The sequence below is a fragment of the Roseateles agri genome (assembly GCF_034043675.1).
Lineage (GTDB): Bacteria > Pseudomonadota > Gammaproteobacteria > Burkholderiales > Burkholderiaceae_C > KK5.
Map to the genome: position 1 here is coordinate 1 of NZ_JAXCLA010000005.1, position 57,671 is coordinate 57,671.

Annotated in this window: 43 protein-coding genes (1 of these 43 running past the window's edge); 30 read left to right on the forward strand and 13 right to left on the reverse strand. The window is 66.8% G+C overall.

Annotated elements, in window-relative coordinates; translation table 11 throughout:
- Positions 1–177 precede the first annotated feature (177 nt).
- Positions 178–1,158, reverse strand: coding sequence for an integron integrase (locus SNE35_RS15575; protein ID WP_431312752.1), 981 nt, complete (start codon positions 1,156–1,158; stop codon positions 178–180).
- A gap of 350 nt (positions 1,159–1,508) precedes the next feature.
- Between SNE35_RS15575 and SNE35_RS15580 the strand changes: the two genes are divergently transcribed.
- The 3 genes from SNE35_RS15580 to SNE35_RS15590 all read left to right on the forward strand — a co-directional run bounded on the left by SNE35_RS15580 (position 1,509) and on the right by SNE35_RS15590 (position 3,642).
- On the forward strand, positions 1,509–1,847 hold the full coding sequence (locus SNE35_RS15580) for a hypothetical protein (protein ID WP_320423848.1): 339 nt from the start codon (positions 1,509–1,511) through the stop codon (positions 1,845–1,847).
- Positions 1,848–1,935: 88 nt separating this feature from the next.
- Entirely contained in the window at positions 1,936–2,385 is a 450-nt protein-coding gene (locus SNE35_RS15585; RefSeq protein ID WP_320423849.1) for a DUF695 domain-containing protein, read from the forward strand.
- A gap of 528 nt (positions 2,386–2,913) precedes the next feature.
- Entirely contained in the window at positions 2,914–3,642 is a 729-nt protein-coding gene (locus SNE35_RS15590; protein WP_320423850.1) for an AbiV family abortive infection protein, read from the forward strand.
- Positions 3,643–3,942: 300 nt separating this feature from the next.
- Here the strand turns inward: SNE35_RS15590 and SNE35_RS15595 are convergent, their stop codons facing one another.
- The gene (locus tag SNE35_RS15595; protein ID WP_320423851.1) at positions 3,943–5,172 is read right to left on the reverse strand and encodes an MFS transporter; all 1,230 of its coding nucleotides are present in this window, start codon (positions 5,170–5,172) and stop codon (positions 3,943–3,945) included.
- 102 nt (positions 5,173–5,274) lie between these two features.
- On the opposite strand from SNE35_RS15595, the gene SNE35_RS15600 reads away from it, so the two are divergent.
- Entirely contained in the window at positions 5,275–6,192 is a 918-nt protein-coding gene (locus SNE35_RS15600; protein WP_320423852.1) for a LysR family transcriptional regulator, read from the forward strand.
- 7 nt (positions 6,193–6,199) lie between these two features.
- Here SNE35_RS15600 and SNE35_RS15605 read toward each other — a convergent pair whose 3' ends face one another.
- Entirely contained in the window at positions 6,200–8,437 is a 2,238-nt protein-coding gene (locus SNE35_RS15605) for a putative bifunctional diguanylate cyclase/phosphodiesterase (protein WP_320423853.1), read from the reverse strand.
- On the opposite strand from SNE35_RS15605, the gene SNE35_RS32095 reads away from it, so the two are divergent.
- On the forward strand, positions 8,428–8,562 hold the full coding sequence (locus tag SNE35_RS32095) for a kelch repeat-containing protein (RefSeq protein ID WP_431312753.1): 135 nt from the start codon (positions 8,428–8,430) through the stop codon (positions 8,560–8,562). The genes SNE35_RS15605 and SNE35_RS32095 overlap by 10 nt on opposite strands.
- A gap of 99 nt (positions 8,563–8,661) precedes the next feature.
- Here SNE35_RS32095 and aceA read toward each other — a convergent pair whose 3' ends face one another.
- The 4 genes from aceA to xerD all read right to left on the reverse strand — a co-directional run bounded on the left by aceA (position 8,662) and on the right by xerD (position 14,244).
- The gene (gene aceA / locus SNE35_RS15610) at positions 8,662–9,960 is read right to left on the reverse strand and encodes an isocitrate lyase (protein WP_431312754.1); all 1,299 of its coding nucleotides are present in this window, start codon (positions 9,958–9,960) and stop codon (positions 8,662–8,664) included.
- Positions 9,961–10,206: 246 nt separating this feature from the next.
- Complete coding sequence (locus SNE35_RS15615) at positions 10,207–10,809, reverse strand: MarC family protein (protein ID WP_320423854.1); 603 nt, start codon at positions 10,807–10,809, stop codon at positions 10,207–10,209.
- 39 nt (positions 10,810–10,848) lie between these two features.
- Complete coding sequence (locus SNE35_RS15620; RefSeq protein WP_320423855.1) at positions 10,849–13,203, reverse strand: TonB-dependent receptor; 2,355 nt, start codon at positions 13,201–13,203, stop codon at positions 10,849–10,851.
- 135 nt (positions 13,204–13,338) lie between these two features.
- Positions 13,339–14,244: a site-specific tyrosine recombinase XerD gene (xerD, locus tag SNE35_RS15625; RefSeq protein ID WP_320423856.1), complete on the reverse strand. Its 906-nt coding sequence runs from the start codon at positions 14,242–14,244 to the stop codon at positions 13,339–13,341.
- A 24-nt stretch (positions 14,245–14,268) separates the two neighbouring features.
- On the opposite strand from xerD, the gene SNE35_RS15630 reads away from it, so the two are divergent.
- Complete coding sequence (locus SNE35_RS15630) at positions 14,269–15,165, forward strand: AEC family transporter (RefSeq protein ID WP_320423857.1); 897 nt, start codon at positions 14,269–14,271, stop codon at positions 15,163–15,165.
- Here SNE35_RS15630 and queG read toward each other — a convergent pair.
- Positions 15,128–16,186: a tRNA epoxyqueuosine(34) reductase QueG gene (gene queG / locus SNE35_RS15635; protein ID WP_320424356.1), complete on the reverse strand. Its 1,059-nt coding sequence runs from the start codon at positions 16,184–16,186 to the stop codon at positions 15,128–15,130. The two genes, SNE35_RS15630 and queG, sit on opposite strands and share 38 nt — an antisense overlap.
- A gap of 48 nt (positions 16,187–16,234) precedes the next feature.
- On the opposite strand from queG, the gene tsaE reads away from it, so the two are divergent.
- Positions 16,235–16,744: a tRNA (adenosine(37)-N6)-threonylcarbamoyltransferase complex ATPase subunit type 1 TsaE gene (tsaE, locus tag SNE35_RS15640; protein WP_320423858.1), complete on the forward strand. Its 510-nt coding sequence runs from the start codon at positions 16,235–16,237 to the stop codon at positions 16,742–16,744.
- On the forward strand, positions 16,741–18,138 hold the full coding sequence (locus SNE35_RS15645; protein ID WP_320423859.1) for an N-acetylmuramoyl-L-alanine amidase: 1,398 nt from the start codon (positions 16,741–16,743) through the stop codon (positions 18,136–18,138). The genes tsaE and SNE35_RS15645 overlap by 4 nt, the downstream gene beginning before the upstream one ends.
- Before the next feature lie 8 nt (positions 18,139–18,146).
- Here the strand turns inward: SNE35_RS15645 and SNE35_RS15650 are convergent, their stop codons facing one another.
- From SNE35_RS15650 to SNE35_RS15670, 5 genes are read right to left on the reverse strand one after another with little or no spacing between them, the layout of a single operon-like run.
- The gene (locus tag SNE35_RS15650) at positions 18,147–19,205 is read right to left on the reverse strand and encodes a hypothetical protein (RefSeq protein ID WP_320423860.1); all 1,059 of its coding nucleotides are present in this window, start codon (positions 19,203–19,205) and stop codon (positions 18,147–18,149) included.
- Between the two features lie 19 nt (positions 19,206–19,224).
- The gene (locus SNE35_RS15655; RefSeq protein ID WP_320423861.1) at positions 19,225–19,821 is read right to left on the reverse strand and encodes an OmpA family protein; all 597 of its coding nucleotides are present in this window, start codon (positions 19,819–19,821) and stop codon (positions 19,225–19,227) included.
- 56 nt (positions 19,822–19,877) lie between these two features.
- The gene (locus tag SNE35_RS15660; protein ID WP_320423862.1) at positions 19,878–26,459 is read right to left on the reverse strand and encodes a YDG domain-containing protein; all 6,582 of its coding nucleotides are present in this window, start codon (positions 26,457–26,459) and stop codon (positions 19,878–19,880) included.
- A complete protein-coding gene (locus tag SNE35_RS15665) occupies positions 26,456–32,002 on the reverse strand; it encodes a YDG domain-containing protein (RefSeq protein ID WP_320423863.1) in 5,547 nt (1,848 codons plus the stop codon). Before SNE35_RS15665 ends, SNE35_RS15660 begins: the two co-directional genes overlap by 4 nt.
- Positions 32,003–32,050: 48 nt before the next feature.
- Positions 32,051–33,640, reverse strand: a complete 1,590-nt coding sequence (locus SNE35_RS15670) for a ShlB/FhaC/HecB family hemolysin secretion/activation protein (protein WP_320423864.1) — start codon at positions 33,638–33,640, stop codon at positions 32,051–32,053.
- 268 nt (positions 33,641–33,908) lie between these two features.
- On the opposite strand from SNE35_RS15670, the gene SNE35_RS15675 reads away from it, so the two are divergent.
- From SNE35_RS15675 to SNE35_RS15780, 22 genes are all read left to right on the forward strand, one after another.
- Positions 33,909–34,946 (forward strand): type VI secretion system protein TssA, encoded by a 1,038-nt coding sequence (locus SNE35_RS15675; protein WP_320423865.1) that lies wholly within the window; start codon positions 33,909–33,911, stop codon positions 34,944–34,946.
- A gap of 276 nt (positions 34,947–35,222) precedes the next feature.
- Positions 35,223–35,720 (forward strand): type VI secretion system contractile sheath small subunit, encoded by a 498-nt coding sequence (gene tssB, locus SNE35_RS15680; protein ID WP_320423866.1) that lies wholly within the window; start codon positions 35,223–35,225, stop codon positions 35,718–35,720.
- 37 nt (positions 35,721–35,757) lie between these two features.
- Complete coding sequence (gene tssC, locus SNE35_RS15685; protein WP_320423867.1) at positions 35,758–37,248, forward strand: type VI secretion system contractile sheath large subunit; 1,491 nt, start codon at positions 35,758–35,760, stop codon at positions 37,246–37,248.
- Positions 37,249–37,366: 118 nt separating this feature from the next.
- Positions 37,367–37,915, forward strand: coding sequence for a type VI secretion system tube protein Hcp (locus tag SNE35_RS15690; RefSeq protein ID WP_320424357.1), 549 nt, complete (start codon positions 37,367–37,369; stop codon positions 37,913–37,915).
- 56 nt (positions 37,916–37,971) lie between these two features.
- Positions 37,972–38,505: a type VI secretion system tube protein Hcp gene (locus tag SNE35_RS15695; RefSeq protein ID WP_320423868.1), complete on the forward strand. Its 534-nt coding sequence runs from the start codon at positions 37,972–37,974 to the stop codon at positions 38,503–38,505.
- 128 nt (positions 38,506–38,633) lie between these two features.
- On the forward strand, positions 38,634–39,161 hold the full coding sequence (locus SNE35_RS15700) for a type VI secretion system tube protein Hcp (RefSeq protein WP_320423869.1): 528 nt from the start codon (positions 38,634–38,636) through the stop codon (positions 39,159–39,161).
- Positions 39,162–39,227: 66 nt separating this feature from the next.
- A complete protein-coding gene (locus tag SNE35_RS15705) occupies positions 39,228–39,848 on the forward strand; it encodes a type VI secretion system tube protein Hcp (protein ID WP_320423870.1) in 621 nt (206 codons plus the stop codon).
- 62 nt (positions 39,849–39,910) lie between these two features.
- Positions 39,911–40,486, forward strand: a complete 576-nt coding sequence (locus SNE35_RS15710) for a zinc ribbon domain-containing protein (RefSeq protein ID WP_320423871.1) — start codon at positions 39,911–39,913, stop codon at positions 40,484–40,486.
- Between the two features lie 37 nt (positions 40,487–40,523).
- Positions 40,524–41,360: a type VI secretion system accessory protein TagJ gene (locus tag SNE35_RS15715; RefSeq protein WP_320423872.1), complete on the forward strand. Its 837-nt coding sequence runs from the start codon at positions 40,524–40,526 to the stop codon at positions 41,358–41,360.
- A complete protein-coding gene (gene tssE / locus SNE35_RS15720) occupies positions 41,353–41,880 on the forward strand; it encodes a type VI secretion system baseplate subunit TssE (protein ID WP_320423873.1) in 528 nt (175 codons plus the stop codon). Before SNE35_RS15715 ends, tssE begins: the two co-directional genes overlap by 8 nt.
- A gap of 7 nt (positions 41,881–41,887) precedes the next feature.
- Positions 41,888–43,774 carry a type VI secretion system baseplate subunit TssF gene (gene tssF / locus SNE35_RS15725; RefSeq protein ID WP_320423874.1) on the forward strand — a complete coding sequence of 629 codons (1,887 nt, stop codon included), beginning with the start codon at positions 41,888–41,890 and terminating at the stop codon, positions 43,772–43,774.
- The gene (gene tssG / locus SNE35_RS15730) at positions 43,771–44,838 is read left to right on the forward strand and encodes a type VI secretion system baseplate subunit TssG (RefSeq protein ID WP_320423875.1); all 1,068 of its coding nucleotides are present in this window, start codon (positions 43,771–43,773) and stop codon (positions 44,836–44,838) included. Before tssF ends, tssG begins: the two co-directional genes overlap by 4 nt.
- Complete coding sequence (gene tssH, locus SNE35_RS15735) at positions 44,835–47,510, forward strand: type VI secretion system ATPase TssH (RefSeq protein WP_320423876.1); 2,676 nt, start codon at positions 44,835–44,837, stop codon at positions 47,508–47,510. Before tssG ends, tssH begins: the two co-directional genes overlap by 4 nt.
- Before the next feature lie 48 nt (positions 47,511–47,558).
- Positions 47,559–49,685 carry a type VI secretion system Vgr family protein gene (locus SNE35_RS15740; protein WP_320423877.1) on the forward strand — a complete coding sequence of 709 codons (2,127 nt, stop codon included), beginning with the start codon at positions 47,559–47,561 and terminating at the stop codon, positions 49,683–49,685.
- 153 nt (positions 49,686–49,838) lie between these two features.
- Positions 49,839–50,387, forward strand: a complete 549-nt coding sequence (locus tag SNE35_RS15745; protein WP_320423878.1) for a DUF4123 domain-containing protein — start codon at positions 49,839–49,841, stop codon at positions 50,385–50,387.
- The gene (locus SNE35_RS15750) at positions 50,384–52,123 is read left to right on the forward strand and encodes a hypothetical protein (RefSeq protein ID WP_320423879.1); all 1,740 of its coding nucleotides are present in this window, start codon (positions 50,384–50,386) and stop codon (positions 52,121–52,123) included. Before SNE35_RS15745 ends, SNE35_RS15750 begins: the two co-directional genes overlap by 4 nt.
- On the forward strand, positions 52,123–52,938 hold the full coding sequence (locus SNE35_RS15755; protein WP_320423880.1) for a hypothetical protein: 816 nt from the start codon (positions 52,123–52,125) through the stop codon (positions 52,936–52,938). Before SNE35_RS15750 ends, SNE35_RS15755 begins: the two co-directional genes overlap by 1 nt.
- A 52-nt stretch (positions 52,939–52,990) precedes the next feature.
- Positions 52,991–54,781: a type VI secretion system-associated FHA domain protein TagH gene (gene tagH, locus SNE35_RS15760; protein ID WP_320423881.1), complete on the forward strand. Its 1,791-nt coding sequence runs from the start codon at positions 52,991–52,993 to the stop codon at positions 54,779–54,781.
- Positions 54,778–55,578, forward strand: coding sequence for a PP2C family protein-serine/threonine phosphatase (locus SNE35_RS15765; protein ID WP_320423882.1), 801 nt, complete (start codon positions 54,778–54,780; stop codon positions 55,576–55,578). The genes tagH and SNE35_RS15765 overlap by 4 nt, the downstream gene beginning before the upstream one ends.
- Positions 55,579–55,580: 2 nt before the next feature.
- Positions 55,581–55,967 carry a DUF4280 domain-containing protein gene (locus SNE35_RS15770; protein ID WP_320423883.1) on the forward strand — a complete coding sequence of 129 codons (387 nt, stop codon included), beginning with the start codon at positions 55,581–55,583 and terminating at the stop codon, positions 55,965–55,967.
- A gap of 13 nt (positions 55,968–55,980) precedes the next feature.
- Positions 55,981–57,318 carry a type VI secretion system baseplate subunit TssK gene (tssK, locus tag SNE35_RS15775; RefSeq protein ID WP_320423884.1) on the forward strand — a complete coding sequence of 446 codons (1,338 nt, stop codon included), beginning with the start codon at positions 55,981–55,983 and terminating at the stop codon, positions 57,316–57,318.
- A gap of 108 nt (positions 57,319–57,426) precedes the next feature.
- Positions 57,427–57,671, forward strand: the 5' portion of a protein-coding gene (locus SNE35_RS15780; protein WP_320423885.1) for a DotU family type VI secretion system protein. The gene runs 1,135 nt beyond the window's last position; the window shows 245 of its 1,380 coding nt (coding positions 1–245); its start codon is at positions 57,427–57,429; the stop codon falls past the right edge of the window.

A 57,671-nucleotide genomic window follows, 5' to 3' on the forward strand; every position in this document is an offset into this window, starting at 1 on the left:
CTTCGACAAGCACCACCACGTGCGCCGCGGTTTCCTCCCTTGAGGTTTACCCAACACCTGCCCTCAGGTCGGTGTACCGCGGCGAGCTGTCTGCCGCGACGGGCAGGTGTCGGACAAACCTAAACATCTCCAGACACTCGCCAGCGGCTGCTGTCAGGTAGCTCGTTCGGTTCTGATTCAAGGCCTGGGTCGTGCCGCCAACGAATCCATCGGACTGCGTACCCCACCGCCGCCCACCTTCAGCACATGGGTGTAGATCATGGTCGTCGCGACATCGGCATGGCCGAGCAAGTCCTGCACCGTGCGGATGTCGTAGCCGGCCTGCAGCAGGTGCGTCGCGAAGGCATGTCGAAGCGTGTGTGGCGTTGCCGGCTTGGTCAATCCGGCCGCCGTTACGGCACGCTTGAAGGCGCGCTGGAAGGTTTGGTCGTACAGGTGGTGCCGCCGAACCACGCCGCTGCGAGGGTCCGTGGAATGCTCCGCCTGAGGAAACACCCAGAACCATGCCCAGGACGCGCCCGCCCGTGGATACTTTCGCTCAAGGGCGTCTGGCATGAACACGCCGCCGCGAGCCTCCGCCTGATCGTGCGTCCACAGCGATCGAGCCGCATTGAGCTGGTCGTGCAGCCCTGGCACCAGGCTCTGCGGCAGCATGACCACGCGATCCTTCGCGCCCTTGCCCTCGCGGACGATGACCGCGCCGTGCGCAAAATCCAGGTCCTTGACTCGAAGCTGCAACGCCTCGCTGATCCGCGGACCTGTGCCATAGAGAAGCTGCGCAAGCAGACGGTGGGTGCCCTCCATGTGATCCAGGATTGCCACCACTTCAGCCTGGCTCAGCACCACGGGCACGCGGCGCATGACCTGCGGCCGTCCGATCTCGGCCATCCACGGCAAGTCGACGCCCAGGACCTTGCCGTACAGGAAGAGCAACGCTGACAAGGCCTGCCGATGCGTCGAGGAGGCGACGCCGCGTTCATTCGAGAGCCAGGTGAGGTAGGTTTCGACCTCAGCGCCACCCATCTCGGCGGGATGGCGAACGCCGTGGAACCGGACGAAGGCCCGGCACCAATGCACATAGGCATCCTCGGTGCGGCGGCTGTAGTGCAGATAGCGGATCCGCTCCCGAAGCTGGTCAAGGAGCTTGGCCGACTGCAAGGGTGGCAATGGCGGCTGCTGGGGACGTAGAAGGCCGCGAGCAGCGAGAGGACGATCCCCTGCCAGGGTGATTGACGGAGTCGACATGCTTGCCTCCAATCGTCGGCGTGCACCCACCCGCCAGGTCAACCACGAGGCCGTGATCCCGGTCAGGCTGTCAAACTGAAGGTGCCGCTTTTGGCGGATCTGATACTACTGTATAAATATACATGATGCAGCGCAAACTCAAGCCTGACGCGGCCTGCGGCCAAGGGGGTGGTGCCGTGATAAGCGGACGCCGCGCCGTGATAAACGGACACGCCTGTCCCCCTACAACACGTTAGCCCGCACTGCAGCCATCGGCTTCCGCCATGTCAGACGCACCAGGTCCGCGAGAGTTGCTGCCGCGAGTCGTTGCATTCGAAGTCATTGCAGGGCTGGCCATGCTTGCCGTCAGCGGCGTTCTAGCAGACCATGCTTTCCAACTGTGGTCTCGCGGCAAGTCCTTCCAGTCCGTCGAGCTGTTTGGCATTTCAATCTGTTGCCTCGGAGGCTGTTTTGATCCGGTGAACTGGATGTGGATTTGCCTCCCCTTCACCAGGAATCACATCACTGAGCCCGGGCGATTTGCCAAAGCCGGCTGGATCATCATTGGCCTGGGCTGGCTTGTCTTTGTTGTTGGCATGATCGGCAAGTACGTCCATCCATGATCCGTCTAGAGTCCCCTTGCAGGGCCAACCATTCATTCCAGCGGACGCCTAGCTGCGCCGCTGAATTCAAACGTTGGACGTCACAATAATGAACCATAGTCCGGCACCAAACATCTTTGAAACCGACGACTGGGAGGTCGGTCAAGGTCAGATTGACGGAGCGCATCACATTGTTCGAATGCGGTCTACGCTACCCTCGCTGGCTGACCAAGAGCTATTCAGCAAGTTGATCATCGTCACTTGGCGCTATGAGTCCGAGGAGTCGGGGATGCCGGACTCCGACACACATAGGCGAATGCAAAGATTCGAGGATGCGCTTGAATCGGGTACAGAGGCGCGCGGAACTGCATTTCAGGCTGTTTCCATTACCGGAGCCGGCAGGAAAGAGTGGCGCTACTACGCCGCGGACACCGACGCGTTTATGGGTTCACTGAATCAAGATCTCCGGGGGCATGAAGAGCATCCGCTAGAGATTGCCAGTTTTCTTGACCCCGAGTGGAATGCCTTGCGAGAGTTCCACTCAAGGTCTGCACAATGACGTCCGACCCTGCATTCCCGCGGACGCCTAACGGCGCCGCTGAATTTGAACGTTGAACGGCGGCTTTGGGCCGTCCGATTCGAACAGTTCTAGGACCGCAACGGGTCGACAGCAGATCTCGGAGGTCCAAGCCCGCCCCGCGTCTTGGGCTCAGATCTGCGAAAGTCAACTTGGGCTTAGCGATGGCGGATCGGGCCGACCCGCCGGCCCGCGAGACGTCGGCTACAACAAAATTGCCACGCTCGACAATGGTTTTGTCGGAATCAAACGGCGCTCGCGGCGCGCAGACCGGGTAACTTTCAGGGTAACTCTCAGTCTGGAATTTTTCAGAACCAAGATTCCATGCGGGTTACGGGCCTTTGTTCAATTGCCCCCGGCTCCACCACTTACCCGTTTCACGCTGTGTCTAAGCGTCCAAAAAGCCCAAGTTAATCAACAGCTTGGGCTTTTTCTTTGTCTCTAGCAATGCCAGCGTACCTCGACGAACGTCAGGATCGGATCGCCACAAAAGCGCCCCCCCTTGCAGCCGTGAAGACAACTACACCCGTCCACCCGCTCAGTGACGCCCTGCTGAAGGACTACACGGCGGCAGCCCTGTCGAATGCTGAGCAGCTAACGCAGGAGGCCGGTCTGCTCCTGGCGCACGGTCATCACGCTCGGGCGTACTTCCTGGCAGTCGCCGCCATTGAGGAATGTGGCAAGGCATATACGACGCATGAAGGGCGAGGCCGTGATCTGTCGAATCCCGCAATTGTCCATCGGCTGCAGAAAAGCATCGCGGACCATCACCAGAAACTGAATTCTGCGCTCCTACCCTGGATCCGCCGTATGTCCAACCCCAGGGAAGAAATCGTGAAACTGGTTGAAGTGATCGTCGCCCTTCAGCGCGGACGCGAGCCATCGATGTATTCGGACATTCGGTTCGACGGTTCCGGGATCCACCAGCCCTCCGAAGTGGTTAAGCCAGAAGTCGCTGGAAACTGCGTACGCCTCAGTGTCGAAATCTGGAAGCAAACGGCGGCATTCCTTGCTGAGACACCCCCATCGACGTACAGCCGCACACATAACGCATTGTTTGAAATTCGCCCGGACAAGCTGACGGCAATGACGAACACTGCCGACTTCGCTGCATTCCTCTTGTTCCACTTGGAGGCAGGACAGACCGATACGGCGAAAATATGGGTGACCCATTACCGCGACTACTTTCAGAAGGGCGTCCAGTTCCAGCAGACAGAGGCCACAAGAGCGGAGCCGTGACGCCCAAACCCCTAGAGCCGTGCTAAGCGGCAAATGTCCGACTAGAAGATGCAAATTCCACTTCTCGCTTGAATCCACTGTCTGAGCTTGAGTGCTCAGGATCACCTGCGTTTTCCGAGACTCGATTCGGTTCGCCAAAGTACCCCCCGACGTCAGTCAAGTGCCCCCGGCTCAGTGATTCACGACGGATCACAAACCATCAAGCGCCTGAGTAGATCAACTACTGAGGCGCTTTTTTCTTCTCACGAGCGGTCAGTGCTTCGCACGCTCGCACGGGTAACGGATCAGCCGACTCGGCCCTCAAGCCCAGGACGAGGCCACGCCCCGCCGTGTTCCAGGCCGATCAAGTCGCACGCTCAGCCAAGCCACCGTGCCGCCCGAAACAGTCAGCAAAGCTGCCGCCCAGGGCAGCGCTTCCATGCCGGGCCCGTGCACGATGACCAAGCCGCCTACCCAGGCACCCAGGGCGTTGCCCAGGTTGAAAGCGGCGATGTTGAGGCTGGAGGCCAGGCTCTGACCGACGCCCTCGGCCTTCTGCAGTACACGCAGTTGCAAGGGCGAGACGATGGCGAAAGCGGCCATGCCAAGCAGGCCGACGAAGATGATCGCGGCAAGCTGCGTGTGCAGCACGAATCCCATCGCAGCGAGCACCAGCGCCAGTACTGCGATCGAGCCGAGCAGCGTGGGCACCAAGCGCTTGTCCGCAAGCCGGCCGCCCAGCAGATTGCCGGCGATCATGCCGACGCCGAAGACCAGCAGCACCAGGGAGACCGTGGCATCGGCAAAGCCCGTCACCTGCGTCAGTAGCGGCTGGATATAGGTGAAGACAGTGAACACGCCGGAGAAGCCCAGCACCGTGGCCAGCAGGCCCAGCAGTACCTGCGGGCGGGCCAGCACCTTGAAGTCCTCACGGACCGAGGTGGCGGGCCTTTCGCCTTCATCTGCAGGCACCCACCAGGCGATAACAGCCGTCGCGAGCACGCCGACGGCCGTCACCGCCCAGAAGCTGGCGCGCCAGCCGAAATGCAGGCCCAGCGAGGCTCCGGCGGGCACGCCCAGCAGCGTGGCCACGGTCAGGCCTGTGAACATGATCGAGATGGCCGAGGCGCGCCGGTCGGCGGCGACCAGACTGGTGGCTACCACCGCACCGACACCGAAGAAGGTGCCGTGCGCCAGCGATGTGATCACACGGGCCAGCATCAGTAGCTCGTAGTTGGGCGCCAGCGCGCAGGCGAGATTGCCCAGCGTGAAGATCACCATCAACGCCACCAGGGCGAACTTGCGCGGCAGCCGGGCAGTGGCGGCGGTCAGCAGCGGCGCACCGAAGAACACGCCCAGCGCATAACCCGAGATCAGCAGCCCGGCGGTGGCGATGCTGACTTGCAGATCCGCCGCCACCTGCAGCAGCAGGCCCATGATGACAAATTCGGTCGTGCCGATGCCGAAGGAACCGACGGTCAAGGCGTAGAGCGCCGGTGGGAAGCGGCCAGCCGACGAGGAAGCCGCGGTGATTGAAGGGGGCGAAGACATGGAGCACAGGCCGGAGTGGACGATGGCGCCAGTCTGAATTCGTCTGCTTGATTGATAAACCGGCAAAATAGCCAATCACCTTCAATGAAATATTGAGAATAGATGGACAGAGCCGCCGACATCAGCCTGTTCCTGCGCGTCTTCGATGCCGGATCGATCAGCGCCGCGGCGCGCAGCCTGGATCTGTCGGTGGCAGTGGCCAGCCAGCGGCTCAAACGCCTGGAAACGGACCTGGGCGTGCGCCTGTTCCAGCGCACCACGCGTCGGCTCCACCCGACGCCCGAGGGCCTCGTGCTGGCGGAACAGGGGCGCGCCCTGATCAACGATCTGGACGCGCTCACCGCGGGTCTGCGCGAGGCGGGCTCCGGCATCGCCGGGACCTTGCGGCTGACCACCTCGTCGACCTTCGGTCGCCTCTACATCTCTCCCCTACTGCCCGAGTTCCTGACCCGCCACCCCAAGCTCAAGATCAGTGTGGACCTGGACGACCAGCAGCATGACCTGGTGGCCGAAGGCTTCGACCTGTCCATCCGCATCGGCGCGCTCCACGACTCCAGTCTCATTGCTCGGCGCGTGGCCAGCAACAGGCGAGTGCTGTGCGCCTCACCCGACTACCTGCGCCGTCATGGCGCACCGGCAAGCCCGCAGGATCTGAGCGCCCATCAATGCCTGATCCTGATGGGCCGCAAGGGCCGGAGCGACCAATGGCAGCTGACCGGCCCGGATGGGCAGACGAGCACCGTACAGGTCGATGGCCGCATCGACTCGAATCAAGGCGAACTGTTGCGCGACGCAGCCGTCGCGGGCCTGGGCATCGCCCTGCATTCGATCTGGCACATCTGCGATGACCTGCGTGCCGGCCGCCTGCAGGTGGTGCTGCCCGACTATGCGCTGCCGGATACGGGTATCCATGCGCTGATGCCGCAGCGTCGCCTGGTGCCGCCACGCGTGCGGGCCTTCGTCGACTTCATGGCCGAGAAGCTCGGTGAGACACCGTCCTGGGAGCGTGCGTTGACGTGATGGGCATTCACTCGACAAGTGCTGCTGCCTGAGCGGCACGAAGCAGTGGGACCAGCGCGTCCGCGGGCATCGGGCGGCTGAAGAGAAATCCCTGAATTTCATCGCATGCACGATCGCGCAGAAAGTCCCACTGCGCGGAGGTCTCGACACCCTCGGCCACGGTGCGCAGGCCGAGAGATCGGGCCATCGAGAGGATGGCCTGCACGATGGCTTGATCCTCGTCGTTGCCCTCCAGGTCGTTCACGAAGGCTCGGTCGATCTTCAAGGTGTCGATCGGGAATCGCTTCAGGTTCGCCAGCGATGAGTACCCGGTGCCAAAGTCATCGACCGCCAGCCGGAGCCCGATGCGCTTGAGTTCGTGCAGCAGTGGCATGCCCGACGCGACGTTGTGCATCAGCAGGCTTTCCGTGATCTCCAGTTCGAGCTGATCGGGTGCGATGCCCGTCTCATCGATGATCCGGCGCACGTCATCGAGCAGGCCTGGATCGTTGAACTGCCGCATCGACAGGTTCACCGCCATCACCACGTCCGCGATCCCACTGGTCTTCCATGCGACCTGCTGGCGGCACGCCTGCTCGAGAACCCAGCGGCCCAGCTCGACGATCAGGCCGGTCTCTTCCGCGATCGGGATGAAACGCGAAGGCGGCACATTGCCCATCGTCGGATGAATCCAGCGCACCAGCGCTTCGACGCCACTGACATGCCCGCTACCCGGCTCCGCCTTGGGCTGATAGTGCACGGAGAGCTGTCCTTGTCCGATCGCGCGGCGCAGCTCGGATTCGAAGGCCAGTCTTTCGATGGAATGCGGATTCAGGTCCGGCGAATAGAAGGCGTAGCCGTTGCGCCCTTCTTCCTTGGCTCGGTAGAGCGCGATGTCCGCGTTCTTCTTGAGCGTCTGCTGCTCGCTGCCGTCCCTCGGGAACACACTGATGCCGATGCTGGAGGTGACGCGAAGCTCCTGGCTGCCGATATAGACCGGATGGGCCACGGCCGTCAGGATGCGCCGCGCGACACAGGCCAGGGCCTTCGGCGTCTCGACCGTGCCCACCACGACGACGAACTCGTCACCGCCGAGCCGAGCGACGTACTCGTTCGGTCCGAGGCACATGCGAAGGCGCTCAGCCACGGCGCGGAGCACCATGTCGCCGGCCTCATGCCCCAGGGTGTCGTTGATGTTCTTGAACCGGTCGAGGTCCATGAACAGCACCCCGGCGCTGTGCTTGTCCCGCTTGGCCTCGGTCAAGGTCTGGGCCATCAGCTTCGCCAGCTGGGTGCGATTGGCCAATCCCGTCAGCACGTCGGTGTGCGCCAGGATCTCGGCCTGGTGGGCGGCCTGGCGCGCCATCTTGGCCTCCAGCATCAGCTCCCGGCGTCGCTGGTCCAGTTCGTCGGCCATCCTGTTGAACGCTCGGCTGAGATCGCCGACCTCATCGGCGGCCGAGGCCTCGATGCGAACCGAGGTGTCGCCGCTCGCGAATGCCAGCACGCCCGATCGCACGCCCTGGATGCCACGCGACAAGCGGTTGGCCGCCCGATAGCCGAACGCACCGACCGCAATCACGGTGGCCAGGCCGAGCAGGCCGACCACATAAAGGCCCCAGACGTCCGCCTTGAAAAGCTGCCGCTCGATGCTCGTGAACTCGAGCACGACGACGCCGGCAATCGGCGACTCGGGGTCCACCGTCCGGCGCATGGGCACGGCCATCAGCGCAGCCCCATCGGGATGCTGGCTGCTCAGCTCGACAAATTCACGAGGCTCGCCGTCCACCATCGTGGCCTCGATCTCGCCGTGATCGTGCGCATAGGAACTGCCCAGTTCCTCCGGGATGATGTCGGCGAGTGTCTGATGCCGGCGATCGAGGATGAACAGGTCGCGTCGGTACAGGGCATCGATCCCCTGCACGAGCGACTGAAGCGACCTCCGGTTCGTCGCCGCTTCCAGCGCCACGGACTTCGCCAGGTTTTTTGCCTCCAGCTTTGCAGCGTCCTCAATGGAGCGGTAGAGGACAGCCACGGCGGCCGCAGTCAGGAGCATCACCGCCGCGCAAGATGCCGCTACAGCCAGCAGCAGCCGAGATCGAATGCTCATCCCGCTGCCTGGGCCGTCGGTCCTCCTGAAGCAGAGCAGTCGAACGCGCTGCCACAGGCGCTGCAGACCGCGAATCTCGACATCTGCCGGCACCATTCCGCGCAATGCGAGCACATTCGCTGGGACCGGCTCGATGAAAGTCGCTCGTGTGTTCATGCATCCCTGCTGGCTTGGGTCAAAACTCGATCACCTTTTCGAATGTGATCTTCGTCTTTGACCCGCGCGCTGGACAGTGGACGTCTCTGGTTCAAGCGGTGCAGGGATTCCGGGCAATCGCGTAGGCAATCCACCTACGCGCCGCGCGGCTGCGCAGCTCGCCGAAACGCAAAGGCCCAAGCCATTGCTGGCTTGGGCCTTCGAACTTCCTGGCGCGCGGACGATCAGCCGTGCTTCGCCTCGAAGAACTGTTCGTCTTCGGTCGAGCCCTTCAGCGCGGCAGTGGAGGCATCGCGCTCGATCGTCGTCGTGACCGCGTCGAAGTAGCCGGTGCCGACCTCGCGCTGGTGCTTGACGGCGGTGAAGCCCTTCTCTGCCGCGGCGAACTCGGCTTCCTGCAGCTCGACGAAGGCGCTCATGTTGTTGCGCGCGTAGCCGTAGGCCAGGTTGAACATCGAGTAGTTCAGACTGTGGAAGCCGGCCAGCGTGATGAACTGGAACTTGTAGCCCATCGCGCCCAGCTCGCGCTGGAACTTGGCGATCGTCGCGTCATCCAGGTTCTTCTTCCAGTTGAACGAGGGCGAGCAGTTGTAGGCCAGCAGCTTGCCGGGGAACTTGGCGTGGATCGCGTCGGCGAACTGCTTGGCGAAGGCCAGGTCGGGCTTGCCGGTTTCGCACCAGATCATGTCGACAAACGGTGCGTAGGCCAGGCCGCGGCTGACGGCCTGCTCCAGACCATTGCGGGTGCGGAAGAAGCCTTCGACGGTGCGCTCGCCGGTGCAGAAGGGCTTGTCGTTGTCGTCCACGTCGGTGGTGATCAGGTCGCCGGCTTCAGCGTCGGTGCGGGCCAGCAGCACGGTGGGCACGCCCATCACGTCGGCAGCCAGGCGGGCCGCCACGAGCTTGGACACCGCTTCACGCGTCGGCACCAGCACCTTGCCACCCATGTGGCCGCACTTCTTGGCGGCGGCGAGCTGGTCTTCGAAGTGCACGCCCGCGGCGCCGGCTTCGATCATGGCCTTCATCAGCTCGAAGGCGTTCAGCACGCCGCCGAAGCCGGCCTCGGCATCGGCCACGATCGGTGCGAAGTAATCGATATCGTCCTTGCCTTCGCTCCACTGGATCTGGTCGGCGCGGGCGAAGGTGGCGTTGATCTTCTTGACAACCTTGGGCACCGAGTCCACCGAGTACAGCGACTGGTCGGGGTACATCTCGCCATTGCTGTTGGCGTCGCCGGCCACCTGCCAGCCGGAGAGGTAGATCGCCTTCAGGCCGGCCTTGACCTGCTGCATCGCCTGGTTGCCGGTCAGCGCGCCGAGCGAGTTGACGAAGGGTTCGGTGTTGACCAGGTTCCAGAGCTTGTCGGCGCCGCGCTTGGCCAGCGTGTGGTCGATCTGCAGCGAGCCGCGAAGGCGCACCACGTCGGCGGCGCTGTAGCCGCGCTTCACGCCCTTCCAGCGCGGGTTCTCGGCCCAGTCCTTCTCAAGGGCGGCGATCTGCTGTTCACGGGTCAAGCTCGTCATGGTCATCTCCTGCTGCTAGGTCAAAAAGAGGGTGAATCGATGAATCAAATTTAGTCGCCGATCCTGTGCAGCGGGAGACTTATGTCTTATATAAGACTGAAAATTTAATCCTTAAAAATCAATAAGTTAATTTAAAAATTCTGGATTACGAAATCAATTTCACCATCATGAGAAATTTTGTGGCGGCGCACAACGGCCGCACTCCACGATATGAAACGTTCATTTCGCATCGTGGAGGCGTGCGGATCAGAGCCCCCCGATGAAGTAGCGCTTCAGGCCCGCCAGCACCATTTCCACCGCCACCGCCGTCAGCACCAGGCCCATCAGCTTCTCGAAGGCGGAGATCACCGAGTCGCCCAGCAGCTTGCGGATGCGGCTCGCCAGCAGCAGCACGATGACGCAAACGGCCATCGCCGCGCTGAGCGCGCCGATCCACGACCACATGCGCTCCGGCTGCCGCGAGGCCAGCAGCAGCACCGTGGCCATCGCCGACGGGCCGGCGAACAGCGGCACGGCCAGCGGGAAGATGTAGGGTTCGCGGCCCGGCTCCAGCCCGTAGGCCGATTCGCCGGCACCGCCGAAGATCATCCGCGTCGCGATGATCGCGAGGATCACGCCGCCGGCCACCTCCAGCGAGCGCTCGGACAGGTGCATCACCTCCAGGAAGGTGCCGCCACCGAACATGAAGGCCATCAGCACGGCGAAGGCGATGCCGACCTCGCGGATCGCGATGATGGTGCGGCGCTCGGGCCGCACCTGGCTCATGATCGAGATGAACAGTGGCAAGCTGCCCAGTGGGTCGAGCACCAGCAGCAGAAGAATGAAGGCTGAGAGAAAGGTGTGGTCCATGGGACTCGATTGTCCCTGGCGTTTTCGATCGATCCGCGATCAGAAGCTCGCGCTGAGCGTCGCGCCGATCGTGCGCGGGCGCAGATAGAACGCCTCGGTCACGTACTGCACATTGGGCTGCTGCAGCACCGTGTGGTTGTTGCCGAGGTTCTTGACGAACAGGTTCAAGTCGAACTTCTCGAAGTTCATGCCCCAGCTCGCATCGGCCGTGAAGTAGCCCGGCCGTTTGTAGTCGGTGTCGCCGCGGAACAGTGAGCCGTGGCTGTCGCCGGTCCATTGGCCGTTCAGGCGCACAACCGAGTCGATGCCGGCCAGTGCGAAACGGTACTCGCCGCCCAGGTGCAAGCTGTAGCGAGGCACGCCCTGGATGCGGTCGCCCTTGCGCACGTTCAGGTTGCCGTCGTCGTCGGTGCCCAGCGCGGGAACGTTCTCGGCGAAGACTGCACGGTTGTAGCCGCCACCTGCGCTGACCGTCAGAGACGGGGTCACGCGGGCCTTCAGGTCGATCTCGAGACCATCGCTGGTCGCGCGGCCGACATTGGTCTCGAAGTCGAAGCCCGTCGTCGGCAGGCCCACGTCCTGCTGGATGTTCTTCCAATCGATGTGATACGCCGACAAGTCCAGCAATACCTTGCCGCCCAACAGGCGCGACTTGCTGCCGATCTCGTAGCTGCGCAGCGTATCGGGCTTGAAGGTGGCCGGCGCCTCGGTGAGGCCCAGCGTGGCCAGGTCGGCCAGCGTGCCGGCGTAGATCGGAATCGGCCGGTTCGCGCCACCCAGGCGGAAGCCCTCGGCCACGTTGGCGTACAGGGAGGTGTCTTCGCTCACGTCCCAGCTCAGCGCGAAACGCGGCGTGGCTTTGTTGGCCTTGCTGTCGATCTGCGTTGTCGACGGGCCACCGGCGAAGAAGAAATCGCCCTCGCGGCGGAAGTTCTCGCTCGACCGCAGATAGCGCAGACCCGCGGTGAAGCGCAGCGCCGGGCTGAAGTGCCAGGTCAGCTCGCCGAACACCGAGTTCTGCTTCGTCTTGTAGTGGCGGGCCGAGTAGTAGCTGTTGTCGTTCGGGAAGGCGCCGGCGTACATGCCGGAGTCGTCGCTCCAGTTGGACAGGTCGTTGATGTCGGCGCCCTTGTCTGTGAAGGCCTTGGTGATGCCGAAGACGGGCTCGCTGTCGACCACATCGGTCTTCGTCGTCGCGCTGAAGAAGCCCGCGACCCAGGTCAGCGGCAGGCCGTTGCCGGGCGTCCAGTCCTTCGAAGCCAGACGCAGTTCCACCGAGACCTGGTCGATCTTGTTGTTCAGGTACACATCCGACGGTAGATAGCTCACGACATCGGCCACCGCCGTATTCGTGATCAGCGAACCGATGTAGCTGCTGTTGACGCTGGTGCCGTCCTGGATGCGGTTGAACTTGCGCTTGTAGCCGTTGACCACGCCGGTGAAGTCGGCAAAGCCCAGGTCGCCGTTAAGCGTCAGCGAGGGCACGGTCAGCTTGTCGTCGCCCGGCTCCTGCACGATCTTCGAGGTCTGGAAGCGCGCCAGCGGTACGCCGGCGTTGTACTGCTGGTAGTCGCCCACGGTCAGGTAGGCGGCGTCGATGTCATGGCTCTTGTTGTGCTGGTAGAACAGCGCGGGCGTCAAGGACCAGTCGTTGTTGAACTTCACCTTGGCCGAGAGTCTCAGCACCGACCAGTCGTTGCTATTGATGCCCTTGTCGATCACCTTCAGCGACTGCGGATCCACCTGGTCGATATAGCCGCTGTCGTGACCCGTCTGCACGCCGATGCGCAGCGCCGCCGTGCCGGTGGCAAGCGGCACGTTCAGCACGCCCTGCGCCGTCCAGTTGGTGCCGCCATGGCTGGTGCTCGACATCTCCGCGCTGACATCGCCGCTGAACAGCTTCAGGTCGGGCTGCTTGCTGATGAAGCGCAGCGTGCCGCCCATCGATCCCGCCCCGTACAGCGTGCCCTGCGGACCGCGCAGCACCTCCACCCGCTCCAGGTCGAAGAAGCGCGGCTCGGCCGTGCCCTGGCTGTAGAGGTTGCGCGTCGTCAAGGACACGTCGTCCAGGTAGACGCCCACCGTCGCCGAGCCGGCCTGGGAACTGACGCCACGGATCTCGATGTTCGACAGGCCCGGCCCCGACCCGCTCTGGCCGCTGAACGAGATGTTCGGCACGTTGCGCGTCAGGTCGCCGACGTCCAGGATCTGGTTCTCCTTCAGCGACTCACCGCTGATGGCCGAGACGCTCAACGGCACCTTGCGTGCCTCCTCGGTGCGCTTCTGCGAGGTGACGACCACCGTGTCCAGCACGCTGCTATCCGTCTGCTGGGCGAGCGATTGGCCAGAGAGGACGATCAGGCAGGCGGCGGCAATCAGGCTCTTGTCGAACATCGGAAGCTCTCCCGGATTTGTTAATCCGCGGATGCTGCTCAGAACCGTGCAAAGCCACAAGTGCGCGCACCGCACAAAGGCAGAAGCGTTGCCTTTGTGCGACTTTCGCACCAGACCGAGCCGCACACGGCCCAATCAGGCGCGCGGATGGTGCGCCTGCATGATCGTCCGGAGGCGCTCCCGCGCCACGTGCGTGTAGATCTGCGTCGTCGAAAGGTCGGCGTGGCCCAGCAGCAGTTGCACCGAGCGCAGGTCCGCGCCGTGGTTCAACAGGTGCGTGGCGAACGAGTGCCGCAGGCTGTGCGGCGACGGCAGCCGCGCGATGCCGGCGGCCAGCGCGTTCTTCTTGACGATAACCCAGAACATCTGCCGCGTCATGCCCTCGCCGCGCTGGGTGACGAACAGCGCATCGCTCACCTGCCCGCCCAGCAGTGCGCCGCGGGCCTCGCGCAGATAGCGCATCAGCCAGGCGTGCGCCTCCTCGCCGAAGGGCACGATGCGCTCCTTGTCGCCCTTGCCGGTGATGCGCAGCATCGCCTCCTTGAAGCCCACGTGCACGCTCTTCAGCGTCACCAGCTCGGTCACGCGCAGGCCGCTGGCGTACATCAGCTCCAGCATCGCGCGGTCGCGCAGGCCCAGTGGGGTTTCGACATCGGGCGCGGCCAGCAGCGCCTCGACCTGCGCCTGGGACATCGTCTTGATATCGCGCGCCAGCGTCTTGGCGTTGGACAGCCGCAGGGTCGGGTCTTGCGTGATGCGCTGCTCGCGCAGGGCCCAGCGGTAGTAGCGCTTGAACACGCTGAGCCGACGGTTGGCGCTGGTGGCCTTGTCCTGCTGGCGCGTCATCGCATAGGCCTGCAGGTCGATCTCGCCGCACTGGTCCAGCGCCCTGCCCTGCCCGGCCGCCCAGGCCGCCAGCAGGTTCAGGTCGCGCCGGTAGGCTTCCAGCGTGTTGCGGGAGAGGCCGTCTTCCAGCCACAGCGTCTCGATGAAGGCGTCGATCGCCGGGGTGCTGGGGTTCTGTTCAAGGGTCGTGGTCACGGCGCAACGATACTCTGTGCCCTGATGTCCAACTCCCTGCTCCTGCTCCCCGACTTCCTGCTGATCCTCTGCGGCTTCGCGATCTGCCGTTGGACGGCGCTGGACCGGCCGGTGTGGGAGGCCGCCGAGCGGCTCGTCTACTACCTGCTGTTCCCGGTGCTGCTGTTCAACTCGGTCGTGCACACGCCGCTCGATCCGGGCAGCACGACGAGCCTCGCCATCGGCGGCGTGCTGGTCTGCATCACCGGCATCGCGCTGGCCTATGCGCTGCAGCTGCTGCCCAAGGTCGACGCGCTGGCCCATGCCTCCGGCGCGCAGACGGCCTTCCGCTTCAACTCCTTCATCGCGCTGGCCGTGGCCGAACGCCTGCTCGGCGCGCAGGGCGTGGCCTGGGTCGCGCTGCTGATCGCGCTGGGCGTGCCGATCTGCAATGTGGCTGCCGTCTGGCCGCTGGCGCGGCATGGCGGCCAGGGCTACCTGAAGGAACTGGCGCGCAATCCGCTGATCATCGCGACTGTCGGCGGCCTCATCTGCAACGTCGCCGGCCTGCACTTGCCCCAGCCGGTGACGCTGACACTGCACCGCATCGGCCAGGCCTCGCTGCCGCTGGGGCTGATGGCCGTCGGCGCGGGCCTGCGCCTGGGCGCGCTGCGCGAGTGGCCGCGGCTGGCGGCCGGCTTCATGGCCATCCGCCACCTCGCCCTGCCGCTGATAGCGCTGGCGCTCGGTGCGCTGCTGCACTTGCCGGCACCGCAGCGCCTGCTGCTGCTGATGTTCTCGGCCGTGCCGACGGCTTCAAGTTGCTACGTGCTGGCCGCACGCATGGGCGGCCGGGCCGATTTCGTCGCCGGGCTGGTCACCCTGTCGACCCTGATAGGCATGCTCAGCCTGCCGTTGTGGCTGCTGATAGCGCCCAACTGATGTGCTCGGCCAGCAGCGGCGAGGCCGTCGGCAAGGCCGCTTCCAGCACCTGGCGCAGTTCGGGCCGCTCGCCCGCCCGCAGCGCGTTGCCCATCACCACCGCCAGATTGCGCCGCCAGCGTGCGTGGCCGATGCGGCGGATTGCCGAGCCTTCCATGCGGCGCAAGAACTCGGCCTCGCTCCAGCCCCAGAGTTCCAGCAGGTCGCCGCGCGCCAGTTCAGGCCGCACATCGAAATCGGCCACCACCGCCTTCTGCGCGAACTTGTTCCACGGGCAGGCGAGCTGGCAGTCGTCGCAGCCGTAGACGCGGTTGCCGATCGCCTCGCGCAGCTCCAGCGGGATAGCCTCGTCGGATTCGATCGTCAGGTAGGAGATGCAGCGCCGCGCGTCCACGCGGTAGGGCGCGACGATCGCCTGCGTCGGGCAGGCGTCGATGCAGGCGCTGCATTGGCCGCAGTGGGCCGTCACCGGTTCGCTGGGCGGCAGCGGCAGGTCCACGTAGATCTCGCCGAGGAAGAACATCGAGCCCGCCTCGCGGTGCAGGGTCAGCGTGTGCTTGCCGCGCCAGCCGATGCCGCTGCGCGAGGCCAGTTCCACCTCCAGCACGGGGGCCGAATCGGTGAACACGCGGTGGCCGAAGGGGCCCAGCTCATCGGCCAGCCTATCCGCCAGTTGCTGCAGCCGCGAGCGCAGCACCTTGTGATAGTCCCGCCCGCGGGCATAACTCGACACTTGAGCGTGCTGCGGGTCGCCCACGCGGCGCCATTCGACGGCCTGCCAGTCGTCCGCCGCGTCACGCGGCAGGTAGTCCATCCGCGCGGTGATCACGCGCAAGGTGCCCGGCACCAGCTCCGCCGGCCGCGCGCGCTTGAGCCCGTGTGCCGCCATGTAGTGCATGCTGCCGTGGAAGCCCGCCTCCAGCCAGGCCTGCAGACCGCCCTCGGCCGACGCGAGATCGATGCCGGCCACGCCGATCTGTGAGAATCCCAGCTCATGCGCCCACTTGCGCAGGTCGTCCATCAGCACCTGCGTGTCGATATTGCTGACTACTTCTCGATTTTCTCGCGGATGCCCCATTTGCCGATTGTAGAAACCCGCCTGTGGCCCGATGAAGCCGCCTGCGAAACCTTCGCCCGCGAGCTGGCACGTGTTCTTTCCAATGGACCGGGCTTGATGACCGCCAGCATCGAGCTGCACGGCTCGCTCGGTGCCGGCAAGACCAGCCTGGTGCGGCACCTGCTGCGCGCCCTGGGCGTCACCGGCCGGATCAAGAGCCCGAGCTACGCCGTGCTGGAAAGCTACTCGCTGCGCGACTGGGGTGGCGAGGGCGATGTCAGCCATTTCGACTTCTACCGCTTCGCCGACCCGCGCGAATGGGAGGACGCGGGCTTTCGCGACATCTTCACTGCGCCGGGCTTGAAGCTCAGCGAATGGCCCGAAAAGGCGGCGGGCATGCTGCCTGCCGCGGACCTGCAGATCTGGCTCTCTGTCAACGAGGACGAGAGCCGCAGCGTGAAGCTGGTGGCCGGCACCGAACGGGGCCAGGTCTTGCTGCAGGGCTTGGGAGGTCAGGAATGAAGACGATGGGGGAGCGCCGCAAGGCACTGAAGTCGATGGGCGCGCTGGCACTGGTGCTGAAGGCGCCGCAGCTGCTGGCTGCCACCGGTGCAGGCCCGAGCATCATCGCCGTGCGGGTCTGGCCCGCCGACGAATACACGCGGGTCACGCTGGAGTCCGACCGGCCGCTGGTCGCCAAGCACCTGCTGGTCGAATCGCCGGAGCGCCTGGTCATCGACATCGAGGACCTGGAACTCAGCGCCGGCCTGCGCGAACTGCTGGGCAAGGTAAAGGCGGACGACCCCTTCATCGCCGGCGTGCGCGTGGGCCAGAACACGCCGAGAGTCGTACGCATCGTGCTCGACCTGAAGCAGCCGGTGGCGCCGCAGATCTTCACGCTCGGACCGGTCGCGGCCTACAAGGATCGGCTCGTGTTCGACCTGTACCCGAAGGTCGAGGTGGACCCGCTGCTGGCGCTGATCCGCGAGAAGGACGCGGCCGAGCGCGAGGCCGCTCAATCGGTGCAGGACGCGCTGGGCGAGCTGATCGGCAAGATCGACCGACCGCTGCCGAGCGTGACGCCGGCCTCGGCGCCGCCGCTGCCGCCTACACCGCCTGTCGTCGCCGCCGCATCGGCCCCACCTGCGTCTCCGCCGGCACCGCCCCTGGTGATCGGCACCACCCAGGCCAAGCTCGACCGCCTGATCGTCATCGCGCTGGACCCCGGCCACGGCGGAGAGGACCCCGGCGCCAGCGGCCCCTCGGGCCTGCACGAGAAGGACGTCGTGCTGCAGGTAGCGCTGAAGCTGCGCGAGCGGCTCAACAGCAACCCGAACATCCGCGTGATGATGACCCGCGACGCGGACTTCTTCGTGCCGCTCGGCGAGCGCGTGCGCAAGGCGCGCCGCGTGCAGGCCGACCTGTTCGTCTCCATCCATGCCGACGCCTTCATCACGCCCAAGGCGCGGGGCGCCTCGGTATTCGCGCTCAGCGACGGCGCCGCCACCAGCTCCGCCGCGCGCTGGATGGCTGACAAGGAGAACGCGGCCGACATGGTGGGCGGCGTCAACAAGAGCGTGGCGGTCAAGGACGCAGGCGTGCTGCGCGCGATGCTGGACATGAGCACCAGCGCGCAGATCAAGGACAGCCTGAAGCTCGGCGGCGAAGTGCTCAAGCAGATCGGCGGCGTGGGCAAGCTGCACAAGGGCGCTGTCGAACAGGCGGGCTTCGCGGTGCTGAAGGCGCCGGACGTACCCTCGATCCTGGTCGAGACCGGCTTCATCTCGAACCCCGAGGAAGAATCCAAGCTGCGCGACCCGGCCTACCAGGACAAGCTCGTCGAGGCGCTGGCCACCGGCATCGCCCGCTACTTCGCCAAGAACCCGCCGCTGGCGCGGCACCGGGTCATTTCGTAACCGGCCGGCTACTTGGTGTTGCGGAAGCGCTCGCGCAGGCGCTCCAGTTCCGCGTCCGACACGCCAAGGTCCTGCGCATTGAAGGCCCGCGTGTCCGGCGTGTGCATCAGCACCGCCTGGGTCTCGTTGACCATCAGCTCCTCGTTGCCGGGGTCGTAGTCGAGGCTGCCGAGGTACTTGCGGAACATCTGCCGCTCGTTCTCGGTCAGGCCCTTGCGCCAGAACTCCCAGCACTGCTGGCGGTAGTTGCTGTTGGTGAAGTACTCGCCGTGGCTCAGCTCGTGGCGCAGCACCGATTCGCGGCGCTTCGCATCGATCAGCTCGTCCTGCGTCGTCTGCGGGTCGTCCGGCTGCTCGGCGGTGAAGCTCACCAGCGCACGCTCCGAGGTGGAGTGGTAGCTGCCGTCCAGCTCCTTCTTCAGCACGCCCCAGCGCAGCAGGTTCTCGCGCAGGCGCTGCTCCTGGCCGTTCAAGGTCGGCTGGTCGGCCTGGTCGGCCAAGGTGTAGAACTGGGCCAGCCGGTCCATCGTGTAGTCGTGGCCGGAATAGAAGGTGGCGGCGTTGTCGCCGCTGCGCTTGATCAGGTCGGCCAGCTCGCCGTTGTCCAGCAGGCGGTCGCGCGGGCCGGCGCGCTTCTCGATGAAGGCGGCCATGCGGTTCATCGTCTCGCCCTGCTCGATCAGCGAGGGGAACTCCAGCACCAGCACCGCGGTGTTCTCGCGCAGCCGCCACCACAGCCAGTCCGGCACCGTCTTCGCCGCCAGGATCTCATCGAGGCTGGCCACCGGCATCGCCGGCGGCGGTATCGGCTTGCGCCAGTTCCACAGCACCAGCCCCGCCGCCAGCACGATCAGCGCCGTGCCGCCGGTGGCGGCAAGCGCGATGATCCAGCGCTTGCGCTTGGACTTGCTGGAACGGCGGCGCGGGGAGCGTGAAGACCGGGAGGATGAAGACGACGAGGACGAGGACGACGAACGATGGCGCCGCCGGCGCGGTGCCAGCAGGTTCGCGGTCGCGTCGGCGGGCTCACCGCCAGGGCCTGGCGGCGGCTCCTTCGGCTCGCTCAAGGCGGGCTCGCGGGGACGATCAGTTGCGGACGGTGACGATCGTGACGCGGCGGTTTTCCGGCGCGTCGACGCGGGCCTTGTTCATCGGCTCGCTGGAACCCTTGCCGACCGGCGTCAGGCGCTCGGGCAGCAGGCCGGCGTGGCTCACCAGGTAGTTGGCCACCGACTCGGCGCGCAGCTGCGAGAGCTTCTGGTTCGCGTCGGCATCGCCGCGGGCGTCGGCATGGCCTTCGACCTTGAACGAGAAGCCGGCCAGCGCGTCGGACTGCAGCGCGCGTGCCAGCACGTCCAGCGAGCCCTGCGACTCGGTCGTCAGCGCGGCCGAGTTGGAGTCGAAGGTGATCAGCAGACTGGCCTTGCCGGCGCCGGGCTTGGGGGCCGGCGTGCTGCTGCTGCCGGCACGGTTGGCGGCCTTGAAGCCGCGCGTGGCGCCGGCGACGGCCTCGGGGCCTTCGATCTGCAGTGCATCGATCAGCGCCGATTCGGTCACCTGCGAGCCCTTCAGCACCGGATTGCCGGCCGGCGCGGAGGCTGCCTGCGCCATCGCACCCACGCTGAACACGGCCGAAGCCACGAAAACGGCGCCCGTCAGGGTCTTGATCAGGATCTTGCTCACGATGTGCCCCTCACTCCACGTATCTTGAAAGTTATGCATGCTAACGCTGCCGGTGCTTACTGTGGCCCGACATCGAGCTGGCGCTGCTCGAACAGGTAGTCGCCGCCGCGCTGGTGGCCCGCCGCGGCGGAGGCGCCGTACTGCGGCCGCTGCGGCAGCTCGCGCGCCACGGCGAAACGCACGCGCTCGAACACATTGCCGCCGGCCTGCCACTGCTTCAGCTGGCCCAGCTGGTTCAGCAGGTTGAAGGTGAACGGCGAGTGGCCCTGCTTGCCGGCGTCCGACACCGGCTCATTGCCGCCCGAAGACATCACGACGACCGATTTCTGCTGCAGCACCTGCGCCGGGTCCGGCGGCGTGCCGCTCGGGCGGATGCGCTCGTCCGACACCAGCGAGCCGGAGTAGCAGCTGTCCGAGATCAGCGCCACCTGCGAGGCGCCGATCTGGTTGATCAGGCGGCCGATGTCGGCGTTGCTGAGCCAGGTCTCGGGCTTCTTCGCATCGGCGTCGGACAGCAGCCAGTAGCCCTGCCCCGTCTGCTGGACCAGCTCGCCGTGGCCGGCGTAGTAGATCGACACCGAGTCCTTCGGGCCCATCGCCAGCGCCAGGCGATTCAGCGTACCGATCACCGAGGCCTTGGTGGCGTTCGGGATCACCACGGTCTCGTAACCCAGCTTGCCTTCGAACATCGAGCCCATCGCCTCGGCGTCGTTGATCGCGTTGCCCAGGGACGGGATCGTCCGGTCCTCGTAGGCATCGACGCCGATCACCACGGCCACCTTGCGCTCGATCTGCGGCAGTGCCGCGAGCTTCACATGGCGCCGCGTCGGCAGGGCCTGCACCGGGGCGGGCGGCGGTGCGACAGGCGCCGCGGCCACGACGGGAGCGGCCGGCGCTGCTGCAACCGGCGCGGGCACGGGTGCAGCAGCCGGCGCAGCGACCGGCGCGCTGGCCAGCGCCTGCGCCGTGCCCTCCGCCTGGGCCTTGCGCTTCAGTTCGTCGGTCACGGCACAAGTGCCGGCCGCGGCCTCCGACAGCGACTGGCAGGCATGCACATCGGCCAGCCCGGGGTTCTTCTCAAGCTTGGCCGCGGCCTCGGCCAGCAGTGCCTGCTTGTAGGCGTCGCGCTCTGCCAGCAGAGACGCCAGCGCGTCCATCGACAGGGCCGACAGCCGCACCGGCGCGAAGCTCGCGGCGACCGGCGAGGCCGTGCTGCCGCTCGACGCGGGCGGGCTCGTCAGGTCCACCATGCCCGAGGAGGTGTTCATGCTCGTCGGCGCCGTCGGCATCGTCAGGCCCACCGGCGCCACCGACTGGATCGCCACCGCCGTCGACTGGATGACCACCTGCGGCGGGGACGCCGTCGTCGGCGCGCTCACCGTCAACGCGCTTGCGTTACCGGGCGCCTGCACGAACTGGTAGTTCTGCGCCTCCAGGCCCTGGCCGTTGATCGCATAGCTGCCCTGCGGCGAGGTGGCCGTGGCCGAGGTCGTGAAGCTCAGGCTGCCGCTGGTCGAATTGGCCTGCGTGTCGTCGCCCAGGAAGCCGCTGACGCTGCCGCTCAGCGCCGGCAGCGCCGCGTTCAGTGCCTTGGTGACCGGGTCGGCCACGTAGCTGAGCATGGCGGGAGTGATGTCCGCCGCCAAGTTCGGCTGCGACACCAGCGTGTAGTTGCCGGCGTCCGCACCGGTGAGGCTCAGGCCCGACACCGTCACCTGCTTGCCGGCGCCGACGTTCTTGTCGGCGAAGGCGCCGCTGGCCGTGCCGGCCAGGCCCACCGTGTCGCCGGCGAAGGCGCTGACGCTGGCGGTGCCGCCGAGCGTTGCCGCGGTCGTCGCGTCGTAGACCTTGCTGCCGGCCGTGAGGCCGCCGATCTGCAGCGTGGCCGGCGTGATGTTCGCCTTCAGCCCCGTCGGCTGGACCAGCGTGTAGTTGCCCGCGTCGGCGCCGGTGAGGCTCAGGCCCGAGACCGTGACCGTCTTGCCGGTGCCGACGTTCTTGTCCGTGAACTGCGCGCTGCCGGTGCCGGACACGCTCACCAGGTCGCCCGCGAAGCTGCCGAGGCTCGCCGTGCCGCCCAGCGTGGCGCCCAGCGTCGCGTCGTACACCTTGTTCTGCGCGACCAGGCCGCTCACCAGCAGCGAGGCCGGCGTGATGTCGGCCGTCAGGCCGCCCGACGATCCGCTCGGGCCGCTGACCGTGTAGTTGCCCGCATCGGCGCCGGTCAGCACGAGGCCACTTACGGTCACGGTCTTGCCGGTGCCGACGTTCTTGTCGCTGAAGTTGCCCACGTAACCGGCCTGCACCGACACGCTGTCGCCAGGCAGCGCAAACACGCTGGCCGTACCGCCCAGCGTCGCGACGGTCGTCGCGTCGTAGGTCTTGCCGACCGCCGTGAGGCCGCTGACGGTCAGGTTCAGCGGCGTGATGTTCGCCGTCAACGGGTTGGCGAAGGCGAGCACGTAGTTGCCGCCGTCGTCCCCGCCCAGCGACAGGCCCGTCACGCTCACCGTCTTGCCGTTGGCCACGTTCTTGTCGGCGAAGCTGCCGCTGGCCGTTCCCTGCAGCGACACGTCGTCGCCGCTGATCGGCGTCACCTGTGCGGTGCCAGTGAGCGTCGCGCCTGTGCCACCGTTGTAGATCCTGTTCTGCGCGGTGAGGCCGCCGATGTACAGCGTGGCCGGCGTGATGCTGGCCTTCAGGCCGCTGGCGTTGACGACGTTCCAGTTGTAATTGCTCGTCAGGCCGGCGTTCGCGCCGGTGCCGTCGTTCACCGAGACATTGGCTTCCACGCCCTTGTCGGTGCCGACGTTCTTGTCGCTGAACGTGCCGCTGGTAGTGATCGTCAGCTGCTCGCCGGCCACCAGGCCGGTCGTGCTGGCGGTCACGTTCGCGGTGGTCGTACGGTCGTAGACCTTGTCGAGGGCGGCCAGCGTGATCGTCAGATCCGCCGGATTGATCGTCGCCTGGATGTGCGACTGCAGGGTCAGGCCGTAGATCGGCTTGTTGTTGCCGTCCAGGTAGGTGACCAGGCTGTCGTCGTTCAGGTTCACCGAGCCGTAGCCGGCGTCCTTGCTGTCAAACAGCAGGGTGGCGCCGGACGCCACCGTGGCGGTGCCGACGGAAGTGGAGACGTTGAAGCTGGTGCCCGTCGACGTCACGGCACGCGTGCCGTCGTAGGTCTTGTCCGGCGTGAAGCCGTTCAGGTTGGCATTCGGCTGCGTGCTGGAGACGAAGCCGTTGCCGACATCGTTGGCCCAACTCGCCGGGCCGGTGGCGCCGTAGCGGGTGAAGTCGTAATCCGAGATCTGCGAGTCGAAGTTGTTTTCGTCGTTGATGTCGGCCGACCAGACGATCCAGCGCCCGCCGTTGACCTGCAGCCCCTGCGAGCCCGCCATGTTGACGAAGTGACCGATGCCGGTGCCGTTGTTGCCTTCGATCAGGATCGCGTCGCCGCTGGGCCGGTTCGAGATCAGCGCCGAGCCGCCGCTCAGCGTCAGGCTGTCGGCCTGGATCGTGAGCAGGCCATCGGCCGTGATCTGGCTGCCGCTCAGCGTCATCGCGGATGCGCCGCTGAGGTTGATCACGCCCCCGGTCGTGGTGATGGTCGAGCTGGACAGCGACATGGTCGCCGACGAGCCACCCACGGACATGCTGATGTCGCCGCCGGCACCAAGCGTCGCGCCGCTCAGTTCGATGCCGGTGCCGCCCACGCCGGTGATCGTCATCGGGCCGCTGCCCGCGGTCAGCGTCCCGGTGTCCACCTCCACGCCCGGACCGAAGGACGAAGATCCGTGCACCGTGATCTGCCGGCCCGTCACCTGGCTCGACGCACTGACGCCGACGCCCGACTGGCTGCTCGCGCTGGCGCCGTAGAGGGAAACGCTGCCGGAGCCGGCCTCGACGACGCTGGAGTTGGCGATGCTGACGCCACCGGGCGCCGCGCCGGAGAGGCTGCCACCGTTGGGCAGGGTCACGCTGCCGCCGCCACCGAGCACGATGGCACCGCCGCCGCTCGAGATCGAGCTGCTGTTGAGCGAGACCACGCCGCTGCCGGCGCTCAAGGTCACGTTGAGTGGAATGCCGTTGTTGCCGAGGAGTGCCGAGCTCAGCAGGACGTTGTTGTCGGCCAGCAGGTTCGCGGAGAGCGCACCGCTGCCGGTGAAGACGACGCTGGCGTTGTTGATCGTGATCGTGCCGGCCTGCGCGCTGAGACCGTCAATGGCGGTTGCCGTCAGGTTGCCGCCGATGCTGCTGCCAGCAAAGGACAGCGCTTCCGCCGTGACGCTCACGTCGCCGCCGGCAGCGGTCGTGAAGCCCACCTTGAAGTTGCCGAACTTGTTGCCCGTGTCGGTCAGGTTGATCGACTGGCCGGCGGCCGCGGTGGTGAAGCTGCTGCCATCGGCACCCAGTACCAGGGCGCCGGACTGCGAGATGCCGCCCGTGGACGCCGCGGCCGTCAGCTTGCCGCCGATGGTGCTGGCTGCGAAGTTGATCGTGTCGCCCGTGAGGCTGGCGTCAGCCGCCGTCCCGGTGGTATTCAGCGACACAGTGTGGCCGCTCAGCACGTTGGCCTGCGTCAGCGCGATCGTCTGACCTGTCGCGCTGGTGGTGAAGCTGCTGCCGTCGGCGCCGACCGAGAAAGGCGCGGTCTGCGTGATGCTGCCGGTGTCGGAGATCAGCACCAGCTTGCCGCCGAGGTTGCTGATGCTCGTCGGGATCGAGATGCTGCCCTGGTCCCGGATGATCACGTCCTGCGGCGCCGAGAACGTCAGGAAACCGCTGGACAGGCCCGCGATGCTGTTGGCCTGGCTGCCCAGATCGATGCTGCTGCCGATGCCGCTGGCGGTGAAGCTGCTGCCAATCTGGGTTGTGGTGATGGCGCCCGTCTGGCTGATGCCGCCGGCAGTGGAGGTCACGTTGATGTTGCCGTTGGTGCCCGAGGCATTGACCGTCGGCAAGATGATGCTACCGGCCGCGTTCAGCGTGATGTTGCCCGCACCGAGTTGCACGCCGGTGCCGAAGTGCAGTGCGCCGACGCCCGAAGGCGCCGGTGGATTGGTGCCCGAGGTGAAGGTGTAGTTCGCGGTCAGACTCAAAGCCAGCATGCCGCCGATCGAGGCATTGACGTCGATGTCGTTGCCGGCATGCATCGTCAATGCATGGGCCGCGCCCCCTGCGTTGATCGCGCTGTTGACCGTGATGTTGTTGGTCGCCTCCAGCACCACGTCGCCGGTGCTGAGCATGGACTGCACGGCCCCACTCGTGATCACGCTGTTCGCGCCCGGGGCGTAGTCCCAGGCCACCGTGCCAAAAGTGAGGTCGGCGTTGCTGCCGTCGCCATTGACATCGGCTCCCGTTGCCTGGATCGTCAGGTTCAAGGGATCCAGCAGCAGCGTGCCCCGCGCACCCGCTACAGAGCCCAGGTCGGCGAAACCCCGGAAATCCAGAAACTGCTTGCCGGACACTTCGGCGAAGCCGCCGTTCCCGCCGTCCGCGCCACCGCGGGCCGACAGGCTGCCCAGGAAGCGCGTGTTGTCGTCGGACCAGACGACAACGCTGCCGCCGTCGCCGCGCCCGGTGGCATCCGCATGCAACTGCACGCCGGAACCGACGTAGGTGCGCGCGGCCGTCGGCAAGGTGCCGGCGCCGTGGAAATCGCCGCCAATGCGGATCGCGCCGCCGCCGCTGGCGCCCGAGGCGTCGACCAGCGCACTGCCCAGCAGCACGGCCTCGTTGCCGAGCACGTCGATGGAACCACCCTGCCCGTTCGCCGCCGTGGCGCTGGTGATGCTGCCGTCGGCCAGGGTCACGCGTTCGCTGGCCTGCAGCACGATCTCGCCGCCGGGGCCCACGCCCAGCGAATCGGCGCGCACGACGCCCTGCTGGTTGACCGTCGCGGCCTGCACGTCGATGCGGCCGGCGTTGAGCGAGCCGAGGTTCAGCACCTCGCCGGCCGGTGCCGTCACCTTGACGGTGAAGCGCGGCGTGGCGGTGTCCAGCAGTTCGATGCTGGCGCCCGCGGCCAGCACGATCTGGCCGCCCTGGGTGTCGATCAGGCCTTCATTGCTGACGCCGCCGGCACCGGCCAGCAGCAAGACCTGGCCCCCGGCCGCGCTGCGGATCTCGCCCTGGTTGACGATGCTGCCCTGCGCCGAACCGGCGGGCGTCGTGAACAGGTAGCGCCCGGCGGTCCAGTCGCTGTCGTTGAGGTTCAGCGTGGACGTGACGAGGCCCGCGACGTCGACGCGGGCGCCCTGGCCGAACAGCACGCCGTTGGGGTTCAGCAGCCACACCCGGCCATTGCTGGACAGGCTGCCGAGGATGCTGGACGGGTCGTTGCCGGTGACGCGGTTGAGCACCTGGCTGGTCGCGCTCGGCTGGTCGAAGCGGACGCTGTTGCCGGCGCCGATCGAGAAGCTCTGCCAGTTCAGGATCGCGCCGTTGCTGTTCGTGATCGTCAGCTTGCTGCCGTTGGTGACGGCGGTGGCCTGGCCCTGCACGACCTGCAAGCCGGTCGGCAAGGTCGGCGGTGAGGCCTGGCCCATGCCGAGCCAGGCGCAACCGGCCAGGGCGAGAACGAGGCGGCGCGGGGTGAAGTGCCGGATGGGACGATGGCTTGCGGGTTGCTTGGTCACTGCTGCGGGGTGTTGTTGTTGGTGCCGCTGGCGTTGGCGCCGGCGGCGTCGAGCTGGCGCTGCTCGAACAGATAGTCACCGCCGGCCTGGTGGCCGACCGCGGCGCCGTATTGCGGACGTTGCGGCAGTTCCTTGGCAACGGCGAAGCGGACTCGCTCGAAGACGTTACCACCGGGCTGCCACTTGTCCACCTGGTTCAGCTGGTTCATCAGGTTGTAGGAGAACGGCGAGTGGCCCTGCTTGCCGCTGTCGAACACCGGCTCGTTGCCGCCCGAGGACATCACGACGACCGACTTGCGCTCCAGCAGTTCCGTGGGGTCGATGCTGCCGGTGCTGCTGCCGCGGATGCGCTGGTCGGCCGAGACCAGCGAGCCGGAATAGCAGCTGTCCGAGATCAGCGCCACCTGCGAAGCGCCGATCTGCGTGACCAGGCGGCCGATGTCGGCATTGCTAAGCCAGGTCTCGGGCTTCTTCGCATCGGCGTCGGACAGTAGCCAATAGCCTTGGGATGTGGCCTCGACGACGTCGCCGTGGCCGGCGTAGTAGATGACCACGGAGTCCTTCGGGCTCATCGTCAGTGCGAGGCGGTTCAGCGTGCCGATCACGGTGGCCTTGGTCGCGTTCGGGATCACCACGGTCTCGTAGCCGAGCTTGGATTCGAACAGCTTGCCCACCGCTTCGGCATCGCTGACGGCGTTGTCGAGCTGCGGGATCTCCTTGTCCTCGTACTTGTCGACGCCGATGATCACCGCGACCTTGCGCTCGATCTGCGGCAGCGAGGCCTGCTTGACGTGGCGGCGCGTGGCCAGGAAGGCCTGCTCCTGCAGGCTGGGCTTCTGCGGTTCCTGCACGGAGGCTTCCGCCTTCGCGGTCAGGGCCGCCTGCTGGCGCTTCAGGTCCACGGTCACCAGGCAGGCGCCGGACGCGGCATCGCCCAGGCTCGTGCAGGCGCGCACGTCGGCCAGCGCGGGGTTCTGCTCCAGCTTGAAGATCGCATCGGCGAACAGCTTCTTCTTGTAGCGGTCGCGCGCCTCCAGCATCGCGGCGAGTTCGTCCATCGACATGCCGCTGATGCGCACCGGCGCGAAGCTGGCGGCGCCGGCCGGAGCAGCAGCCAGCGCGCTGGCCGAGGCGATGACGGCACCGGTCGTGTTGGCCGGGCCGGTCAGGTCCAGCACGCTGCCGGTGCTGGCGTTGGTCGGGGCGCTCGGTATCGCAGCGATGGTCAGCAACGTGGTCTTCACCGACTGATCCACCGGCGGGACGACGACCGGCTGCGAGCCGCCGGTGATCGTCAGTGCCGTGGCGTTCCCCTCGGCCTGCACGAAGCGGTAGTTCTGGGCGGAGAGGCCCTGGCCGTTGATCGCGTACTGACCATCCGGCGAGTTGGTGTTGGCCGGGGTGACGAAGCTCAGCGTGCCGGTCGTCGAGTCGGCTTGCGTCTCGCTGCCGACGAAGCCGGTGACCGTGCCCTGCAAGGTCGGGATCAGGCCGGCCTGCGTCGTGGCGGCGGTGGCCACGTAGGTCAGCGTGGCCTGCGAGATCGTGGCGGTGAGCACCGGCTGCACCAGCGTGTAGTTGCCCGCGTCCGCGCCGCTCAGGCTGAAGCCGCTCACATTGAGCGGCTTGAAGGCGCCGACATTCTTGTCCTGGAAGCTCGCGACGCCAGTGCCCGAAACGCTGACCGCGTCGCCGCCCAGTCCATAGACAAGGGCCGTGCCGCCCAGCGTGGCCGCTGTGGTCGCGTCGTAGACCTTGTTGTTGGCGAAGACGCCGTAGACGTTCAGCGACAGCGGCGTGATGTCGGCCGTGAGGTTGTTCTGCGCGGACGTGGCGCTGTAGTTGCCGGCGTCAGGCCCCGACAGCGTCACGCCGGTGACGATCACCGTCTTGCCGGTGCCGACGTTCTTGTCGGCGAACTGGCCGGTGCCGCCAGACACAGTCACCTGGTCGTTGCCCAACGCCTGCACGACGCCGGTGTTCTGCAAGGTGGCGGCCGTCGTGCCGTCGTAGATTTTGTTCTGCGCCACCAGGCCGCTCACCGGCAGCGAAGCGGGTGTGATGTTGGCAGTGAGGCCGGTCGGCTGGCTGACGAGCTCGTAGTCGCTCGCACCGGTGCCAGTCAGCGTGAGACCGGTGACCGTCACCTGCTTGCCGGTGCCGACGTTCTTGTCGGCGAAGCTGCCGCTCGCCGTGCCGCCGACGCTGACGCTGTCGCCCGCGAAGGGCGTGACGGTGGCCGTGCCGCCGATCGTCGCCGCCGTCGTGGTGTCGTAGACCTTGTTCTGCGCCGTAAGGCCGCTGATGCTGAGCTGCGCCTTCAGGATGTCGCCGGTGACCGAGGTCGGCCCGGTGATCGTGTAGTTGGACAGCAGACCGGTGCCGTCGGCGCCGTCGCTGTAGCTCATGTTGACCGAGACCGACTTGCCGGTCCCCGCATGCGCGTCGACGAAGTTGGCCGCGCCGGCACTGCCTTGCAGGCTTTCGCCGTCCACGAGGCCGTTGAACGTGACATGCGCGGTGGCCGCGGTGGTGGTGTCGTAGGTCTTGGTGTCCACCGCCACGCTGACGGTGATGGCCTTCGGGTTGATCTGGCCGGTCAGGATGCTGTCGATGGTGTTGATGCCGTAGACCGGCTTGCCCGCGCTGTCCACGAAGGAGACGCCGCCGGCATCGACGCTGATGCCGGTGGAGCCCACGTTCTTGTCGTCGAAATGCACGGCGCTGCTATCGGTCAGCTGGCCGCTGGCGCTGCCGCCGACGGCCGGCGCGCTGATGACGATGTAGCTGGGCGAGGCGCTGGTCGTGCCGTCGTAGTCCTTGACGACGGAGCCGCCGTAGGCGTTGCCGTTCTTGTTCTGGAAAGAGATGTAGCCGTTGCCGAGGTAGCCCTGCCAGGCGCCGTTGTACTGCGCGCCGTGCAAGGTGAAGTCGTAGTTCAGCCCGCCGGGCGAGAAGGTCTGGCCGTCGGTAACGTCATTGGCCCAGACGATCCAGCGGCCGCCGTTGCTGGTGTCGCTGATGTGCAGCGCGTCGGCGCCGGCATTGTTGAAGAAGCTGCTGAGCGGCTGGCCGTTGTTGCCGGTGATGACGATCACATCGGTGTCGTAGCTGTCGGTGGAGGCGAGCTGCGAGCCGATGCCGAGGGAGACGTTGTCGGCCTGGACGTTGATCTGGCCGCCGGCATTGACCTTCGAGTTGTTCAGCGCCAATGAGCCCGGGCCGCTGATGTTGACGGTGCCCGACGCATTCAGCACCGCGTTGGTCATGCTGACCGCGGCCGTCGAACTAGACGTGCTGGAGGCGTTGATCGTGATGCCGTAGCCCTGCATCGAATCGAGCGTGCCCTTCAGCGCGAGCGTGGCGCTGCCCTGGCTGTCGTAGGAGTTGCGGGCGTTCAGGTAGAGGTCGGTGGCATAGCCGGCCTGGATCAGCGTGTTGGCCGAGAGCACCTCGATGCCGCTGAGCAACCCGCCGCTGGTGCCATTGATGGTCAGCGTGCGGTACTCGTTGTAGTCAGCGGGCGCCACGCGGATCGTGCCGGCGCTGATCGACACGCCGGCCCCGCCGGCAGCGCTGAAGCCATCGACCAGCATCGTGCCTGTGCCAGTCAGGCCCGTGCTGTCGACCTCCACGCCGGCCCCGGCATTGCCGGTGCCGTGGATCGTGATCTCCTTGCCGCGCACCGTCGCCAGGTTCAGCAGCACGCCGGTGTCGCCCACGCCGCTGAGGCTGACATTGCCGGTGGTGCCGCCATCCAGAATGCTGTCGTTGCGCAGCCAGATCCCGGGGCCCCCACTGCTCGCTGCGAAGGCCGTGTTGCCGAAGCTGCTGTAGTCCGACGCGGTGCCGCCGGAGCCGAAGCCGCCCAGCGTGATGTCGCCACCGCCGCTGACGATGCGGCTGTCGTTCATCTGGATGCGGCCGGTGCCCAGGCCACGGCCCGCCTGCACGCTGACCGGCATCGGGTTCTGGCTGACGATGCTCGAGTCGGTCATCGTGATGTCGGCATCGGCGATCAGCGTCAGGCTGCCGGGTGTCAGGCTGGTGACGTTGATCGTCGCGTTGGTGATCGCGATGTTGCCGACGTTGTTGCCGGCGCTGCCGCCACTGCCGGTCTGCACGACGACGGCCGAGCCGTTGCCCAGGGCCGTCTGCAGCGTGCCGCTGTAGATCGTCGAGCCTTCGGTCGTCGCCGTGAAGTTGGGGTCGGTGCCGCTGTCGCTAACGTTGTCCGAGATCGTGATGTCGTACGGGTCCAGCAACCAGATGCCGGCCTTGCCGTTCGGTGCCGACAGGTTCACCGCGGCCGGGCGTGCATCGAGCCAGCCGCCCGAGGTCTCGATAAAGCCGCCGTCCCCGCCCTGCGCGCCGCCGGTGGCGCTGAGCGAGCCGTAGGCGCGGGTCGCGCTATTGCTCCACAGCACGATGTGGCCGCCATCGCCGCTGCCGGTGGCATCGGCACGGATGCCGGCACCGGGTGCGAAATAGACCGCATCGGAGTTCGGCACACTGGCGTCCTTGCCCTGCGCGCCGCCGCCCACCAGCACCGTGCCGCCGCCGGTCGTGCCCGAGGCGCTGACCTGCGAGCCGTCCAGTAGTGCGACCTGCGTGCCGAGCAGCTCAATAGTGCCGCCCGTGCCACCCGTGCCGCCGCTGCCGTCGGCCGTGGTCTTGCTGCCGGCCGCAAGAGTGAGGCGCTGGCCCGCGTTCATCACGATCTCGCCGCCCGGGCCGACCGAGAGCGAATCCGCCCGCACCAAGCCCTGCTGGTTCACGCTGGCGGCGATCACGTCGATGCGGCCGCCCGCGGCGCTGACCTGGCCGAGGTTCAGCACCTCGCCCTGCGGCGCCGACACCTTGACGCTGAAGCGCGGCGAGGCCGTGTCCACCAGCTCCACGCTGGCGCCGGCGGCCAGCACGATCTGGCCGCCCGCGGCATCGATCAGGCCCTCGTTGCGGACCTCGCCCGCGGCGATCAGCATCACCTGGCCGCCAGCGGCGCTGCGGATCTCGCCCTGGTTGGTGATCCCTGCAACTACACCGTTACTTCCACTGACCGGCGTGGTGAACAGGTAGCGGCCGGCCGACCAGTCCTGGTCGTTCAGGTTCAGCGTGGAGGTGACGAGGCCCGCCACATCGACCCGTGCGCCCTGGCCGAACAGCACGCCGTTCGGGTTCAGCAGCCAGACCTGGCCGTTGCTGGAGAGGCTGCCGAGGATGCTCGACGGATCGCTGCCGGTGACGCGGTTGAGCACCTTGCTCGCCGCGCTGGCCTGGTCGAAGCGCACCGCGTTCTGCGCGCCGATCGAGAAGCTCTGCCAGTTCAGGATCGCGCCGTTGCTGTTCGTGATCGTCAGCTTGTTGCCGTTGACGACCGCGCTGGCCTGCCCCTGCGCCACCTGCATGCCCGTCGGCAAGGTCCCTCCGGCCTGAGCCAGCCCGACGCAGCAACACGCGGCCAGCGCAAGCGCGAGGCGGCGCCGCGCGAAGCGCGTCGGCAACAGGGTCGGCAGCAGAACAGACGTGCGGGAGGTACTCATGGCTCGCCTCTGGGGTAAAGCTGGGAACGACGGGTGGAGCGTGATCGCTCAGATGAAGCTGTACGACGCGCTGAAGTGCGTGAAGTAGTCGTTGCGGCGCGTGGTGACGGCGTCGCGGCGCGCATTGGCCAGGTCCACACGCAGGCTCAATGGCCCGGTGCTCAGCTGGAAGCCGATGCCGACGGAGCCGAGCCAGCAGCTGGTGGCGTTGCCGAGGCAAGGCAGGCCCTTGCGGTTGGAAACGTGACCACCATCGATGAAGGCCAGCACGCGCGCGGACTTCACGCGCTCGCCGAAGCGCGCCGCGAAGTCTGGGCTGTAGAGCTCCACCGAACCGACGAAGCCGCTGTCGCCGACGACCTCACGCTCCTCGTAGCCGCGCACCGTCGTCGCGCCGCCGAGGCCGAACTGCTCGCCCGGCACCAGCGCGTCGCCAGTGGCCTGGGCATTGAAACGGGCCTGCAGCTGCATGCCGTTGGCACCCAACGGCAGCGAGCCGAAGGCGCCCAGGCGCAGCGTGGTGTAGTTGCGCCTGGCACCGGCGCGCACGGCCTCGTAGTCGTCCTCGCCGGCATGGCTGCCGCCCACCGGCAGGTTGTGCGAGAGCGCGATGTTCATGCCCATCGCGCGTTCGCCGCCGCGCTGCGCCGTGTACTCGATCGAAACCGGATGCACGGCGACGCTGGCGCCGGCGGTGCCGCAGGCGCCATCGGGTAGGCCCGTGATCGCGCAGTTGTTCAGGTATTCGCGCTGGTCCAGGCCGAAGATCAGGCGCTGGTCCACTTCGCCCAGGCGGACCAGGTAGTCCGTCAAGCGCGCGCCGAACACATTGCCCTTGCCGCTGAACTGCAACGGACCGGCGGCGGTGGCGGTGTTGCCACCGTCCACGCTGGAGTGGGCCGCGAACAGGTCCAGCGTCGAGCCGAAACCGTAGAAAGGGATGCGGTAGTTCGCGCTGTAGACCTGCACGCGACTGGGGTTCTCCGGCGCGGTCTGGAACTGCAGGGTGACGCTGTGATCGAGGTCCCACAGCGCGGCGTTCGAGTAGGACAGGCTGGTGCGCCAACGGCCCGTGTTGTCGTTGCCGGTGTTGTCCACGGCCACCGTCACGCGGCTCGCGGGCTGCTCCTGCACGCTGATGTTGACGTTGACCTCACCCTGGTTCGCACCCGGCTCCAGCGAGACCGCGACCTGCTTGCCGGGGTTCTCGTTGGCGAGCTGGATCTGCGCGTCGATCTTCTGCACCTGCGGCGTCTCGCCCTCCTTGATGAGCGGCAGGCTGCGGCGGATGTTGGCCTCGGTGTACTGCTTGTTGCCGGAGACGACGACGCGTTCGATGCGGCCTTCCAGCACCGCGATCGTCACCTCGCCCGGCGCCGCGCCGGTCTGCTCCGGCAGGTAGGCGATCACCGCGCCGTAGCCGGCGTTGCGGTAGGCGTCCTGCACGGCCTGGGCGGCGGCCTTCAGCTCGTCGAGGCTGCGCTCGCCCTTGTACGGCGCAACCACCGCCTGCAGTTTCTCGTCAGGGAGCAGCTTGCTGCCGCTGATCTTGAATTCCCTCACCTGGACCTTGACCGCCGACGCGGCCGGTGCCGCGGTGTCGGGGGATTCGGTCGTCTGCGCACTCGCCGTCGACATCACGGCGAACGCACAGGCCAATTGAACAGCTAGCAGATCTGCTCTCATTACGTAACCCGTTATTTGATCGGCATCGGCACAAGCCGTGAACTCTGAAACATTCTCGTTCGATTAGGGATTGACGTCATCCCTCCTGAACGGGACTCGCCTCCATACTTGTTATTAATACGGGTGGTACATTGCGTCCCCGCAACAGCGGCGCCGAGGGATTCGACGCGGCCTTGCGCGATTTCCATAACTCGGTACTTACACGGACTGCGATAACTCCATGGAAACCCTAGGTATTGATCCCTGGCTCGAACCTCTCGATGGCGAAGCCTGCGGCCCGGATATGGAATACGACCCGGCTTTCCTGACCTTGGAGCAGGCGGCGGCCGGCAAGCCCGAGACGCAGTTCGCGCCGGCCGAACCGCCGCAGTGGCAGGTCGTGCGCGAGGTATCGGAAGAACTGTTTGGCAAGACCCGGGACCTGCGCGTCTCCATGCCGTGGTGCCGCGCCGTGCTGAATATCGAAGGCGTCGAAGCCCTGCCCGCGGCGCTGAAACTGCTGGGCGGCCAGATCGACCGTTTCTGGGATGAGCTGCACCCGCGCAATGACCCAGACGATGGTGACGCGTTCGCGCGCCTGTCCGTGCTCGGCAGCCTGGACAAACTCGACGGCCTGCTCGGCGACGTGCGCCAGGGCCTGCTGATCAAGGACCGGCGCCTCGGCGGCCTGACGATCCGCGAGATCGAGATTGCGCTGGAGCGCCTGGGCCCGCGCGCCGACGAGGTCACGCGCACCCGCTCGCAGATCACCGGAATGCTCGGCGAGTTCCCGGAACTCACCGCACGCCTGCGCACCTGGATCACGGAGAGCATGGCGGCGCTGAAGACGCTGCAGACGGTGATGAACGACCGCTTCGGCATCGAGAACGCCACCGACGTCAAGGCGCTGCGCGGCATGGTCGACGCGCTGAAGGAAGTGCTGCCCGAAGAGATCGGCGACGAAGCTTCGGGCGAAGGCGGCGAGTCCGGCGGTGGCGATGCGGATGGTGACGACGCACCCGGCGCTGCGGCGCCGCGGCGCCGCGGTGGCGGCATGGGCGCAATCGAAAGCCGTGCCGACGCCGTCAAGGCGATCAACCTGATCTGCGCCTACCTCGAGGCCAACGAGCCGACCAACCCGGCCCAGATGCTGCTGCGCCGCGCCGAGCGTCTGATCGAGAAGAACTTCATGCAGTTGATGCAAGAACTCGCCCCGGATGCGATGTCCGAGGTGGCGAAGATCATGGGCGTGGACCCGAACGACTTCAACAGCAACTGATACCCCCCTCACTTGCGGGGGAGTCGATTCATCGATCGGACAGAAATCCGCGTCTCGCAGGTAAATAAGGGCAGGGTTTTGCGACTTTGCAGCCCATCGTTCCTCTCCCGGAATGAGAAATGCGACTAAGCGCACACGGTCTTCAGAAAATATTCGGGTTGTTACCTAGGTAACGTCTTACTCACGCAGCCATACACTGCGTTCGCAGGGCTCGCAACCTAGGGGTTGTAGCAGTCCAAATTTCCTATTTCAGATTTTTTTCCAGCCGGAGATTCCATGGGAAGCAGCCAAAAATTCATCGCGCGCAACCGTGCGCCCCGGGTGCAGATCGAGTACGACGTCGAACTCTACGGCGCTGAGAAAAAGATCCAGCTGCCCTTCGTGATGGGCGTGATGGCCGACCTCGCCGGCAAGCCGGAAGATCCGCTGCCGCCGGTCGCCGACCGCAAATTCCTCGAGTTCGACGTCGACAACTTCGACACCCGCATGAAGGCAATGAAGCCGCGTGTGGCATTTACCGTGCCCAATACGCTGACGGGTGAAGGAAATCTGTCGGTCGACCTGACTTTCGAGAACATGGACGACTTCAACCCGGCCGCGATCGCCGCGAAATCCGAGGGTCTGAAGCAATTGCTCGAGGCACGCCAGCAGCTCTCCAACCTGGTGACCTACATGGACGGCAAGGGCGGAGCCGAAGAACTGATCGCCAAGGTATTGGCCGACCCGGCGCTGTTGTCGTCGCTGTCCGCCTCGGCCAAGCCGGCTGACGAGTAAGTCAACAGTTATCCATACAGGTTCCGGAGCACCATCCATGGCTGAACTGCAATCCCAGAGCGCCGCATTCGCCGGCGTCACGGTTGAGGGCAACGACTTCGCGTCGCTGCTGAGCAAGGAATTCAAACCGAAGTCCGATGAGGCCCGCTCGGCCGTCGAGACCGCGGTCCAGACGCTGGCGCAGAACGCGCTGGTCAACGCCAAGCTGATCAGCAGCGACACGGTCGCCAGCATCGAGGCGATGATCGCCGCGATCGACCGCAAGCTGTCCGAACAGGTCAACCTGATCCTGCACCACGAGGACTTCCAGAAGCTGGAATCCGCCTGGCGCGGCCTGCACTACATGGTCAACAACACGGAGACCGACGAGCAGCTGAAGATCCGCGTGATGGCCATCTCCAAGCAGGACCTCGGCAAGACCCTGAAGCGCTACAAGGGCACGGCCTGGGACCAGTCGCCGCTGTTCAAGAAGCTCTACGAAGAGGAATACGGTCAGTTCGGTGGCGAGCCCTTCGGCGCCATCGTCGGCGACTACCACTTTGACCACTCGCCGCCGGACGTCGAGCTGCTCGGCGAAATGTCCAAGATCGCCGCGGCCGCCCATGCGCCCTTCATCACCGGCGCCGCGCCGACTGTGATGCAGATGGATTCCTGGGGCGAACTGGCCAACCCGCGTGACCTGACCAAGATCTTCACGACGCCGGAGTACGCCGCCTGGCGCTCGCTGCGCGAATCGGACGACGCACGCTACCTGGCGATGTGCATGCCGCGCTTCCTCGGCCGCATCCCGTACGGTGCGAAGACGGCTCCGGTGGACGCCTTCAACTTCGAGGAAGACACCGTCGGCGCCGAGCACGACAAGTACGCCTGGTGCAACGCCGCCTATGCGATGGCGACCAACATCAACCGTTCCTTCAAGGTCTACGGCTGGTGCTCGCGCATCCGCGGCATCGAGTCCGGCGGCGCCGTCGAGAACTTGCCGATGCACACCTTCCCGACCGACGATGGCGGCGTGGATGCGAAGTGCCCGACCGAGATCGCGATCAGCGACCGCCGCGAGGCCGAGCTGAGCAAGAACGGCTTCCTGGCGATGATCCATCGCAAGAACTCCGACTTCGCCGCCTTCATCGGCGCGCAGTCGCTGCAGAAGCCCGCCGAATACGACGATCCGGACGCGACGGCCAACGCTGCCCTCGCCGCCCGCCTGCCCTACCTGTTCGCCTGCAATCGCTTCGCCCACTACCTGAAGTGCATGGTGCGCGACAAGGTCGGTTCGTTCAAGTCGCGCGACGACATGGAGCGCTGGCTGAACAACTGGATCGGCAACTATGTCGACGGCGATCCGGCCAACTCCAGCGAAGACACCAAGGCACGCCGCCCGCTGGCCGCAGCCGAAGTGGTGGTCGAGGAAGTGGAAGGCGCGCCCGGCTACTACCAGTCCAAGTTCTTCCTGAAGCCGCACTACCAGCTCGAGGGGCTGTCGGTCTCGCTGCGCCTGGTCTCCAAGCTGCCGTCGGAGAAGGGCTGAAACCAGGGGCCGGAGGGCGTTCGCAGACGGCGCAACCGCTTCGGTCCTCATCATCTACACGCGCCACTGAAACCAACACTGGAGATTTACCATGCCCGGAAATGCATTCATCAAGTTCATGGGACAAAACGGCATGATTCAAGGCGAATCAATGCAGAGTACCCACAAGTTCAGTGACGGCTGGTCGGAGATCGGCGACTGGAGCTTCGATGTCGAGGCCGAGACCAACTTCCTGAAGGGAACGGGCGCCTCGGTCGGCGTTGCGACACCCGGCGTCTTCAGCTTCTCCCACAGCTTCGACCGGTCCTCGCCGGTCATCATGAAGAACATCGTGCTCGGCACGAGCTTCGCCAGCGTGATAGTGCAGATGCTCAAGTCAACGGGTGCTTCCGACGGCAAGCCGGTCGTCTTCTTCGCTGTGAAGATGCTGGACTGCTTCATCACGAAAGTTGGCAGCAAGGGCGGCGAAGACGGTGCAGTCACCCAGGACGTCGAGTTCGTCTACAAGGCCATCCAGATCGGCTACAAGCGTCAGTTGAGCGAAGCCGCCGGCGACGCCAAGGGCAAGTCCGGCCAGCTGGACACGGCCATCCGCGAGTTCGGCTGGAACGTCGCGTCCAAGACACTGAAGACCGGTATCACCCTGAAGCTTGACGCCAAGGACTGAGGCGACCATCGCCTCCATCCCGCGCAACGTACTGACCCATTTCAGAGGAACCCATCATGCCTGGAAATAGCTTTATCAACTTCGGCAAAGACGTAGACACCGGCGAGTCCCCGCAGGAAGTGCGGAACGGCAAGAACGGCTGGATCGAAATCTCCGACTGGAGCTGGGACATTGAGGCCGAGCACAACAACCTCAGCGGCACCGGCGCCGCCGTGGGCAAGCCCAATCCCGGCACGCTGAACTTCTCTCACGACTACGACACTTCTTCCGCCGCGATCCTGACGAAGATCGTGCAGGGCAAGTCCTTCGACGTCGTCTACATCGACATGCTGAAGAACACCGGCGGCGACAAGGCCGACCAGTTCTTCCAGATCGTCATGACCAACGTGTTCATCACCAAGGTCTCCACCAAGGGCGGCGAAGACGGCAAGGTCACGCAGGAAGTGGACATGGTCTTCAAGGAAGTCGCGGTCGGCTACAAGGCGCAGGGCAACGACGGCAAGCTGGTCCAGGCACCGACGCCCTTCACCTGGAGCATCACCACGATGCAGTCGGAAGTGGCGGGCGCCACCGCCATCAAGTTCACCTGACCGAGGCAGCCTCCCCGTGTAACGCGGAGGCCGCGTATCCGTCGGATACCTCTGTATTCGCGCCCGGCACGGCTTGGTTTGAGCATGGATCAAGCCAAGCCGTCCTTGTTTTTGACTGACAACACCCCATGGCCGTCTCACTGATCCTGCTCGAAATCGCCGGTGTGGAAGGTGAATCGACGATCGCCCACTTCGAGAACCAGATCGTCGTGGACTCGTTTTCGTGGGACGTGGACGCCAAGCTGACCCGGGAGGCGGTCACGACCAACATGACGGCCCAGCTCGACGCCAAGGCGGTGAGCATCAAGAAGCGCTTCGACAGCGCCAGCACGACGCTGCGGCAGATGATGACGTCCGACGACCCATTTACGGCGACGCTGCGCGTTCTCGATCCGGCCAGCCGCGGCGCGCCCGATGCCGACGGAATGGCCAAGATCGACGCCATGCTGGAGATCAAGCTGGAGGGTTGCCACATCGACAAGATCGACCTGTCCGCCAGCGACTCCGGCAAGACCATCGCCTTGTCCGAAGACGTGACGATCTCGTTCACCAAACAGGCAGGTCTGACCTATCGCTCCTATCCAAAGGCGAGCAAGTCACGCACCAGCGCCGCGCCAGCCGTGATCCCGGCGAACAAGGGTTCGGAGAAGAAATAGCAGAGAACAGGCCGCCCATCCTGCTCAGCCAGCGCTTCAACACGCCCACCTAGCCATCAGCCCGCCATGTCATCGTTCTCCCGCCTCTATCTGAAACTCACCGCTGGAGGCGCCGAAGTCCCCGGCGAGGCGACCGACGCCGACTATCTCGGGCAGATCGTGCTGTCCAGCATGAAGTGGAACATCGCCCGCGCGAAGGAGACGGAGGGCAGGGATCGCGGCCGGCCGGAGCCCGGCGAGCTGGACTTCAGCAAGCTGATGGACAAGTCCAGCACGCCGATGATGGAGCACATGAAGGTGGCCAAGGAGCTGGTCGCAGTGCTCACGCTGGATTCGCATACGGACTCGAAGATCAAGTTGCTGATCACGCTCACCGGAGCCCGCCTCACCGGATTCAAGATCGACGCCAGCGACAGCGAGAAGAGCGGCGAGATCAAGGAGGACTGGAGCCTCACCTATTCCAAGCTGACGCTCCAGTACACGTCCGAGCTCGGAACGACCAAGACCAGCAACCACGAGCGCACGGTTGACATGGCCGGCAGGGACGACGTGCAGGCGCTGCTGGATAAGTTCAAGGCCTTGAAGAGCGAGCAGTTGATCCAGGTCAAGGGCGACCTCCAGAGCGCCTACAACAAGGCCGAAAAGATCCCGGTCAACGCCGAGAAGCCCAAGGTCAAGGGCGAGTAAGACCTCTACCCGGACGATGAGCACACAACCCTTTTCCCTCCACCAGCACGGCGGCCTTCACCATGGCACTTGAAAACTATCGCGACCTGAGCAGCGGCAGCTCCGACCTGAACGCCGGCTTCCAGTTCGAGTTCTATTGCTGCGGCTGCACGCGCAAGTGGAAGACACCGTTCAAGCCCTACCGCAAGGGCCAGTTGACCGGGTTCCTGACCCGGTTCGGCTTCCTCTTCAGCAGTGCCTCCCAGGCCAGTCGCATGACCAGCGGCATGGCCGACTACGGCATGCGCGATGCCAAAGCCCAGGCACTGGAAGAGGCGATGCCCCAGGCCGCGCGCATGTTCACGAATTGCGTCTCTTGCGGTCAGGGCTTTTGCGAGGATTGCCTCGACGGCAGCGATACCTGCGAGAAGTGCCTCCAGCAACCTCGCGGACATGGACACCACCACGCCGGCAGCGCGTCCGGCGCGGCCCAGGCCGGCGGCCAGGCCTGCCCCAATTGCGGCACGGCGGGCAGCGGTGGCCGCTTCTGCTCCGAATGCGGCTTCGACATGGCCAGCACCCACAAGAGTTGCCCCGGCTGTGGCGCCATGGCCGAGCGCGGCGCACGCTTCTGCGGCGACTGCGGACACGGTTTCTGACAGCGCGCTCAACCAGCCCCATACCTGAACGGACACCATGACCGATTCCCTCGCCATCGCCGAAGCCGCCGTCCGCGCCAATGACCCCAAGGCCGCGCTGACCGCGCTGACCACCGCGGTCAAGGCCGCGCCGGCGAATCCGAAGCTGCGCATCTTCATGGCCCAGCTGCTGTGCGTGCTGGGCCAGTGGGAGCGCGCACACACGCAACTCAACGTCGTGGCCGACATGGATTCCGCGGCCGGGCCGATGCGCGAGATGGTGGGCCATGCCCTGCGCTGCGAACTGCTGCGCGCCGCCGTGTTCAAGGGCAGCCGCTCGCCGATGATCTTCGGCCAGCCCGATGAATGGATGGGCTTGCTGATCGAATCCCTGCTGCAAGCCGGCCAGGGTGCGGGCGAGCTGTCCGCCCAGTTGGCGGAGCGCGCCTTCGAGGCTGCGCCGGCGACGAAGGGCCGCATCAACGGCGAGCCCTTCGAGTGGATCGCCGATGCCGACTCGCGCCTGGGCCCCGTGCTGGAGGCGATGGTCAACGGCAAGTATTACTGGATTCCGTTCAACCGCCTGAGCAGCGTCGCAATCGAGCCGCCGACCGACCTGCGCGATCGCGCATGGCTGCCGGCCAACCTGTCATTCGCCAACGGCGGCGAGGCCATCGCGATGATCCCGACGCGCTACCCCGGTTCGCAGACCAGTGAGGATGGTCAGATCCTGATGGCCGCGCGCACCGACTGGATCGACATCGGCCACGAGCGCTTCACCGGTCTGGGCCAGCGCGTGCTGGTGACGGACCAGGGCGAGCACGACCTGCTGGGCGTGCACCTCATCGAGCTGGAGCCTGCCGGCGAAACCGCCGCGGGCGGGGTCGATGGCTGAGCTGAACTCACGTGACCGCCTTCAGCCGTCCTTGCTGGACCGCCTGATCGACGACGCGCCCCAGCAACGCACCGAAGCGCTCGATGCGCGTGCGCTGACCCGCCAGCAGTTGCGCGCCGCCGTGCTGCGCGACCTGTCCTGGTTGTTCAACGCGATCCGCAACGAGCCGGAGCCCAACTCCTCGCGCAGGGACGATCTCGCCCTGTGGAAGACCGCGCCCGAAGCGCGGCGCTCGGTGCTGAACTACGGCATGCCGGCCTTCGCCGGGGTGACGCTGGCCAGCATGGACACGAAGCTGATCGAACGCGAGGTGACCGAGGCGATCAAGGCTTTCGAGCCGCGCATCGATCCGAAGACCCTGAGCATCGAAGTCAAGATCGACCCCAACAATCATCACAACATGATGCAGCTGGTCATCCGCGGTCAGATGTGGAGTCAGCCCGTGCCGCTGGAGCTGCTGCTGGCCGCCGACGTCGACGTGGAAACCGGCAGCACGCGCGTGCGCGAACTGCGGAGATAGACCCGTCATGGATGCACGGCTGCTCCGCTACTACAACCAGGAACTGCGCTACCTGCGCGAGCTCGGCGGCGAGTTCGCGCAGGAGTTCCCCAAGATCGCCTCGCGCCTGGGCATGGAAGGCCTGGAAGTCACCGATCCGTACATCGAACGGCTGCTGGAGGGTTGCGCCTTCCTGGCGGCCCGCGTGCAGCTGAAGCAGGACGCCGAGTTCCCCCGCTTCTCGCACCGTCTGCTGGAACTGATCTACCCGAACTTCCTCGCACCGGTACCTTCGATGCTGGTGGCCCAGGTCACGCCGGTGCCCGACGCCAACCTGCTCAAGGGCCCGGTCTTGCCGCGTGACACGCCCTTGATCGGCCCCGCCAGCGCCGTGTCCAAGACACGCTGCGAATTCCGCACCGGCCAGACGCTGCAGCTGAGCCCGCTGAGCACGCTGTCAGCCGAGTACTTCCTGAACATGTCGGACCTCGGGCTGTCTGGCGGCAACAAGGCCATGGCCCTGCCCCAGCGCCCGCGCGCGGGCGTGCGCATCCAGCTGCAGTTGCCGGCCGGCATGGCCTTCGCTCAGCTCGAACTGGAAACGCTGCGCCTGTACCTCAGCGGCCAGACCGACACGGCCATGCATCTGCACGAGATGATGCTGGCCAATGCCATCGGCGTGCTGGTCGGGCCGCCCGGCCGCGCCGGTGACGGCAAGCGTCAGCTCTTGCCGGCCTCAGCGTTGCAACCGGTCGGCTACGCAGAGGACGAGGCGATGCTGCCGCCCTCCTTGCGCGGCTTCGCGGGCACGCGCCTGCTGCAAGAGTACTTCGCCTTCCCCGAACGCTTCCTGTTCGTCGACATCGAGGGCGTGCGCCCGGCACTGAACGCGATCGCAGGCAACGTCGCGGAAATCATCGTGCTGTTCTCGCAGCCCGGCAGCGGCATGGACGGTGCCGTCTCGGCCGCGAATTTCATGCTGAACTGCGTGCCGGCGATCAACCTGTTCCCGAAGCGGGCGGACCGCATCCAGGTCACCGACGGCAACTACGAGTTCCACGTCGTGCCGGAGCGCACGGCGCCGCTGGACTACGAGGTCTACGACGTCGTCGGCATGCAGGGCTTCGCCGAGGACAGCAGCGAGCGCCGCTTCCTGCCGCTGTACGCGCCCGAGCACAAGCGCAGCAGTTCGCAGCAGACGGCCTTCTACACGATCTGGCGCGAGCCGCGCCTGATGAGCGAATCGGCCCGGCGCGATGGTCCGCGGTCGGGCTACACCGGTTCGGAGGTCTTCGTCTCGCTGGTCGATCCGAACGACGCGCCCTACGCCGAATCGCTGCAGCAGGTCGCCGTGCAGACCCGCTGCACCAACCGGGACCTGCCGGTGTTCATGCCCACCACCGGCGCACAGGCCGAGTTCAAGCTTGATGCCGGCGTGCAGACGCAGTCGGTGCGCCACGTCGCCGGCCCGAGTCGCCCGCACACGGCGCTGCGCGAGGGTGGCGTGGCCTGGCGCTTGCTGAACCTGCTGTCGCTGAACTATCTGTCGCTGCTGGACACCGAAGGCGGCGAAGCAGCCGCCGCGCTGCGCGACCTGCTCAGTCGCTTCCCGCAAGGCACCGACCCGAGCGTGCGCCGGCAGATCGAGGCGCTGCAGAACGTCAGCACCCGAGCCGTCGTGCGGCGTCATCCGATCCCTGGCCCGATCGCCTTCGGCCGCGGCATCGAAGTGACGCTCACCGTCGACGAACTGGGGCACGCCGGCGGCAGCGCCTTCCTCTTCGGCGCCGCGATGCATCACTACCTGTCGCGTCACGCCTCGCTGAACAGCTTTGTCGAGACCGTGCTGGTCTCGCTGACGCGCGGCGAAGTGATGCGCTGGAAGCCCGCGCGTGGCGCAAGGGCGGTGCTGTGACGGCGCTCGCGGCCGCCTCTCCCGACTACGGACGCTGGCTCCAGCGCCTGTCGGAGCAGCCCTACCGTTTCGATTTCTACCAGACGCTGCGCCGCATCGAGAGCGCCCACCCGCACCTGCCGCGGCTGGGCGAGGCGCACCGCCCGTCCGACGAGCCGGTACGCGTCAGCCAGCCGGCGGAGCTGAGCTTCGCGCCTGCGCCCGTGTACGGCATGACCCTGCGCGGAGAAGGTCCGCCGCGGCTGAACCAGCGCATCTTCGGCCTGCTGGGGCCGAACGGCCCGTTGCCGCTTCACATGACCGAATTGGCGCGCGAACGCCTGCATCACAACAGCGACCCCGGCCTGCAGCGCTTCATCGACCTGCTCAACCATCGCTTCACGCTGCTCTTCTATCGCGCCTGGGCACAGGCCCAGCCGAGCCTGAGCCAGGACCGCCCGAATGACCAGCAGTTCACACGGCGCCTCGGTGCGCTGAGCGGTATCGGCAACGAGAGCCTGATGCAGCGCGATGCTGCCGGCGACGCGCCAAAACTGCACTTCACCGGCCGGCTGAGCCGCCAGATCCGCGATGCCGACGGCCTGCTGAACTGGGTGCGCAGCGAGTTCGATGCGCCGGCGCGGATCGAGCAGTGGTGCGGCCACTGGATGCCGCTGGCCCGCGACGAGCGCACGCGCATCAAGTCCACGGGACGGCCGGGCATCGGCCAGCAGTTGGGCCAGGGCGCCGTGCTAGGCAGCACCGTCTGGGACGTGCAGAGCAAGTTCCGAATCGTCATCGGCCCCGTGCGGGAAGCGCGTTACCACGCCTTCCTGCCGGGCGGCGCCGATCTGGCTCGCCTGCAGGCCATGGTGCGCCAGTGGGTGGGCCTGGAATTCGAATGGGATGTGAAATTGATCCTGGCCCGCCAGGACGTGCCGCGCATGCGCCTGGGGCGAGCCGGCGAGCTCGGGCGCAGTTGCTGGCTCGGCAAGTTCAAGAAGCCCGGCGATGCCGATGACCTGCACATCGACGTCGAACGAACATTGAAGAAGACCTCTCGACAAAGGACGACAACATCATGAGTGACATCAGCCGCGTTGCCCTGTTCGGCAAACTGAATCCGCTGGCCTACAAGGCCATCGAAAGCGCCACCGTCTTCTGCAAGATGCGCGGCAACCCCTACGTGGAGCTGGTGCACTGGATCGTGCAACTGGTGCAGAACAACGAGACCGACCTGGACGCGATCCTGCGCCACTACCAGGTCGACGCCTCGGCGATGGCCAAGGACATGACCGCCGCACTGGATCGCCTGCCGCGCGGCTCCACCTCGATCAGCGATTTCTCGGAGCAGATCGAGAACTCGATCGAGCGCGCCTGGGTCTACGCCACTTTGCAGTTCGGCGAGGCCCACGTGCGCACCGGCACGCTGATCATCGGCATGATGAACAGCAACAACCTGCGCAACGCGCTGCTGGCCATCTCCAAGGAATTCGCCAAGATCCGCGTCGACGACCTGGCCGACAACTTCGCCAAGATCTGCGGCGGCACGCAGGAAGCCAAGCTCGGCGCGCAGGACGGCACCGGCATGGGCTCGGGCGAGCCCGGCAGCGAAAGCGGCGCGATGGCGCCGGCCGCCATGGGCAAGGGCGAGGCGCTGAAGAAGTTCTGCGTCGACATGACCGAGCGCGCCAAGGAAGGCAAGATGGACCCGGTGACGGGCCGCGATGAAGAGATCCGCCAGATCGTCGACATCCTGATGCGCCGCCGCCAGAACAACCCGATCCTCACCGGCGAGGCCGGCGTCGGCAAGACCGCCGTGGTCGAGGGCTTCGCCCAGCGCCTGGCGCGCGGCGACGTGCCGCCGCAGCTCAAGGAGGTCTCGCTCTTGAGCCTGGACCTGGGCCTGCTGCAGGCCGGCGCCAGCATGAAGGGCGAGTTCGAGCAGCGCCTGCGCCAGGTCATCGACGAGGTGCAGGCCTCGCCGAAGCCGATCATCCTGTTCATCGACGAAGTGCACACGCTGGTCGGCGCCGGCGGCGCTGCCGGCACCGGCGATGCGGCCAACCTCTTGAAGCCGGCGCTGGCGCGCGGCAACCTGCGCACCATCGGCGCCACCACCTGGGCCGAGTACAAGAAGTACATCGAGAAGGACCCGGCGCTGACCCGCCGCTTCCAGGTCGTGCAGGTGCCCGAGCCCGACGAAGCCAAGGCCATCCTGATGCTGCGCGGCGTGGCCACGGTGCTGGAGAAGCACCACCGCGCCCAGCTGCTGGACGAGGCCATCGAGGCCGCCGTCAAGCTGAGCCACCGCTACATCCCGGCGCGCCAGCTGCCCGACAAGGCCGTCAGCCTGCTCGACACCGCCTGCGCCCGCGTGGCCGTGAGCCAGCACGCGACGCCGGCCGAGGTGGAAGACACGATGCGCCGCATCGAGGCGCTGGAGATCGAGGAAGGCATCATCGCCCGTGAGCTGGCGGTGGGCGTGCTGGTGGGCAACCGCGGCACCGACGTGGCCGAGAAGCTGGCGACCGAGCGCGAACGCCTGGTCGGCCTGGAAGCCCGCTGGAAGGACGAGAAGGCGATCGTCGACAAGATCCTGGAGCTGCGCGCCACGCTGCGCGGCGGCGACAAGCCGGTCGACGAGAAGGAAGCCGCCGACATCGACCGCGACGGCCTGCTCAAGCAACTGCACGAGGAACAGGAGAAGCTGGCCGCGCTGCAAGGCGATTCGCCGCTGATCATGCCCAGCGTGGACGCGCAGGCGGTGGCCAGCGTCGTGTCCGACTGGACCGGCATCCCCGTCGGCCGCATGGTCAAGAACGAGCTGGAAAACGTGCTGCGCCTGGGCGAGTCGCTGGGCCAGCGCGTGATCGGCCAGCAACACGGCCTGGACATGATCGCCAAGCGCATCCAGACCTCGCGCGCGCGCCTGGACAACCCGAACAAGCCCATCGGCGTGTTCATGCTCTGCGGCACCTCCGGCGTCGGCAAGACCGAGACGGCCCTGGCCCTGGCCGAGGCGCTGTACGGTGGCGAGCAGAACGTCATCACGATCAATATGAGCGAGTTCCAGGAGGCCCACACGGTCTCCACGCTCAAGGGCTCGCCCCCGGGCTACATCGGCTATGGCGAGGGCGGCATCCTGACCGAGGCGGTGCGCCGCCGCCCGTACAGCGTGGTGCTGCTGGACGAGGTGGAGAAGGCCCACCCGGACGTGCACGAGCTGTTCTTCCAGGTCTTCGACAAGGGCCGCATGGAAGACGGCGAAGGCCGCATGATCGACTTCAAGAACACGATCATCCTGCTCACGTCCAACGCCGGCTCCGAGCTGGTGATGAACATGTGCAAGGACCCGGAGCTGCTGCCCGATCCGGAGAGCCTGGCCACCGCGCTGCAGGAACCGCTGATGAAGATCTTCCCGCCTGCCCTGCTGGGCCGGCTGGTGACGATCCCCTATTACCCGCTCTCGCCCGAGATGATGGGCAAGATCGTCCGCCTGCAGCTCAACCGGATCAAGAAGCGCGTGGAAGCCAACCACAAGATCCCGTTCGAGTACGGCCAGGACGCGGTGGACCTGATCGTCAAGCGCTGCGACAACCCGGAAGCCGGTGGCCGCATCATCGATTCGATCCTGACCAACACGGTGCTGCCCAAGGTCTCGGTCGAGTACCTGACGCGTCTGTCCCAGGGCGATGAGCTGAAGGGCATCACCCTCGGCGCCGCCGACGGCGACTTCACCTACACCTTCGCCTGAGTGCTTGCTTGATTGTTTGCCCCTGGACTGTTTGACTGAGAAATCGCCATGGCGAATGAACTCGAAGCGGAATTCCTGACCCCACTCGATGGGGAAGAACCGGCGCTGCTTTTCCGTGTGCTGGACGCCCGCGAGGAGTTGGGGCGGCTGCCCGAGTACCGGCTCGAGCTGCTGCGCGAAAGCGATCGGGAAGTGCTTGCGCCCGACGACGTGCTCGGTGCGCAGGTCGACATCAAGATCATGTGCGCCGAGGACAAGTACCGCTACATCAACGGCTTCATCACCCGCTTCGAGCGGGGTGGCGTCGCCGGCCGCCACGACATCTACCGCGTCGAAGTGACGCCGTGGCTGTGGCAACTGACCCTGGGCAGCGATTGCAAGATCTTCCAGGACAAGACGGCCGTCGAGGTGATCGAGGCCGTCTTCGCCGACTACTCGAACGCCGGAGCCGTCAAGAAGGACCAGCTGACTGCCGGCTCCGCCAAGAGGCCTTTCACGGTCCAGTACAACGAGAGCGACTACAACTTCGTCACCCGGCTGATGGAGGAAGAAGGCATCTACTTCTACTTCACCCACAAGAAGGGTTCTCACACCCTGGTCCTGACCGACAAGGCGAGCGGACACGATCCGATCAAGGGCGACACGCTGCACTGGGGCACGACCCGGACGGGCGATTCGGTCAGCGTGGACGTGATCACCGACTGGACTTGCACCCACGCGGTTGGCTCCACCAAGTACACGCACACGGACTATGCCGCCGAGAAGCCGACGCTCGACCTGAAGACCGAGGCAACCCGCTCGCCCAGCTACTCCAAGCATCCGAAGAACCTGGAGGTCTTCGAATACCCGGGCGACTACACCGACGTCTCGATGGACGAGCAGCCGGATCCGAAGAAGACGGTCGGCGCGAACCGGGCGCAGATGCGGGTGGACCGGTTCGAATCCGGCCGAGTCATCGCCGTGGGCATCACGCCCTACCGATGGACGTCGGCGGGCGCCACCTTTTCTCTGGACAAGCATCCCGTCGACAACGGCGACTACCTGATCACCGTCGCCGACTTCACGATGACCTTCTCGCATTACGAGGCCAAGGATTCCGAGGTGAAGACCGGCTTCGCCTGCCGCTTCGAGGCGGTGCCCAAGGCCGCGCCCTACCGCCCGCAGCCGATCGCGTTCAAGCCGATCATCTACGGCCCTCAGACCGCCACCGTCGTCGGCGCGAGCGGCGACGAGATCACGACCGACAAGTACGCGCGCGCCAAGCTGCAGTTCCGCTGGGACCGGCTGGGCACCAAGGACGACAAGAGTTCCTGCTGGGTCCGCGTCAGCCAGCCCTGGGCCGGCAAGCAGTTCGGCATGATCGCCCTGCCTCGCATCGGCGACGAAGTGGTGGTCGAGTTCCTGGAAGGCAACCCGGATCGCCCGCTGATCACCGGCCGCGTCTACAACGGCGACAACATGCCGCCCTACACGCTGCCGGCGCAGGCCACCGTCAGCGGCATCAAGACGCAGAGCAGCAAGAAAGGTTCGCTCAGCAACGCCAACGAACTGCGCTTCGACGACAAGAAGGGCAGCGAGTACGTCTGGTTCCAGGCCGAGAAGGACATGCACCGCTGGGTCAAGAACGACAGCTTCTCGTCCGTGCTCAACAACTACTGGGGCGACGTGACGAAGAACTGGTCGCTGAAGATCGGCGGCACCGCTGACCTGGCGATCACCGACGTCACCAAGGTCAAGATCGACAAGGACACCAGCATCGGCCTCGGTGCCGACCTGCACATGAAGGTCGGCGCGGCGATGGGCCTGGACATCACCGGCGCGCTGAACCTGAAGGGCGCGGACAAGATCGCCGTCACCTCGGGCCAGGGCACGGACCTGAAGGTCGGCCAGGGCCTGAAGGTCTCGGCCACGGCGGCCGTCAGCATCGAGGGCCAGAGCATCGTCATTTCCGGCAAGACGCAGCTGACGCTGATGGTCGGCGGCAGCACCGTGGTGCTCGGCCCGGCCGGCGTGACGATCGACGGCCCGATGGTCAAGATCAACTGCGGCGGCTCCGGCGGCAGCGCGACACCCGCGGCCGACGCCTCGCCGCCCGCGCCGACCGACCCGGCCGAGCCCACGAAGAACAAGGATCCGCTCCCCGCCGCCGACGGCGGCAGCGGCGCCAACGCGTGAGATGGAGCCCCTCGTCCAAGGAGTACCTTGGCCGGCCCCCCGAGGGGGCGGCGATGCATGCTGCGTCGAGCCGCATGCACATCGCCCTGCGGGCCGGCTTGGGAGCGGCCCGGCGCTCGGCGCGGACAGCCGGGGCGCGCTCGGATGAGTAGCGTGCCTGCGCTTTCCCCTGCCCAACTCAAGGCGGCTCTGTGGGCCGATGCGAGCGCCAGCGTCTACGCTGTGATGCTCGGCCGCTGCATCGGCGGCCTGCCGGAGCGACTGGCCGGCGCGGAGCGTGCCGCTGAGCTGGCGAGTTACGACTGCCTCTGGCCCGGCGCGCTGAAGCCGCAGCAGCGCCAGCAGGCGCCCTATCTCGTCGAGCTGAAGCCCCAGAGCCCGTTCACCGACTGGCTGCTGTTCGAGGCCACCGCCGGCTTCGGCGACTGGGGCGTGCTGCTGCGCTCGACCCGCCCTTTTCTGGCGCTGCGCGCCCATTGCCGCAACTGCGGTGAGGCGCAACTGCCGGATGGCAGCAGCATCGCCCTCGAATGGATGGACCCGGCCGTGCTGCGCGCGATCCTGCCGCTGGCGCAGGGCGATCAGCTCGAAGACCTGTTTGCACCGGTCGCCACCCTGGTGATCTGCGGCCCGCAGTCCTGGACCTTCTGCGCCCAGCAGTTCGGGCGCTTGCAGATGCAGGAACAGGCGGTGCAAGCATGACGCTTCGCCTCACCGCCGAGCAGCAGAAGGCGCTGGAGGCGCTGACGCTGCGGCGCGACCTGCAGCGCGTCGGCGTGGCGCTGGGCGCGGCTTTCCCCGAGGTCGATGCGCGGCTCGGCGATCGCAAGGGTGCGCTGCTGGACCTGGGCTGGCAGAAGGCTCAGGCGCTGAAGTTCACGCATGGCCTGGCGCTGGCCCGCTACCTCGCCGCTTGGTGCGTGTTCGGCACCGAGTTCGAGACCAAGCCCGGCCACGACTGGGCGCTGAAGATCATCGCCGCGCCGGAGCGCCAGACCGAGGCCACGCAGGGCCAGCGCATTTACCAGCTCGGCCGCCGCATCCGCGAGGAGCTGCAGCGCCAGGGCGGCCGCAATGGCCTGCCCACGCCGGCGGCCTTCGACGAAGCGCTGGCCACGCTGGACGCCGCGCTGGCCGACCAGGGCAAGCTCGGCAGCCTGCTGCCGCGCGAGCGGCTCAAGCTCGGCAGCGCCTGCGACATCGATGCCGTCGACCTGACCCTGATCGAACCTGCCCCGCTGCAGCACTACGCGCTGGAGCAGGGCCAGTGGCGCCGCACGCCGATGGTGCTGGACCCGGAGAAGCTGCGCGTGATGTCGGCCCAGGGCCAGGAGCGCCTGCCCGAGCAGATCAACCTGCTGAGCCTCTCCGACGGTGGCCGCAGCCGCCTGCGCCTGCGCTGCCTGGCCGCGCACGTCTGCGACCCGGCCGTCCATCCGCTCGCCAGCTTCAACGGCAGTCACGGCCACTACGAGCGCCGCGGCCCGCTGACGCAGGACCTGCAGCTGACTTTGCCGCTGGAAACGCCGCCGCCCCAGGTGGTGATGGCCGTCGAGGGCGGCGCGAGCTACAGCGAGCTGAGCGTGTCCGGCTGCGGCCTGCGCGACAGCGGCGCCCCGATGGGCGAGCAGACGGTGCGCCTGGCCGTGCACCCGGCCGAGCAGACGATGCTGGGCTGGAAGCGCGAACCCGGCGGCGCCGTGCACCTGCCGGCCGAGCCGCTGCCGCCGGCCCCCGAGCCGCGTGCGCTGCTGGAACGCGATGGCGCCCAGCTCGACGCCCGCCGCTGGCAGCAAGGCCTGGCGCAGATCGACAAGCAGCTGGCCGACAAGCTGCCGGCGCTGCTGATCGGCTGGGAGCGCGAGTCCGGCGTCACCCGCGGGCACCTGCAGGCCGAGCCGGCCATCATGACCGGCGCCGCCTCGCTGACCTGGGGCTGGGCCCCGCATCCGGACGGCCTCGCCGCCCTGCCCTACTACCGCGTCTCGGGGCTGATGGAGCTGGTCGTCTGCCAGTTGCACCTGCGGCTGACGGGCGAGCTGGCCCTGGGCGGCAGCCGCAGCATCCTGCACCTGCACTGCGGCGCGCGCGAGACGCTGCAGTTCCAGGCCACGCGCGGCCCGCAGGACGCCGACCTGATGGCGCTGTTCAAGCCCGCGCAGACCGAGTTCCGCCACCCTTTCGTGCTGCACCTGGAGAACATCGCCACGCCCGAGCTGGCGCTGCTGGACATGGTCAGCGCCGTCAACGGCGCCGTCGTCGGCAAGGCGGGCCTGCGCCCGCATCCCGCCGGCGCGGGCTTCCAGTGGTTCTGCAAGATCGAGATCGAGCCGGTCACGGTGCTGCTGCAGCTGCATGACCCGATGCTGGGCCAGCAGCGGCAGATCCTGAAGACACTGCTGCCCGCGATGACGCTCGTTGACTGGAACCTCGACTGATGGAACGCCTCCTCGTCCTCAAGCTCGAAGCCACCGCCTGCGATGCCGAGGCGGTGGTGAACGGCATCCCGATCACCCGCGTGGACGCCTCGCGGCCGCGCAGCGTGATCCCGGTGCACGAGTACACGCTGCAGGGGGAGAACCGGCTGGAGCTGGTGATCTTCCCGCGCCCCGCCGCCGAGCCGCCCGAGAAGGCACCACCGCGCCTGCGGCTGCAGGCCAGCGGCCAGGAGCGGGCGCACCTGAGCATCCTGCTGCCGCGCGCCAACAGCCCGGTCGACGAAGGCAGCGCGCGCAGCCTCGGTCAGGTGGAGTGGACGCCGGCGGAGGATGTGCCCTTCCTCGCGCCGCTGTCGCTGACACAAGACCTGACCCTGCCGGTCAGCTTCCCGCGCTGGCGCTGGGCCGACGCGCCGCCGCTGCCAAGCCCCATTCCGCCGGAGATCCACGCGCAGGCGCTGGCCTTCGTCACCGGCCTGGCCGAAGACCTGTCGCGCGGCCAGACGGACGCCTTCATGAGTGCCTGCCGGCTGCGCAGCGAGGAAGTCGCCGTGGCCTATCAGCGTAACCCCGAAACCGAGCGCACAAGACTGCGCGAAGCACTGCTGGAAGGGTATGCTTCCCAGGGCCTGCAATGGCCGGTGCCGGAGGCCGAGGGACTGGCGCTGAGGCCGCTGGCCGGCGGCCGCCTGGTGGAGGCCGTGGGCCCCGACGGCAGCCCGGTCCTGCAGAGCGCGCCCGATGCCGAAGGCAAGGTCTGGGCCCTGCCGCTGCGTCTCGCCTGGGTCGAGAACCGCTTCTACGTTTTGCGCTAGCAGAAGAATTAACGATCCCGGGCGAGTGCCCGGGCCTCTCGAGGATATTGATGTGATCACGCTCACGGTTGTTTCCTACAACGGCCAGTCCAGCGACAGCCGGCTGTCGGCTCAGTTCGATGAGCTGGGCGGTACCGTCGGCCGCGCCGACACGAACCAACTCGTGCTGCCCGACCCCGACCGGGCGATTTCGCGCGTGCATGCGCAGGTGGTGTTCCGCAACGGTTCGTTCGCCATCGTCGACCGCGGCAGCAACCCGATCATGGTCAACGGCCAGACCCTGGGCAGTGGCCGCGAGCAGCGCATCAATCCCGGCGACACCGTGCAGATCGGCGGTTATGTGCTCAGCGTCGGCCAGGGTGTCGCGGCCGCCGCCGCGCCCGGCCCGGTCGACCCGTTTGCCGACCTGCTCGGCCCCGGCGCCGCCGTGCAGGCCCGCGCGCCGGCCGGCCCCGCCTTCGTCGACCCGCTGATGGCCTTCCGCGGCGACATGAGCACGCCGCAAACCAGCCCCGGTGTCTACAAGAAGGCGCCGGCGCCCTCCGCTTCTTCCGCACCGTCGATGGGCGGTATCCCGGAGGACTGGGATCCGTTCGCGCCCGATCCGGTGGCAGCGCCCGCCTCTTCGTCCTCGCCGCTGGGCCTCGGCCCCGCGCCGGGCGCCTTCGGCCTGGAAGGCGGCGCCGGCGCGGCCGGCCCGCTGATTCCCGGCATGGGCGGCAGCAGCAGCGGCAGCTCGGACAGTTCGCTGGACAAGCTGTTCGGTCTCGGCCCCAGCACCGGCGGCGACCCGCTGGGCAACTCGATGCTGGCCGATGCCGCGGCCAAGCCGAACATGGCCGCCAACAGCCTCGACCCGATGGCCTCGCTGAACGCCGCGCCCCGCGCCGTGGCCCAGGCCGCGCAGGACAACGCCTCGCTGCTGAGCATGCCCTTCCAGCAGGCGCCCATTGCACAACCGGCACAACCTTCGCGACCGGCCCCGCCGCCCCCGCAGGCGGTGCTGCCGCCGGACGCTGGCACGATGCCCAGCGGCGCCGTGCTGTCCTGGGGCGAGAACAGCGATCCCGACACCACGCACACGGTGATCCGCGCATCCGCGCCGAAGGCCCAGCCGGCGGCGCCCGCGCCAATGGCCTACGCGTCGCCACCGCCGCCGGTGTTCGCACCGCCCCCGCCTCCGCCCGTTGCGGTCAGCCCCGCACCGCGCGCGGCTGCTCCTGCCCCCGCTCCATCCGGCGACAGCGGCGCGCTGCTCGCCGCCTTCCTCAATGGCATCAATGTGCCGGCGCTGAAGATCGACAGCCTGACGCCCGAGCTGATGCGCCTGATCGGCTCGCTGCTTCACGAGGCCGCCAGCGGCACGGTAGACCTGCTGGTCGCCCGCGCGGCGCTCAAGCGCGAGGTGCGTGCCGAGGCGACGATGATCGTCGCCAAGGAGAACAACCCGCTGAAGTTCTCGCCCACGGCCGAGTCCGCGCTGCAGCATCTGCTGGCCCCGCCGACACGCGGCTTCATGGCCGCCGCCCCGGCGATGCGCGATGCCTACGACGATCTGCGCGCCCACCAGTTCGGCTTCATCGCCGGCATGCGCGCGGCACTCGAAGGCGTGCTGGACCGTTTTGACCCCGAAGTGCTGGAAGGCAAGCTGACGCAGAAGTCCGGCGGCCTGATGAGCCTGCTGCCGGGCAGCCGCAAGGCGCGCATGTGGGAGGTGTTCACCGAGCACTACGAGCAGATCAGCTCGGAGGCCGAGGACGACTTCCACAGCCTGTTCGGCAAGGCCTTCCTGCAGGCCTACGAGGAACACATCGACCAACTCAAGAGCGGAGGCAGGTCTTGAGCAGCGAAACACTCGGCACCGAAGTCGCACCCGCACTACCGGCCCTGGAGTTGGCGATCCTGTCGCGCCAGGGCGGGCGCAACTACAACGAGGACGCCTGCGGCCACTGGAACTCTGACACGCATTTGTGCTGCGTCGTGGCGGACGGCGCCGGTGGCCACGGCGGCGGCGACATCGCGTCGAAGCTGGCCGTGCGGCACATCATCGAGCAGTTCGCCGCGGCCCCGCTGTCGCAGCCCGAGGAAGTCACCGACCTGCTGCTGGACACCAACGCCACGGTGATCCGCCACCGCGCCGACGGCGAGGCACAGGCGCACATGCACACGACCGTCGTGAGCCTGTTCATCGACATGAACCGGGGCCTGGCGCTGTGGGGCCACGCGGGCGACTCGCGACTCTACGTTTTCCGCGACGGGCAGATGCTCGCGCACACGCGCGACCACAGCGTCGTGCAGTCGCTGGTCGAGGCCGGCGTGCTGCGCCCCGAGGAGATGCGCACCCACCCGCGCCGCAGCGAGCTGCTGTCGGCGCTGGGCAGCGCGCCGGAAGACCTGCACGTCACCGCCGCCAGCCGCCCCTGGCACATCCATGACGGCGACGTCTTCCTGCTGTGCACCGATGGCCTGTGGGAGTACGTGGACGAGGTCGAGATGAGCGCCTCGCTGAACCGCGCCGCCGACCCGCGCGCCTGGCTCGCCGTGCTGGAGGAGCTGGTGCTGAAGCACGCCCGCGAGCAGGCCAAGCACACCCACGACAATTTCAGCGCCATCACCGTGTGGTGCGGAAGGGGGCACTAGCCATGCCGAATCAAGTCTGCACCGGCGCCGTCCTGCAATGCACCTTCGGCATGGCGCCGTCGTCGTTCATCGCCACGCCGAAGATGATCCAGACCAGCATGATGGACGCCGGCAACATCATGGACAACAAGCCGATCGCGAACATCCCGCCGTTCGGCATGTGCCAGTCGCTCGCCAACCCGACCGTGGCCGCCGCCACCGCCGCCGCCCTGGGCGTGCTGACGCCGATGCCCTGCCTGCCGGTGTTCCCCGCACCCTGGGTGCCCGGCGCACCCACGGTGCTGCTGAAGAACATGCCCGCGCTGGACAACACCTGCAAGCTGATGTGCGCCTACGCCGGCGTCGTCAGCATCAATTTCGCGGGTCAGGTCACCCACCAAATTCCTTGAGATCGAAACACCCATGACCTGGACCAACAAAGTCATCTGGACGGAGGGCATGTTCCTCCAGCCCCAGCATTTCCAGCAGCATGACCGCTACACGCTGTCGCAGGAACTGCAGCGTTCCAACGCGCAGCAGCCCTATGGCTGGGGCTTCCTGAGCCTGGCGCTGGACAGCGCGGCGCTGAACCTCGGCAAGCTGGCGATCAATGCCGCGCAGGGGCTGATGCCGGACGGCGTGGCCTTCGACATCCCGGGCCAGGACGCCGCACCGGCCGCGCTGGACGTGCCGCCGGACGTGCGCGACGAACTGGTCGTGCTGGCGCTGGCGCTGCAGCGTCCAGGCGTGGCCGAGTCCGATGCCGAGGGCGATGCCGGCTCGATGCCGCCGCGCTACCGCGCCGCCGAGGTAGACGTGGGCGACACCAACGTCACCGGCCAGCGCGTCGCGCCGATCCAGGTCGGCCGGCTGCACCTGCGCATCATGCTGGCGCGCGACGCGGTGGAGGGCTACGCCACGATCGGCCTGGCCCGCATCGTCGAGCGACGCGCGGACAACAAGCTGGTGCTGGACGCCAACTTCATCCCGCCGACCTTGCACTCTGGCGGCAACGAGCTGCTGGCCTCGCACCTGCGCGAGCTGCACGGCCTCCTGCACCAGCGCGGCGAGGCCCTGGCCGCGCGCCTGGCGCAGCCGGGCCGCGCCGGTGTCGGCGAGATCGCCGACTTCCTGCTGCTGCAGACGATCAACCGCGCCGAGCCGCTGCTGGCGCAGTGGCGCCAGACCTCGATCCTGCACCCGAAGGACTTCTACTTTGGCGGCGTGCAACTGGCCGGCGACCTGGCCACCTTCGGCGAACGCCGCCGCCCGCCCGACCTGCCCGCCTACCTGCACGACGACCCGATGCGCTGCTTCACGCCGCTGATGCAGAGCCTGCGCCAGTCGCTGTCGATGGTGATGGAGCAGACGGCCATCCCGATCGAGCTGCAGGACCGCAAGTACGGCATCCGCGTGGCGATCATCCCGGACGTCGAGCTGCAACGCAGCGCCCAGTTCGTGCTGGCCGTGGCCTCGCAACTGCCCGGCGACGCTCTGCGCGCGCGCTTCCCGACGCAGGTCAAGATCGGCACGGTCGAGCGCATTCGTGACCTCGTCAACCTGCAGCTGCCCGGCGTGCTGCTGCGGCCGCTGCCGGTGGCGCCGAGGCAGATTCCCTATCACGCGGGGTACAACTACTTTGAGTTGGAGACGCGGGGGAATGAGATGTGGAAGCAGCTCGAATCGTCGGGTGGCTTGGCGATGCACATCGCGGGGGACTTCCCGGGGCTTGAGCTTGAGTTCTGGGCGGTAAGGGCGTGATGAGCCCGACTTGCGTTGGTGTACCGACACCATGGCAGACGCCCGATACGGCCACCACAAAAGATTCAAGATTCGTCGCGAACATGTCGCGGCCAAGAGGTTTGACCCATGAGTGACGACCACGATCCGTTTGCCGCCTTCAATTCAGACAAGACGGTCATCAAGCCCTCGGCCGGCCGGCCGAGACCCGCTGCGCCCGGCGCCCCCGCCGGCGGTGGACAGCAACAGCCGCAGCAGCAGCAACCAGGCCAGGCGTCAATGCAGCCCAGCGGCGTCAGCGGCCGCGACGCGCCGCTGTCGATCGACGCGCTGACCACCACCGGCATGAACCCGCTGGTGGCCGCCGCGATGCC

Coding starts and splice junctions, on each gene's coding strand:
- SNE35_RS15580 (WP_320423848.1), top strand. CDS start 1,509: ATGTCAGACGCACCAGGTCCGCGAGAGTTGCTGCCGCGAGTCGTTGCA.
- SNE35_RS15585 (WP_320423849.1), top strand. CDS start 1,936: ATGAACCATAGTCCGGCACCAAACATCTTTGAAACCGACGACTGGGAG.
- SNE35_RS15595 (WP_320423851.1), bottom strand. CDS start 5,172: ATGTCTTCGCCCCCTTCAATCACCGCGGCTTCCTCGTCGGCTGGCCGC.
- SNE35_RS15600 (WP_320423852.1), top strand. CDS start 5,275: ATGGACAGAGCCGCCGACATCAGCCTGTTCCTGCGCGTCTTCGATGCC.
- SNE35_RS15605 (WP_320423853.1), bottom strand. CDS start 8,437: ATGAACACACGAGCGACTTTCATCGAGCCGGTCCCAGCGAATGTGCTC.
- aceA (WP_431312754.1), bottom strand. CDS start 9,960: ATGACGAGCTTGACCCGTGAACAGCAGATCGCCGCCCTTGAGAAGGAC.
- SNE35_RS15615 (WP_320423854.1), bottom strand. CDS start 10,809: ATGGACCACACCTTTCTCTCAGCCTTCATTCTTCTGCTGCTGGTGCTC.
- SNE35_RS15620 (WP_320423855.1), bottom strand. CDS start 13,203: ATGTTCGACAAGAGCCTGATTGCCGCCGCCTGCCTGATCGTCCTCTCT.
- SNE35_RS15630 (WP_320423857.1), top strand. CDS start 14,269: ATGTCCAACTCCCTGCTCCTGCTCCCCGACTTCCTGCTGATCCTCTGC.
- queG (WP_320424356.1), bottom strand. CDS start 16,186: ATGGACGACCTGCGCAAGTGGGCGCATGAGCTGGGATTCTCACAGATC.
- tsaE (WP_320423858.1), top strand. CDS start 16,235: ATGCCCCATTTGCCGATTGTAGAAACCCGCCTGTGGCCCGATGAAGCC.
- SNE35_RS15645 (WP_320423859.1), top strand. CDS start 16,741: ATGAAGACGATGGGGGAGCGCCGCAAGGCACTGAAGTCGATGGGCGCG.
- SNE35_RS15665 (WP_320423863.1), bottom strand. CDS start 32,002: ATGAGTACCTCCCGCACGTCTGTTCTGCTGCCGACCCTGTTGCCGACG.
- SNE35_RS15670 (WP_320423864.1), bottom strand. CDS start 33,640: ATGTCGACGGCGAGTGCGCAGACGACCGAATCCCCCGACACCGCGGCA.
- SNE35_RS15675 (WP_320423865.1), top strand. CDS start 33,909: ATGGAAACCCTAGGTATTGATCCCTGGCTCGAACCTCTCGATGGCGAA.
- tssB (WP_320423866.1), top strand. CDS start 35,223: ATGGGAAGCAGCCAAAAATTCATCGCGCGCAACCGTGCGCCCCGGGTG.
- tssC (WP_320423867.1), top strand. CDS start 35,758: ATGGCTGAACTGCAATCCCAGAGCGCCGCATTCGCCGGCGTCACGGTT.
- SNE35_RS15690 (WP_320424357.1), top strand. CDS start 37,367: ATGGGACAAAACGGCATGATTCAAGGCGAATCAATGCAGAGTACCCAC.
- SNE35_RS15695 (WP_320423868.1), top strand. CDS start 37,972: ATGCCTGGAAATAGCTTTATCAACTTCGGCAAAGACGTAGACACCGGC.
- SNE35_RS15700 (WP_320423869.1), top strand. CDS start 38,634: ATGGCCGTCTCACTGATCCTGCTCGAAATCGCCGGTGTGGAAGGTGAA.
- SNE35_RS15705 (WP_320423870.1), top strand. CDS start 39,228: ATGTCATCGTTCTCCCGCCTCTATCTGAAACTCACCGCTGGAGGCGCC.
- SNE35_RS15710 (WP_320423871.1), top strand. CDS start 39,911: ATGGCACTTGAAAACTATCGCGACCTGAGCAGCGGCAGCTCCGACCTG.
- SNE35_RS15715 (WP_320423872.1), top strand. CDS start 40,524: ATGACCGATTCCCTCGCCATCGCCGAAGCCGCCGTCCGCGCCAATGAC.
- tssE (WP_320423873.1), top strand. CDS start 41,353: ATGGCTGAGCTGAACTCACGTGACCGCCTTCAGCCGTCCTTGCTGGAC.
- tssF (WP_320423874.1), top strand. CDS start 41,888: ATGGATGCACGGCTGCTCCGCTACTACAACCAGGAACTGCGCTACCTG.
- tssH (WP_320423876.1), top strand. CDS start 44,835: ATGAGTGACATCAGCCGCGTTGCCCTGTTCGGCAAACTGAATCCGCTG.
- SNE35_RS15740 (WP_320423877.1), top strand. CDS start 47,559: ATGGCGAATGAACTCGAAGCGGAATTCCTGACCCCACTCGATGGGGAA.
- SNE35_RS15750 (WP_320423879.1), top strand. CDS start 50,384: ATGACGCTTCGCCTCACCGCCGAGCAGCAGAAGGCGCTGGAGGCGCTG.
- SNE35_RS15755 (WP_320423880.1), top strand. CDS start 52,123: ATGGAACGCCTCCTCGTCCTCAAGCTCGAAGCCACCGCCTGCGATGCC.
- SNE35_RS15770 (WP_320423883.1), top strand. CDS start 55,581: ATGCCGAATCAAGTCTGCACCGGCGCCGTCCTGCAATGCACCTTCGGC.
- tssK (WP_320423884.1), top strand. CDS start 55,981: ATGACCTGGACCAACAAAGTCATCTGGACGGAGGGCATGTTCCTCCAG.